Genomic DNA, 54578 nt, shown 5'->3' with positions numbered 1-54578 from the left:
GGGCGAGCGTCAGCGTCAGGCAGGTGACAAGTAAGATGGCCAGAAAGACCCTTCAGGGCACCGTCGTGAGCGACAAAGCTGACAAGACCGTCAGCGTCAAGGTCGAGCGGCGTTTTGCCCACCCCCTTTACGGCAAAGTCGTGACCCGCAGCCACAAGTACGCGGCCCACGACGAGAACAACGAATACAAGACCGGCGACCGCGTGGAGATCCTGGCGGTGCGTCCCATCAGCAAGTCCAAGACCTGGAAGGTCACGCAGCTTCTCGAGCGCCCGCGCGGCATCGAGACCACCGCCGTTGAGACTGAAGGCGGTCAAGCATGATCATGCCCCAGTCCCGCCTCGACGTGGCGGACAACAGCGGCGCGCGCGAGATCATGTGCATCCGCGTGCTCAACTCCGGCATCGGTGGCAAGGGTTTGACGACCGGCGGCGGCGGTAACAAGCGCTACGCCCACGTCGGCGACATCATCGTCGCCTCGGTCAAAGATGCTGCCCCACGCGGCACCGTCAAGAGCGGCGACGTGGTCAAGGCCGTGATCGTGCGCACGACGTTTGCCATCAAGCGTGCCGACGGCTCCGTCATTCGCTTTGACAAGAACGCCGCCGTGATCATCAACAATCAGGGCGAGCCGCGCGGCACCCGCGTCTTCGGGCCGGTGGCCCGGGAACTGCGCGACCGCCGTTTCATGAAGATCATCTCGCTGGCTCCGGAGGTGCTGTGATGCCGCAGGGTAAATTCAGCGCGCCCAAGCCCGGCAAGCACCACAACAACAAATTGCATGTCAAGAAGGGCGACACCGTGATCGTCAACCGTGGCAAGCACAAAGGTGCAACCGGTACAGTGCTGTTTGCCAGCCCGGAAGACCAGAAGGTCGTCGTCGAGGGTGTCAACATCGTCAAGAAGCACGTCAAGCCCACCCCCGGTAACACGGCGGGCGGTATTGACGAGCGCGAAGGAGCCATGCACGCGTCCAAGGTGCAGCTCGTCGACCCCGAAACCGGCAAGGCCACCCGCATTCGCAAGACCATCGTGGACGGCAAGAAAGTCCGCGTGGGTGTGCAGAGCGGCAAGGTCATCGACTGAGTTCTGGGGCGCGCCACGTGCGCGTCCTGGGCGACCCGTCCGCCCGAAGAAGGAACAGATATGCAGCAGCTCAAGCAAAAGTACAACGATGAAGTGCGCCCGGCGCTGGTGCAGCAGTTCGGCTACAGCTCGGTCATGGCCGCGCCACGCATCGAGAAGATCGTGGTAAATGAGGGCCTGGGTTCGGCCAAGGAAGACAGCAAGGCGATCGACAAGGCCGCCAAAGAGCTGGGCCTGATCACCCTGCAAAAGCCGATCATCACCAAGGCCAAGAAGAGTATCTCCAACTTCAAGCTGCGCGCCGGCATGCCGGTAGGCATCAAGGTGACGCTGCGCGGCGAGCGCATGTACGTCTTCCTGGAGAAGCTGATCAATATCGGTCTGCCACGTATCCGTGATTTTCGTGGGGTCAATCCGAACGCTTTCGATGGTCGCGGCAACTACAACCTCGGCATCAAAGAGCAGTTGATCTTCCCGGAAATTACCTACGACATGGTCGACAAGACGCGCGGCATGGACATCACCATCGTGACCACGGCCAAGAATGACGAAGAAGGCCGGGCGCTGCTCTCCGGCATGGGCCTTCCCTTCCGCAAGTAATTCCAGTACAATTTCTAGTTGCGCGCTGGGGCTGTAAGCGCCCGCGCGCATGCTTGCTGAAGCCGAGTCGCTCAGTGGGCAAGGAGAAAAGAGCATGGCGAAGACGAGTAAAATTGTCAAGCAAAAGCAGCGCGAAGCGGTGGTCGCCAAGTACGCCGAACAGCGTCAGGCGATGAAAGACGCGGGCGACTACTACGGCCTCTCGCAACTTCCCCGCGACGCCAGCCCCACCCGGCTGCACAACCGCTGCGAATTCACGGGCCGCCCGCGCGGCTACATCCGCTTTTTCGGCGTCAGCCGCATCGTGCTGCGCGAAATGGCCAGCCGGGGCGAGTTGCCGGGCGTACGCAAAGCCAGCTGGTAAACACCTCACCGGATACGAACCGCAACATTTTTGCGGTGATCGTCTGGTCTGATGGTCTCTTCCCAAGACGAGAATGCCGCCGTGCCCAACTGGGCTGATGTTTTTTGGCGGCGCTCAGTGGGTTTCATCGTGTGGTGCTCGTAGAGAGTATCGACACCAAGTCCGGGGAACTTCCCCAGTTCCCGGAGGAATAATGCTGAGTGATCCCATCGCCGATATGCTCACGCGCATTCGCAACGCGACGCGCACCTTCAAAGAGACCGTGGACATCCCGGCCTCCAAGTTCAAAGAGCAACTCGCTCACCTCCTCGTCAAAGAGGGCTTCGTCACCGCTGTCGAGCGCGTACGCGACGACGGCATGAAGTTCGACGTGCTGCGCGTGACCCTGCGTTACGGCGTCAAGCGCGAGCAGGTCATCAAGCACATCGAGCGCATCAGCCGTCCGGGCCGCCGCGCTTATGTGAGCCACGAGAACCTGCCGCGCATCCAGCGCGGTCTGGGTCTGGCCGTCGTGTCTACCAGCAAAGGTTTGTTGGCTGACCGCGACGCGCGCAAGGAAGGCGTGGGCGGCGAAGTCGTCTGCGTCCTCTGGTAAGGAGAGCTGCATGTCCCGTATCGGTAGACAACCCATTGCTGTGCCGAGTGGCGTGAGTGCCACAATCGAAGCCGGTCTGTTCAAGGTCAAAGGCCCCAGAGGCGAACTGACGGTTCCCTTTAACCGCGATCTGAGCGTGACGCAGGAAGGCGACCAGATTCTGGTCACCCGCCCGGATGACCGCCAGGACCACCGCTCGCTGCACGGCCTGACCCGCACCCTGGTCGCCAACGCCGTCAAGGGCGTATCCGACGGCTTCACCATCAACCTGGAATTGCGCGGCGTCGGTTACCGCGCCAAGCTGACCGGCAAGAATCTGGAAATGACCATCGGCTACAGCCACCCGGTCATCATCGAGCCGCCCGCTGGCGTGACCTTCGTCGTCCCGGAACCCACCAAAATCGACGTGTCGGGCATTGACAAGCAGCTCGTCGGTCAAGTCGCCGCCAACGTCCGCCGGGTCCGCAAGCCTGATGCCTACCACGGCAAGGGTGTGCGCTTCCTCGGTCAGAAAATCGCCCTCAAGGCCGGTAAAGCCGGAGCCACGGGCGCAAAGGGTAAGAAATGAGCACCGCCAACGAAACCAACACCCGCCGCAAGCTGCGCAACCGCCGCAAAGTGCGCGCCGCCGCTGCGCCCGAGCGCCCACGCTTGAGCGTGTACCGCTCCAGCAAGTACATCTACGCCCAATTAATTGACGATGCCACCGGCACTACCATCGCGCAGGCCGGCGGCAAGGCGCTCAAGGAAGGAAACAAGACCGAGTCTGCCGCTGCTGTGGGCAAGGCACTGGCTGCCGCCGCCACCGAGAAAGGCGTCAAGGCGGTTGTGTTCGACCGTGGGCAGTACCGCTACCACGGACGCGTGAAGGCGCTCGCAGACGCGGCGCGGGAGGGTGGCCTTGACTTTTAATCGCAGAAACGACCGCAACAACAGCGAGAACAGCGAATTCGAAGAAAAGCTGATCAACGTCAACCGCACCGCCAAGACCTACCAGGGTGGACGGCGCTTCCGCTTCGCCGCACTGGTGATCCTGGGTGACCGTAACGGTCGCGTGGGCATGGGCATCGGCAAGGCCAAGGAAGTACCGGTGGCGATTGAGAAGGCCAAATCGGTGGCCCGCAAGAACATGATCACCGTGCCGGTTGAGAACGGTACGATTCCCCACGAGATCGTGGGCGTCAGCACCTCCAGCCGGGTCCTGCTCAAGCCTGCTAGCGCGGGTACCGGCGTCATCGCGGGCACTGTGCCGCGCAGCATCGCCGAACTGGCGGGCATCACCAACCTGCTGAGCAAGGAAATCGGCAGCCGCAACCAGATCAACGTGGCTTACGCCGTGTTTGACGGGTTCAAGAACCTGCGGACGGTCAAGCAGGTCCGCGCTCTGCGCGGCGCACCTGCGGCGGCCCCGGCTGCCGTGACTCCGGCGGATACCCAAGGAGCGCCTCAATGAAAATTACCCTCAAGCGCAGCGTGATCGGGCGTCCCCAGTATCAGGTGGACACTGTGAAAGCGTTGGGCCTCAAGAAAATCGGCGACAGCCGTGAAGTCTCCGAGAGTGCGGCGGTTCGCGGCATGGTCAAGACCGTACAGCATCTGCTGGAGGTGGAAGCGTGAAACTGAGCGATCTGTTTCCATCCCCCGGTTCGCGCAAGACTCGCAAGCGGGTCGGGCGCGGTCCCGGCGGCACCGACAAGACCGCCGGACGCGGTCACAAAGGTCAGAAGTCGCGCTCCGGCGCGGGCAAAGGCCAATTCTTCGAGGGTGGCCGCTCGACCCTGATTTCGCGCTTGCCCAAGCGCGGCTTCAACAACGTCGGCATCACATACGAGATCGTCAACCTCGCCCAGCTCGACGCGTTGGAGGGTGACAGCTTCGACCGCGCCGGGCTGGAAGCCGCTGGACTGGTGCGCCGCAAGGGTAGCCCCGTCAAGCTGCTGGCACGCGGCACCGTCAGCCGGGCCGTGACCCTGCATGTGGACGCCGCCAGTGAGAGCGCCGTCAAGGCCATCGAGGCAGCGGGTGGCAAGGTTGTGCTGGCCGAGCCGAAGCCCGCCCACTCCGCCGAGTACAAGCCCCGCTGATGCTGCGCGCCTTCCGCGACGCCTTCCGTATTCCGGACTTGCAGCGGAAGATCGTTTTCACGCTGCTGCTGCTGGCGGTGTACCGTCTGGGCAACGTCATTCCCACGCCCGGCGTGAACGTCGCCAGCCTCTCGCAGAACTCAAACCCGCTGCTGGGTCTCATCGGCATGATCTCGGGCGGCAACCTCTCCCAGTTCTCGATCTTCGCGCTGGGCGTGCTGCCCTATATCACCGCCAGTATCGTCATTCAGCTGCTGACGACCACCTTGCCTGCCTTGGAGAAACTCTCCAAAGAGGGCGAGGAAGGCCGCAAAAAGATCAACCAGTACACCCGCTACGCCGCGATTGCGCTGGGTACAGTGCAGGCCACCGTCTTCTCGCTGTTCGTCAGTAGCAATCCGGCTAACATCGCGGTGGGCTGGACGCCGGGCCTGTTCACCTTGCTGGTGATGGTCCTGACCCAGGTGGCGGGCATCGCCTTTACCATGTGGATCGGCGAGCGCATCACCGAGGTCGGGCTGGGCAACGGCATCAGTTTGATCATCACGGCAGGGATCATCGCCCGCTACCCCACTGAAATCGGGGCGACGGCGACCCTGTTTCGGCAGGGCAACCTCAGTGTGCTGAGCATCCTGGCGTTCGTGGCCATCACCATCCTGGTGATTGTCGCCATCGTCTACGTATATCAGGCCGAGCGCCGGGTCCCGGTGCAGTATGCCCGCGCGCGCGGCGGCACCCCCCAGGGTGGATCGGGCCGCAATTACAGCGGTCAGGCCACATATCTGCCGATCAAGCTCAACCAGGCGGGGGTCATTCCGGTGATTTTCGCCTCGGCCATGCTGATCTTGCCCAACCTGCTTCAGCAGGCCACGGCCAAGCGTACGCCGGGCGTCTCGGCCTTTATCCAGCAGTACCTGGCGGCAGGTGGCGTGTGGTACACCGCGCTGGAAGTGGTGCTGATCATCGGCTTTACCTTCCTCTACAACAGCGTGCAGTTTGATCCCAAGCGGATTGCCGAGCAACTGCGTGAGGCGGGCGGCTTCATTCCGGGGGTACGCCCCGGCACACCGACGGCGGGCTTCCTCGGCACCATCAGCACCCGCATTTCGCTGTGGGGCGCGCTGTTTCTGGCACTGTTGGTGATCATTCCGCAACTGATTCAGCGTTGGACCGGCGTGACCACCTTTCAGTTCTCCGGCACTGGCCTGCTGATCATCGTAGGCGTGGCCCTCGAAACACTCAAGCAACTCGAAGCGCAGCTGACTGTGCGGCGCTACGACGGTTTCATCAGCAAGGGCCGCATTCGCGGACGCCTCTGATTGCCGGGGAGAGTTGCTGAACGAAAGGCACATCTCTATCAGGGCGCACCTCACCGTGCGCCTTGTTCCGTATCCGAAGGCTGGCGCTGGTGGCCAGCAGCCCACCACTCAGCGGGCTTTACCCTGAAGCCGGGAAAGGACAGGCATGACCCACAACAAAGCGCTTCACCGTGAATCCAACCAAGTGGTGATCTTCCTCGGCCCGCCCGGCGCGGGCAAGGGCACCCAGGCCGAGCGGCTGGCCGCCGAATATAACCTGATCAAAATCAGCACCGGCGACATTCTGCGCGACCATGTGACGCGCGGCACTGAACTCGGCCAGCAGGTCGCGCCGATTCTGGAGTCGGGCAAGCTGGTGCCGGACGATCTGCTCATCGCCCTGATTCGTGACCAGCTCTCGAAGCGCGAAACGGTGCGGGTAATTTTCGACGGCTTTCCGCGCACGACTGCCCAGGCGCAGGAACTCGAAATGCTGCTCGAACAGCTCGGCGCACCGATCAGCGCCGTGCCGCTGCTGGAAGTTCCGGACGACATCCTGATTACCCGCATCGTGGAGCGCGGCAAGTCCTCGGGCCGAAATGACGACAACGAGGCGGTGGCGCGCCACCGTCAGGACATCTACCGTCAGCAGACACAGCCCCTGATCGACTACTACGCCGCGCGTGGCCACCTGAAGCCCATCAACGGGGTCGGCAGCATGGACGAAGTTTATGGCCGCCTGCAGCAGGTGATGTCCTGAGTCTTCAGCTCTCCTTGTCGGCAAGCGGTGCGAGTGTAACGCCGCGCCTCTTGCCGGATGCCCGGCGGCGTGCTAGCTTTACGTTTGGCTTGTTCCAAGCCGGGAGGGTTCGTGGCGAGAAGAAGAGCACCAGACGGGCGTGAATCCAAACGCAAGAAGGAGGACGCCGATACCGTCCGCGCCGAGGGCGTGGTCGAAGAGGCGTTGCCCAACACCACCTTCCGTGTGAAGCTGGATACCGGGCATGACCTCCTGGCGTACATCAGCGGCAAGATGCGAATTCACTACATTCGCATTCTGCCCGGAGACCGCGTGGTTCTGGAGATCTCGCCCTACGACACTTCGCGCGGACGCATCGTCTACCGCCGCTGAGCGGCTGGGCGCTGCAAGAGTACCGCGTGGGGCTGACCTGAACACTTGAGTTCGGGTGCGGCCCAACCCAGATTCCCCACACCACCGAGGGTGCGTTGGGGGGTCGAGCGTCGGCCACGTCGCTGAGCGCCTTTAAGGCGCAAGGCAGCACGGCGGCGCGAGGAGGAAGGACATGAAGGTTCGCAGCAGTGTCAAGAAAATGTGCGACAAATGCAAAGTCATTCGTCGCCACGGGCGCGTTGTCGTGATTTGCGAGAACGTGAAACACAAGCAGAGGCAAGGTTAATGGCCCGCATCGCTGGCGTGGATTTGCCGCGCGAGAAGCGGATCCAGATCGGTCTGCGTTACATCTACGGTATCGGGCCGACCCGCGCCGATCAGGTGCTGGCGACCACCGGCATCAGCCCGGATACCCGCGTCAAGAACCTGACTGAGGTCGAAACCACCAAACTGCGTGACGCCATCGAAAAGGTCTACAAGGTCGAGGGCGATCTGCGCAGCGAAGTCGGGCAGAACATCAAGCGCCTGATGGACATCGGCGCGTACCGTGGTCTGCGTCACCGCCGGGGTTTGCCGGTGCGGGGCCAGCGCACCAAGACGAACGCCCGCACCCGCAAGGGACCGCGCAAGACCGTGGCGGGCAAGAAAAAGGCCGCGAGGAAATAAATCATGGCCAAAACCACCAAGAGAGCGCCCCGCGCCAAGCGCCGCAATATCAGCGCCGGACGGGCCTACATCCACGCCAGCTACAACAACACCATCGTCACCATCACCGACGTGGAGGGCAACAGTGTTGCCTGGTCGTCGGGCGGCACCATCGGCTATAAAGGCAGCAAGAAGGGCACGCCCTACGCGGCCCAGCTCGCCGCCGCCGACGCCGTGAAAAAAGCCCAGGGCTTCGGCATGAACATCGTCGACGTCGTGGTGCGTGGCTCCGGCTCTGGCCGCGAGCAGGCCATCCGCGCCATCCAGGCGTCGGGCATTGAGGTCAAGTCCATCATGGACGACACCCCCGTGCCGCACAACGGCTGCCGCCCCAAGAAAAAGCACCGCGCCTAGTTCATTCAATTCACCGCTGCGTTCTGGCCCGTCAAGCCCTGTATTTTTTTGAGACGCGCCTTATTTGACAGAAACCGGCATTCGCGCCACGCGGAGACGGTGTCCAGAGCGCCGCTTTTTGGGTCGCCCGGCAAGAGCCTGGCTTGACTTTCACCCTGAGGAGAAAAATGGGTCGTTTCCGTGGTTCCATCACCAAACAAAGCCGCCGCGAGGGCATCAACCTGGCGGAAACCGAGAAGGTCCAGAAGTATCTGGACAAGCGCCCCTACGCGCCTGGCCAGCACGGCCAGCGCCGCAAGGGCCGCCCCAGCGACTACAGCGTGCGTCTGCGCGAAAAGCAAAAGCTCTCGCGCTTATACGGCATGGGCGAAAAGCAGTTTCGTAACCTCTTTGAAGAAGCGTCCAACGTACCCGGTGTGACCGGCACGGTGTTCTTGCAACTGCTCGAGCGCCGCCTGGACAATGTGGTCTTCCGCATGGGCTTTGCCAGCACCCGCCGTCAGGCCCGGCAGTTCGTGGGCCACGGTCACATTTTTGTTAACGGCAAGAAGGTGGATATCGCCTCGTACCGGGTCAAGATCGGCGACCAGATCAGCATCGGCGAGAAGAGCCGTCAGATGGGCTTCATCCTGGAAAACATGGAAGCGCTCAAGCGCCGCCGTGTCAGCCCCTGGATCGAGATGAATCCGGAGACGTTTACTGGCACGTTCACGCGCCTTCCGGCCCGCGAGGATCTGGCACTGCCGATCAACGAAAACTTCATCATCGAATACTACTCGCGGTAACGGAGGTTCTGCGTGGATCAAAAGCGTCCCCAGCTCAAGGCCCGCGTCGACGGCGACTACGGCGAATTTACCCTGGAACCGCTGCGGCGGGGCTACGGCGTCACGGTGGGTAACCCCCTGCGCCGCATCCTCTTGTCAAGCATTCCTGGCAGTGCCGTCACCAGCGTCTACATCGAGGATGTGCTGCACGAATTCAGCACCATTCCCGGCGTCAAAGAAGACGTCATTCGTATCATTCTCAACCTCAAGGAACTGGTGGTGCGTTTTCACGCCCCCGGTCCTAAGACGCTCACCCTGCGCGCCCAGGGCGAGGGCGAGGTCAAGGCCAGCGCCTTTGAAGTGCCTTCCGATGCCGAGATCGTCAACCCTGATCTGGTGATCGCCACCCTGGCCGAGGACGGCAAACTGGTGATGGAAGTGCGTGTCGAGGAGGGCGAGGGCTATGTGCCCGCCGACAAGCACTCTACTAAGGACCGCATCAACTCGATTCCGGTGGACGCCATGTTCACCCCGGTGCGCCGGGTGGCCTACCATGTTGAGAACACCCGCGTGGGTCAGCAGACCGATCTGGACCGGTTGATTCTGCGGGTCTGGACCGACGGCTCGACCAGTCCCCAGGACGCCCTCGACAAGGCCGTGGATATTCTGCGCGACGAGTTGATGGTGTTCGGCAACGTGGAGACGGTGCAGGCCGAGGCCGCGCCTATGCCGGTGCTGGTGCCCGCCCAGACAATCAGCAGCCCGGTGTACGACCCGGCCCCCACCCAGGTGGCTTCGATTGGCCTGGGCGACTACGCGCTGGGCAGCGAGGTCAGCAGCCCCCGTGTGACCCTGGAGGGCCTGGGCCTGACCACCCGTGTGCTGCACTCGCTCAAGGAAGAAGGGATCGACTCGGTGGACGCCCTGTGCGCACTGTCGGACCGCGACCTGAAGAAAGTACCGGGCATTGGTGAGCGCAGCCTCGACGAGATCAAGCAGCAGCTGGCCCAGTTCGGGCTGGCCCTCAAAGACTGAACCTGTCTGGCCTGCCCGTCAACCGGGGTGGGCCATGTTTCATGCCAAAGGAGAACCAATATGCGTCACGGACGTAGTGGGCGCAAGCTCAACCGCAACAGTTCCGCCCGCACCGCGCTGGCCCGCGCCCAGGCCACCGCCTTGCTGCGCGAGGGCCGCATTCAGACCACCGTCGCCAAGGCCAAAGAGCTGCGGCCTTACGTGGAGAAGATCATCACCACCGCCAAGGGCGGCGACCTCCACGCCCGTCGTCTGTGCGCCCAGGACATTCAGGACAACGCTGTGCTGCGCAAACTGATGGACGAAGTGGCTCCCAAGTACGCCACCCGCCCCGGCGGTTACACCCGCATCCTGAAAGTCGGCGTGCGGCGCGGCGACGCGGCTCCGCTGGCCCTGATCGAACTGGTGTAAGCGAACAAGCGCGAAGGCCCCTGCCCGGTTGGGTGGGGGCTTTCTCTTTGCAGTGATTGGGGCTTACTTCAGGCTTTCATCTCCCTGCAGCCCCGCACCCTGTAGCCTACCCGTATGCGCTTTCTCGTCATTGAAGATGAACTCGACATCCGCCGCCCCTTATCGGCCAGTCTGCGCGAGGCCGGCTATGCGGTGGACGAGGCGGGCAGCGCCCAGGAAGCCCAGGCGCTGGCCCGCAGCTTTCCCTACGACGCCTTGATGGTGGACGTGGGCCTGCCGGAAGGGCCGGTCAGCGGGTTCGATCTGGTGCGCGGCCTGCGCGCCGAGGGCATCAAGGCTCCGGTGCTGTATCTGACCGCCCGCGACGCTGTGGAAGACCGCATCGAGGGACTGGACGCGGGCGGCGACGATTATCTGGTCAAGCCGTTTCACCTGGGCGAGGTGCAGGCACGGCTGCGTGCCCTGGCCCGCCGCAGCCGCGCCGAGGTGCAGAGCACCCTGACCTGGCGCAACCTCAAATTCGACTGGACCGCCAGAGCGGTATACCGGGACGGCGAGCGGGTGGCGCTGACCGCCAAGGAGTTCGCGCTGATTGAGGTGCTGTCCTCGCATCCTGGCCGGGTGTATACCCGTGAGGAGCTGATCGACCGGGTCTGGGACGGCAGATTCGATGCCGAATCGAACGTTGTGGAAACCTACGTGCGCAATTTGCGGCGCAAGCTCGGCGACGACGTGGTCAAAACCCTGCGCGGTCTGGGCTACAGCTTCCCTGAAGGCGAGTAACGCCTACGCGGGCGCGGCAGCTTCTAGACTCAGGCATGACGCTGCGCCTGCGCCTGACCCTGCTGACGTCGGGCGTGATTTTTCTGGCGCTGGCGGCCTTCGGCGGGCTGGCCGGGGTACTGCTGTGGCGCATCGAGCTGAGCAGCATCGCCCGCCAGATCACGGCGCAGGCCGACGCCCTGAGCGCCGTGGCCCGCCGCTCGCCGGGTGCGCTGCAGGGCACCGCCGACGACCTGCTGGAGCGTGACGGAATCACGGCGGTGGGCCGGGTCTACGAGGACGGAGTGCTGATCTGGGCCGGGGGCGCGGTGGCCTCGGGCATTCTCGACCCCGACTTCCTGCGTGATGTTCAACCTGAGCGCCTCAGCCGCATCCAGGGGTACATGGTCGCCAGTCGGCGCTTCGGCAGCGGGCCGGATCAGGTGGTGGTGCAGGTGGGGCGCAACCTGTTGCCCCAGGAAGAGCTGATTGCCCGCTACCTGATTATCGCGGCGCTGGTGCTGGTGCTGCTTTCGGCCTTGGCCGGTGCGACGGCAGCACTGGCGGTGCGCCGGGCGCTTAGGCCGCTGGACCGGCTGGTGCGGCGGGTGCAGCACCTCGGCACGCCCGAGCCGGTGCCGGGCGTCGATGAGCGCAGCGAGGTCGGCGCGCTGGCCCGCGCCCTCGATGCTAGCCTGGCCGAGCTGCGTGCCGAGCGCCGCCGCGAAACACTCTTTCTGGCCAGCGCCTCGCACGAATTGCGCACCCCCGTGACCGCCATGCTGGCCGATTTGCAACATACCCTGGCCCGTGAGCGCTCGTTGCAAGACGTGCTGGCGGCCCTGCACCGCACCGAGAGGACGGCGGGGCGGCTGCGCCAGCTCACCGGCAACCTGATGAGCCTCACCAGGGCGCAGCACGTCGGGGAACGCCAGACTGCCGATCTGCTCGATCTGGCGGGCGAGGCGGTGGATCTGCTGCAACCGCTGGCTCTCAAGCGCGACATCGATCTGTGGCTCGACGGGGCCTCGACTCCCGCCCAGATCGACAGCTCGCTGTTTGCTGGGGTGCTGGAAAATCTGATCGGCAACGCGCTCAAGTTTTCTCCGGTCGGCGGACGGGTCAACGTGCGAGTGTCTCCGCAGCCCAGCGGGCCACTGTCTGACGGCATGCGAACAGGTGGAGCGCTGCTCACGGTGGAAGACAGCGGCCCCGGCTTTCCGTCCGGTCCGCTGACCGAGGCGTTCGTGCGTGGTGTGCCGGGCAGCGGCGGCAGCGGCCCCGAAGGCTTCGGGCTGGGGCTGGCTGTGGTACGGCAGGTGGTCGAGGCGCACGGCGGTACCTTGAACCTCGGTGAGCGCCCCGGCGGCGGCGCACGGGTGCAGGTGAGTCTGCCGCCCACGCCTGCTGCGCCGCCCGCCCGTGAAACCGAGGGCACCCAGCCCCATCGAACCGACTGACCGCCTGCCTCCATCTTGGGGAGCGGAGGGTTTATTCATGGAAAAACCTGTCCTGGCCGTTCTGGACGTTGCTTTGCTTCTCACTCCGGTTTCCGCCTGTGCCAAGAAAGGAGTCATGCCTGCCACCATCCCAACGATCAATGCCGCCACGATGGCCAAAGTCAACATCAATGCGGCCATTGCCGCCAAACTGTTGAAAATCCCCGGTGTGAACACCAAGATCGCCGCCGAAATCATCAAGAATCGGCCCTACAAGAACAGCACCGAACTGGTCAGGAAAGTCAAGGGCATCAGGCTGAAGAACGTCATGAAAATGATGCCGCTGCTGAGCTTCTAAGACAGCCCGCTTCATTCTCGGCGCTGGCCTTGCCCATCTTGGGGTGAGACCAGCGCTCTTGCTCGAACAGACTGAGGCCGGGCTGACCTGGCGTCTTTGGTGTCATCTTCCAATCTGAATACGGTGTGCGACTTATGCTCCGCCCATGACCGCTCCCACCCCCGCGCCAGACCGCGCCCGCACGCTCGCCGTCGCGGGCCTTCTTCTGGGCATTACCCTGGCCGCCCTGGAGAGCAGCGTGATCGCCACCGCCATGCCCACAGTGATCCGCGAACTTGGCGGCCAGCACCTCTACGCCCTGCCGTTCGCCGTATACCTGCTGACCAGCACCATCACCAGCCCGCTGTGGGGAAGGGCGAGCGACCTGCTGGGACGCAAGCGCCTGTATCTGGCAGGGGTGATCATTTTTCTGCTCGGCAGCATGCTCTGCGGCGTGGCAGGCAGCATGGCGGTACTGATCGCGGCCCGCGCCCTGCAAGGCATCGGCGCGGGATCGGTGCAGACCCTGACCTTTACCCTGGTCGGCGAGATGTTCACTCTGGAGCAGCGTGCCCGCGTGCAGGGCTTTTTTAGCGGCGTGTGGGGCATCGCCGGGCTGGTGGGGCCGCTGATCGGTGGACTGATCGTGGACCACGCTTCGTGGCGCTGGGTCTTTTACCTGAACCTGCCGTTCGGCATTCCGGCGTTGCTGCTGGCGCTGCGCTACCTACCCAACATCCGCCCGGCCAGGCAGAACCGCGCCCAGATCGACTGGCTGGGCACGCTGCTGTTCACGCTCGGCAGCGGGCTGCTGATCTGGGGACTGGAGTTCAAGCTGTGGGCGCTGGCGGCGCTGAGCTTGGGCGTGCTGGCCGGAGCGCTGTGGGTCGAGTCCCGCCATGCTGCGCCCCTTTTGCCAATGCGCAACCTGAGAGCCACCCTGCCGCGCGTGGGCGTGCTGGGCAACTTGCTGGCAGGCGCGGCGTATTTCGGCACCATCGCTTATCTGCCGCTCTTTGCGCAGGGGGTCAGCGGTCAGGGGGCCACCGCTGCCGGAGTCATCCTGACGCCGATGCTGCTGGGCTGGACCGGTACCAGCATTCTGGCTGCCCGGTTGATTAGCCGCGTGGGCACCACCCGGCTTACCCTGTGGGGCTTCAACATTCTGGTGGTGGCCTTCGTGCTGTTTGCCGCGCTGGCACACGCGCCGCTGTGGGCCATCAGCGCGTCGGGCTTTGTGGCGGGCAGCGGCATGGGTTTTGCCATGTTCACCCTGCTCATCGCCGTGCAGCAGGCCACCGCCAAGGCTGACCTAGGAGCGGTCACCAGCGCCATTCTGTTCTCGCGCCAGATGGGTGGGGCCATCGGCACGGCCCTGATGGGTGCCTTGATCGGCGAGGCGGCCATCTCGGCGGGCGGCCCGGCGCTGGCCAGTGGTCTTCAGCGGGCCTTCGTGTTGGCGCTGGTGCTGGTGGCGCTGGCCTGGACATTGGCTCAAGCGCTGCGCCGTGAGCCGATAGTGTCGCAGCCGATGGGGACTGATTAAACAGCGGCCCCTAGGCAGTGACGCCACTGTGATTTTCAATGCTGCTTAGAGTTTAAAGTGCTGAGGGGCGGAAAGGATAAACAGTTGTTTATCTAATATTCGCCCCGCTATATATAAACATAAAGGTTTGGTAACTAAAGAATACCCCTCCCAAAATTAAAGATATTCTTTTGGCTCGGCACAGCTTTTCCGTGTGCAATGTTGCATCCTGATCCCAGAGATCCGTTTGCTAGCGTTTTAAGCGCTGTGAACCTTCAAGGAGACGAAGATGCACAAAACCACCAGAAAGCTGTTGCTCACCCTGTCACTTGCCCTCCTGCCGGTTCCCGTTTTGGCCCAGACCGACACCACGGCACCGAGCACGACAGATACGACTACGCCTGATGCAACAGACACGACGACACCGGCCACCACCGACACCACTTCGACGACCACGACTGACACGACCAATAACGACAAAGGCTTTGATTATGGCTGGCTCGGTCTACTCGGCCTGGCCGGTTTGGCGGGACTGACACGCCGTCAACCCCCAGTCGTTCATGTCGATCCCCGCGACACGGCGCGTCGTCCCTGAACCTACTCTGAGCTGGGTGGGCCGGGCTTCTTTCAGAGCCTTCTCTGAGGCATATCGGCTCGCTAGCAAGCCGAGTGGGGCGCTGGCCGATCGTTAACTAACAAAACTAGAACGGTGAGCGGGTTGCGGAAAGCTGCCCACTCACCGATTTTCTGTGTTGTACTCATTTGTGCAGCGCCTCGGCAATGGCAACCGCATTCAATGCGGCGTGAATAGCCTTGCGGATTCACTCAAACGCCTCTATGCCGATTGGGCCTTATGTGTAGGCTGCACAGGACACTTGAATTTCCAGACTTGGAAAGCTATTCCGAACAGGCCCGGTGTGTTCCGCTACAAGACTTCTGGAGACGGTTCGAGAAGCCAGCCTTAGCCCTCCCAGCTGTTCTTAATCTTCACCCAACCTGCCACACTTGGACGCTACTTACAGTGGAGGTATGGCCCCTTTACGCACCATCATGACCCGCGATCTCGTGACCGCCAGCAAAGACGCCAGCCTCAAGGAAGTCGCCGCCTTGATGGCCGACAACGACATTGGCAACGTGCTCTTCATGGATGCCGACAAGCTCGTCGGCATCCTGACCGACCGCGACATCGTGGTACGCGCGGTTGCCTTTGGACGCGACCCAGGCGCGCTGGCAGTCGACCACGCCACGGCGGACCCGTTTACCCTGGACGCCGATACCGAGGTCAGCGAGGCTGCCGCGCTGATGGGTGAGCGCCAGGTGCGCCGTCTGCCGGTGACCGAGAACGGCAAGGTGGTGGGCATCGTTAGCCTCAGTGACCTCAGCAACCGCACCAATGGAGACGCCGATCAACAGGCGCTCGAAGGCATCAGCACGCCGACGCTATAAGCCGCATATCTACCGCCGCAGCGGGGAGGGAACCGATCTGGTCTTCCTCCCCGCTGCTTTGGCTGCCCTCTATCGTAACTCCGGCACATCTGATATCATTATGATTGGAGGAAGATATGAGTGAATTGGAGAAAGTGCCGCCGACGGCGGGTCAGGGCATCTCGCCGCAGAGCGGGATAGCGAGTGTGGAGCGCCGGGCTTTCGGGCTGCCGGGTGTGCCCGCCGTGCTGTTGTGGTTGCTTGTGGTCATTGTGGCGGCGGGCGTGCTGATTTTCGGCGGCGGCGCGCTGTCGCTGCTGGGCTTTTTGCTGGGTGTCCTGGCCTTCTTCGGCCTGATCGGGTTTTTTATCGTGCAGCCCAACCAGGCCAGCGTGCTGACCCTGTTCGGGCGCTACGTCGGCACCGAGCGGCGCAACGGCTTTTACTGGACCAATCCGTTCACGGTGCGCAAGCGGGTGTCGCTCCGAATCCGCAATTTCAATTCCGAGCGCCTCAAGGTCAACGATTTGATGGGCAACCCCATCGAGATCGCTGCCGTGATTGTCTGGCGGGTGGTCGATACAGCCCGCGCCCTGTTCGACGTGGAAGACTACGGAGGCTTCGTCGAGATTCAGGCCGAAACCGCGCTGCGCCACCTCGCCTCGCAGTACCCTTACGACAACTACGAGGAAAGTGGTCTGAGCCTGCGCGGCAACGCCGATCTGGTGGCCGAGGCGCTGGGCCATGAACTGACCACCCGGCTGCGCCACGCCGGCGTGGAGGTGCTCGAAGCCCGGCTCTCGCACCTGGCCTATGCGCCGGAGATCGCCGGGGCCATGCTTCAGCGCCAGCAGGCCAGCGCCATCATCGCCGCCCGCAGCCAGATCGTGGCCGGAGCGGTGGGCATGGTCGAGATGGCCCTCAAGCAGCTTTCCGAGCAAAACATCGTGCAACTCGACGAGGAGCGCAAGGCCCAGATGGTCAGCAATTTGCTGGTCGTCCTGACCAGTGAGCGCGGTACCCAGCCGGTGGTCAATGCCGGAAGCCTGTACTGAGCCGGGATCGCCGTGGTCCGTAAGCATTTTGCCCTGAGAATCAGCCCCGAACTCTACGCCGCCCTGGAGCGCTGGGCTGCCGACGATTTGCGCAGCGTCAACGCCCAGATCGAGTATCTGCTCTCGCAGAGCGTGAGGAAAGCAGGACGCTGGAAGGAAGCGGCTCCGGCCACGCCGGACGTTCCCGACACCGACGCGCAGGAGTGAATTCCAACATCAAAGTTGCACGCGGCCAGCCGCCCAGGTGTTTCGGGCGGCTGGCCGCGTGTGGTTGTTTCCCGCTTCCGGTCGGTATGCTCTACATATGACCTCAACCCAGCCGAGCACCGATCCGTTGCGCCGGATTCAACAGGCCCTGACCGCCGCCCCCGACCTTGACGGCTGGCTGATCTACGACTTTCGCGGCCTCAATCCGCACGCGGCCACGCTGCTGGGCCTGGGCGAGGCCTTCCTGACCCGGCGCTACTTCGTGTGGGTGCCGCGCACGGGCCGCCCGGCGCTGCTGCACCACCGCATCGAGGGCGGCAACTGGCGGCGGCTGCTCTACGGCGCGGACGTGGACTTCGTGCCCTACAGCGCCCACACCGAACTCGACGCCCGGCTGGTTGAGCTGGTCGGCGGCAAGACGGTGGCCATGGAATACAGCCCCCAGGCCGCCGTGCCCTACGTCAGCTATGTGGACGCCGGAACGATGGAGCGGGTGCGCGGCGTGGGCGCGAGTGTGGTCACCAGTGCCGATTTGCTGCAAGGCTTTCTGGCCTGGAGCGAGGACGATCTGGCCGCCCATCTGCGGGCTGTGGATGTGCTGATGCGGGCCAAGGACCTGGCCTACGAATTCATCCACCAGGGTTTGCAGGCGGGCACGCCCGTCACCGAGTTGGACGTGCAGGCCGTCATCGGGCGTGAGATTGAGGCGGCAGGGATGGTTAGCGGGCATCCGGTCAATGTCAGCTTCGGGGTCAATGCCGCCGACTCGCACTACGAACCCGGCGGCGAGCTGAACGCTACCTTGCAGCCGGGCCAGTGCGTGCTGATCGACCTCTGGGCGCAGGAGCCGGGCCGCCCTTTCGGTGACGTGACCTGGGTGGGCCACGCCGGTGAGCCGGGCGAGGAGTACCAGCGGGCCTGGACGGCGGTGGCTGCCGCCCGTGATGCGGCGCTGGCGCTGCTTCAGGAGCGCCGCTCAGCCAGCGGCGAGCTGGAAGGCTGGGAAGTGGACCGGGCTGCCCGCCAGATCATCGAGGACGCGGGCCTGGGCGAGCACTTCACCCACCGCCTGGGCCACAGCCTCGGCGTGCAGATTCACGGTGCGGGCGCGAATCTAGACGATCTGGAAACCCACGACACCCGCAAGCTGCTGCCGGGCCTGTCGGTCACCATCGAGCCGGGGGTGTATCCGGCCGAGCGCGGCTACGGCATTCGCAGTGAGGTGAATGTGTTGCTCACGGCGGCTGGCCCGCGCCTCACCACCCCAGTGCAGGCCGCGCCGTTCGTGCTGGGCCGGGCGGGGGAGCCCTGGGCCGCCGTGCGGGCGCGGGGTCTGGGCGAGGCGCAGTAAGCGGCAGCCCTGGGTTGCCGGGCCAGTGAACAGTGCCGTTCTCCAAAGCAACTAAGATGAGCTTTTCTCTAAGACTGTCTCCTGTTCTTCAAAGGCAATGATCGCCTCCAAATTGATGACCCGTCGTCAGACCATGAAATGGCCTTGATTTGTAAGAGTTGTGTCATAAAAACCGCTGTTTTTGTATCATTCTTGACACGACTACCACCATTGGGGGCAGGCGACCGCGTGGGGTTGGGGGTACACTCCCATTATGTGGTTCGTACTCATTATCATCGTCGTCGTGCTGGGCGTCTTGGCCTTCCTGCGCTATCCGGTGTACCAGCGGCGTCGTGCAGCGCGTACGGGTGGAGAGCAGCCCCGCACGGAGCAGCCCCGTCCAACGCCGTACAAACCGACCCGGCCACCCGGCACCGCCGACCTCGATGATGTGGACGCCATTCGCCCGGACATTGACGCCTCGGCACTGGCCGAAGCGCGCACCGGCGTCAGCGCCGAGGTGCCTGACGGGGTGCTGGCCGACGCCCTGCTCGACGCCACGCCCGAGCAGCTTCAGCACCTGTTTGCCACTGTGCCGGACGAAGTGATGGCCGCCGCCATGGGCAAGGACAATGTGCAGCGCCGCCCCCACAAGGCCGAGGATCTGGCGCAGTTGCGCAGCGTGGGCGACTCGCTCGACGAGCTGGAAATCTGGAGCTTCGGCGACAAGAACTGATGGACGGACCAGCAAAACCGGGCCAGGCCTCATCCGTATCGGTACCTGATAGCCAATACTGGAGGGCGTGGAACCCAACCTCTTCAAAGGCAATCTCGATCTGATCGTGCTGAGCGTCCTCTCAGGCGGTGAGCGCTACGGCCTGGAGATCGGCAAGGAAGTGGATGCCCGCAGCGGCGGTTACCTGACACTGAATGCCGGGAGCCTTTACCCGGCGCTGCACCGCCTGGAAAAGCAGGGCTGGGTGGTGGCCGAGGAAAAGCAGCCACCCCGGGGCGGCCCGTCGGTGCGCTACTACACCCTGACCCCAGCGGGGCGCAGCGAACTCCAGCGCCGCCGCGAGGCCTACCGGACCTTCGACGAGGCGCTGAGGACCCTGTGGTGACGCCCGACCCACTGCCCGAGAAGGCGCTGCCGAACGAGGTGCAGGTCTACTTGCAAGCCGTGACGCGCCGTCTGCCGGGGCGGGTGCGAAGCGCCGTCGCTGCCGAGCTGCATGCCAATTTACACCAGCGGATGCTCGACCACTCGCTTGGCCTGAGTGTGGCCGACGCCTGGGCAGCGGCACTGCGCGATTTCGGGCCGCCCCAGCAAGCGGCGCAGGCCTTCGGGCAGGTGTACCGCTGGCCCCAGCTGCTCCGCACCGCACTGGCAGCCCTCCTGCTGGGCACGGCAGGCTACGCGGCGGCCCGCACCCTCAACTGGGAAGCGTTGGGCTGGCGCTCGGCCGGGCCGGTTCAGGAAACCCGGCAGCTGAACCGCGTTCCTTGACAGCGAAGCGGGAAGCGAATTCAACTTCGGATTCGCTCCCCGCGTTTCGCCGCGCTTACTTCAAGCCTGCCAGCTTGGCCTTGCTCGCTTCCAGATCGCGCTTTTCCCAGAAGGTGCTGGCGGGCAGCGCGATCATCTGCTGCAACTGAGCAGCGGCGGCGGCTTTGTTGTTTTGCAGCAGCAGGGCATTGGCATATTCCATCTTGTGGCTCGGCACAGTGGGTTCGAGCGCGATGGCCTTGTCGAAGTTGGGCGCGATCTGGTCGCGCCTGGCGCCGGTGGCCTGGGTGGCGATAAAGCCCTTGGCGGTCAGTTCGGCGTTCCACAAGCCCAGGGCCACATACGCTCCGGCCAAGTTGGGATTGAGCTTGATGGCGCTTTCCAGCTCGCGTTTGACCTCACCGGCCAGCCCCAGGCTCTGCAAGATGCCGCTGTACTGGGCCAGCCGCCCGTCGGCGCGGGCCAGCTCGAAGTGGGCGTTGGCACTGTTGGGATCGGCCTTGATGGCCTGCTTGGCGAGGTCCTGGGCTTTTTGAAACTGGGCCTTTTTCTGGCTGTCGGGCAGCAGGGCCGCGCCGAGGGTATACGACTGGGCGGCCAGCGCGCTGCCTTCGGCGGTTTTCAGGCTCAGCGCCAGGCTGGCGGCGTCTTGCCATTTGCCCTGGTCGAGCAGTGCCTGGGCGTCGGTCAGGCCAGCAGCGGCGGCGTGACCCAGCCCGGCAGCGCCGAGCAGCGCGGCGGTGAGGACAAGGCGGAAAAGCGGACGGTGTTGATTGGTCATGAATCCTCCAGAGGTCGGGCGGCCAGAAGGTGAAGCGGCCGCGCGAAGTTGAATTGAAGTCTGAAAACTGAACCGAGTATAGCCAAACCGGTTGATGACTGCCTGACGCCGACGTGAGCCCCCAGGAGTTCTGCCGGTTTGCCCCCCTGGCAGGGACACCCCTGCAGCGAGCAGCGATCCGTCAGGCACGCCTTTTTCTGATACAACACAATCACTGTGAACGCGAGCACCATGGACTGGCGCGGGCTGCTGGCGACCCTGCGGGCCCACCTGCCCGCCCAGCGTGAAGCCGGGAGCGTGCGCGGCTCGCTGCGCTGGCTCGAAGAGGCGATGCGGGCACGCGGCGCGGGGGCAGCGGCCGTGCGCAACATCGTCTATCGCGACGTGGGCACACCCGCCGACAAGCAGGCGCTTCACGCCATTCTGGGCGGCCTGTGCGCCGAGGTGGGTCTGAACGTGCCGCCGCTGCACCTGCCGCCCGGTTCGCCCGCCGACCTAGAATTGCTGGGCCGCCGCAAGAAGCGCGCCTTTCGCACCTTCATGGCGGCCTTGCGTGCTGGACGCACTCCCCGGCTGATCGTTGCGGGCCAGCCGGGCGTCGGCAAGACCCTGCTGATTGAGCATCTGGAGCGCGAGATCGCGGCGCAGCACCCGCCCCTGCGGGTGACCCGGCTGCTGCTGGGCGCGGATCTGGGCACGGCGCTGACCCAGCTGCCGGTTCCAGGTCAGTCCGGGCCGGTGGAGCTGCATCCGGGGTTACCGTTCGCGGTGCAGGCCGAGCAGCAACAGCAACTTGCCCGGCAGTTTCTGCGCGGTTGCCTGCCGATCACTCCACAAGGAGAGGGCGCAGAGGGTGTGGGCGGCGTGCTGCTGATCCGGGTGCAGCAGGGCGGGCAGTTTTCCGGTGCGCCGCCCCGAGGCGACGAGGCCGCGCCGATCAGTGCCGCCGCCTGGGCCGCCGAATACCTGCTGCGCCGTGCTCCGGCGGGCCTGGCGGTGCTGCTGGCGCTGGAAGACGACCGCACCCTGGCCCCGGCGGACCGGGCCGGGGTGATCCGCTTGCTGCCGCCCACGCCTGGCGAGGCCCGCGCCTACCTGATGAGCCGCTTGACGGTGGACGCGGCGCAGGCTGACGCCCTGGTGCGCCGGACCGGGCGACATCTCGACCGGCTGACGCTGCTGGCCAGTGCCCGCAGCGGACAGGGGTTCGACGTGCCCCGGCTGCTGGCCGACCCGGAAGCCGCCCGCCTGCTGGCCGCCTTGCAGGTAGCGCTGGGCGATGATTCGAGCGCGCCCCGCAGCGTGCTGGAAGCCGCGCTGGGGCAAGCGCTGGACAGCCTGCCGACGCATCTGCGCGCCCTGATCGACGAAATCAACCCCGCCGAGCCGCGTCCGGTCTCGCTGGCCCTGGTGCGGGAGGCGGCGGCACTACAGGAGGCCGACCTGCTGCGCCGGACCCGTCGGCGGCTGGTCGCCGCCCTGGGAAGCGCGCCGCAGTGGGCCACCTGGTCGCTGCGGGTGCTGGCCGACCTTGGCGAGTGGCGGGCACTGGCCGACTGGTTTGGTGCTCATCCCGGCTCGGCGGTGCTGGCGGGGGGGCTGTGGAGCGCGGCCCGGCGCTTCGCCCCACCCACCGAACGGGCGGCGCTGGCCCGCTGGGTGGTGGTGTCGCACGCGACGCTGGGGCGCTACGACCACCCGCAGGCCAGAGACGCCCTGTTCGCCCTGTTGGCAGCCGGGGAGTTGGGCGCACGGGTGTGGGCCAGGGTCAAGCTGGCCGAGAGCAGCGTGGACGCGGGCAATTTCGAGGCCGCCGCTGCCCAGCTCGCTCAGCCGGACGTGCAGGCGGCCCTGAGCACGGCTGGGCCTTCAGGTTCCTGGTTCAGCGAGGCGCAGGCTGACGCCCTCCTGGTCGAGGCTGCCCTGCGGCGCTGGCAGGGCGATCTGGGTGCGGCCACCGTGCTGGTCGAGGATCCCCGCACGGCTCCTGGCGGCGCGCGGGCCACTTTGTGGCGCGGGTTGATCGCCAAGGACGCCGGGCGATGGGATGAGGCCCTCAAACACCTGACCAGCGTGCCACCCACAGCGGCGCTCCTGCACGCCCGTGCCCGCGCCCAGGAAGGCGATCTGCGGCTTCGGCTTGGGCAGACGGGCGCGGCCCTCGCGGCGCTGGACGACGCCTGCACCCGGCTGCGGCTGGGCGGCGCGGCGGCGCAAGAGCGCGCTCGGGTGGAGGCCCGCGCGGCCACGGCCCTGCGGCGATTGGGCCAGCTCAACGCCGCGCTGGCCCGCAGTCAGCTGGCCCAATCGATGGCCGCCGACGCCGACTTGGTGCTGCGCTCCCGGCTGGAGAGCGAGAGCATTCCGCTGCTGCTGGCATTGGGCCGGTGGCCCGAGGCGCGCTCGGCGGCGGCCCAGGCGCTCGCCTGGCTTGCCCGGCCGGGGCCGCGCCGGGCCGAGGCCGCGTACCGGGCGCGGCGCACCCACTACCGCGCGGCGCTGATCTCGCTCTCGCGGGGGCTAGGGCTGCCGTACCTGCACCCCTTGGGCGGCCCCGAGAGCGACAACGCCGATCTGCGGCAGGCGCGCCAGTTGCTCGACAAATTGCTGGACGCGCCGCCCAGGCAGGCCGACCGCGAACAGGTGCTGGTCTTCGATATGCGGCTCTCGCGTGCGCTGTGCGAGCCGGAAGCGGGCGCGGCCCTGTGGCACGCCGATTTGGCCCTGGCCCTGACCGATCACCCCTACGCCGAGGCCCAGGCGCGGGCCATCCGGGCCGAGGCGCTGCTGCGCGGCCATCAGCCCGGCGCGGCCCTGGGCGAGATCAACCGCGCCCACGCTCTGCTGCGCCGGGTCTCGCCGCTTGGCCTGACTGATGCCGATCCGGGCCTGCAGGCCCTGCTGCTGACCCTCGAAGTCCGGGCCAGTCTGCCGGGCGATGTGCCAGGTCGCCTTTCCGGGAGTGCCGACGCGACCCTGGGATGGCTGGAACGTGCCCTGGGCGAACCTCACCTCGCGCCGTTCCGGGCAGGCGTCTGGCGGGAAGTGGGACGGCTACTCGAACAGCTCGGCGGCGGTGAGGCGCTGGCATTGGTCCGCTGGCCCACCCTCGACTTGGCGCTGTGGCGCTTGGCTGATGCCCTGCCGCTGCTCCAGACCGGACCTGGTACTGGGGTCACTGCTGAGTCTGCTGCGCCCCGCCAGCCGCGCTGACAGCGATCCGCTAGACTGGGCCGCATGAACCTGCTGCGCCCCGTTCTCGGCATGCTGGGGCTGGCGGTGGGCTTCGGCCTCTATGCGGCGGCCAACCGCTACGGCGATCCTGTCGCCAGCCTTTTGATCGGCATGATGTTCGTCGTGCTCGGCGCGCTGGCAATCTGGTACGCCAAGGGCGAGCGCTGGATTCAGGTACTGGGCGCGGTGCTGGCGCTGTACGGGCTGCTGCGGATGACTGTGCTTCACTGATCCGGGGCACGGGGCGTCGTTGAGACACAGACAGCCCTGGACCCCGCCTGACAGGCCAGGCGTAGACTTGCAGGCATGATTGACACCATCCGTGAACTCTCCAAGAAAACCGACGAAAAGATTCTGATGGTCGTTCTCGACGGCGTGGGTGGGCTGCCGATGGACCTCGGCGGCGACACCGAACTGGCGACGGCCAAGACGCCCAACCTCGACGCACTGGCCCAGCAGTCGCAACTCGGTGCAGTCGAACTCGTCGGCGCGGGCATCACCCCCGGTTCCGGCCCCGGCCACCTGAGTTTGTTCGGCTACGACCCGATCAAATTCGTGGTGGGGCGCGGAGCGCTGAGCGCTGTGGGAATCGGCGTCAAGCTGAATGCTGGGGACGTGGCCGTGCGCGGCAACTTCGCCACCCTGGAAGGCGACCGGATGGTCAAGGACCGCCGCGCTGGACGCCCCAGCGACGAGAAGAACGCCGAGATCGTGACCAGGCTCAAGGCCGGAATCGCGGAGATTGACGGCATCCCGGTGGAAATCTACACCGAGAGCGAGCACCGCTTCGTGGTGGTGTTCCGCGCTCAGGGCACCCCGCTGGGCGCGAATCTCAGCGACGTGGACCCGCAGGAGACCGGCGTGCAGCCGATGACGGCAGTGGCCCACGACGAGGTCAGCCAGACGACTGCCAAGCTCGTCAACAGCTTTGTGCAGCAGGCCGAGGCCATCCTCAAGGATGAGGCCCAGGTCAACGGGGTGCTGTTCCGGGGCTACTCCGATGTGCCGCACTTTCCCAACTTCGACGAGATCTACAAGCTGAAGGCCGCCTGCATCGCCTCGTACCCGATGTACAAGGGCCTGGCCTCGCTGGTCGGCATGGACGTGCTGGACGTCGAGGGCGACGAAGACGCCCTGAGAGGCAAGGTCGAGGCCCTCAAGAAGAGCTGGGGCGAGTACGATTTCTTCTACTTCCATATCAAGAAGACCGACTCGACCGGCGAGGACGGCGATTTCAAGGCCAAGGTCAAGAAGATCGAACTGTTCGACGCGCTGCTGCCCGAACTGCTGGCGCTGGAGCCGGACGTGCTCTGCATCGTAGGCGACCACAGCACGCCGAGCAAGCTGGCGACCCACTCGTGGCATCCAGTGCCGCTGCTGATTCGCAGCAAGTACGGGCGCAAGGACCCGGCGACCCGCTACACCGAGGACGAGGCGCTGAAAGGTAGCCTGGGCCTGCGCAAGGGAACCGATCTGATGCCGCTCTTGATGGCCAACGCTCTGAAGTTGCAGAAGTACGGCGCGTAAAGCGCCACCAGCAGAGGAGTACGGGGAAGTCGGTCGCCCGTGCTCCTCTGCTCTTTTGAGACCAAGGTGACGACTGGAGCCGTCAGGCCGCCGGGTCAGGTGACCTGACGGAGGTGCATCCTCAAGGGCCAGTAACCCTTTGACAATCCTTTTACGCGGGCTGCCTAGACTGGGTGTCCAGGCGGCCTCTCGCATTTCTGGGCGTTGCTGCGGGCTGCTGGGGGAGAACCTTGTATGGCCGACGATTCGTCTTCCGCCCTGCCGCACCCGACGCTGCTTAGCGACCGCAGCCTGCCCCGCACTCCTGAATGCCAACCTGGCGGTTCTTCCAGGCGGCGCGGACCGTCCGCTGGGTTTCTTCAATCCGCTGCTCTATCTCCACAGCCCGGTGCGCGACATCGTGGAGAGCAGCAACGGCGCCTACTCGGCCCGAGCTGGCTGGGACGCCTGGACTGGCCAGTCCAGACGGGGCGAAGCTGGCAGCACTGGGCGGCACTGTGCGCTGAACTGCCCGACGCGACTTTGATTAGACTCAGCAGCATGCCTGAAGTCACCGTGCAGATGTTCGGTCTCAAGAAGTCGGCGGCCACCCGCGCCGCCGAGCGCTTTTTCAAGGAACGGCGCGTCAAGGTGCATTTCGTCGATCTGGCGACCAAGCCGATCAGCAAGGGCGAACTGGCCCGCTTTCAGCAAAAGTTCGGCGCGGACGGCGTGCTCGACAAGACCAGCAAAGCCTACGAGGACTCGGGCCTGCCGTATCTGCGCCTCTCGGAAGAGGGCTTTCTCGCCAAGCTGGCCGACTTTCCCGCCGCCCTGAAGTTGCCGCTGGTGCGCGGCGGCAAGGTGCTGGCGGTGGGCGAGGACCAGGCGAGCTGGGCGAAGATGCTGGAGTGAGGCGGGCCTAGAGCTGCGGCCTGCCCTCGATGTCGGCGCGGTTCAGCGGCAGTCCAGCCTCGCCGCCGGGAAACGGCTTGACCATCAAGGTCTGCACGATGCCGATGCGCGCTGCCGAAAACGACTGGGCGCTGCCCGACATGTACAAGCGCCAGATGCGGTAGGTCACCTCGTCGGCCAGCCCGCGTGCCAGCGCTTCGGCGTGGTGGTCTTCGAGCCGCCGCACCCACTCGCGCAGGGTCAGGGCATAGTGCTCGCGCATGTTTTCGGCGTCGCGAATCTCGAAGCCCGCTTGCTCGGCCCTCAGGTTGACCTCGCTCAGCCGCCGCAACTCGCCGTCGGGGAAGACGTAGTTTTGCAGAAACGACTTGCTGTTGAGGTAGCGCTCGACCAGCCCGAAGCCCCAGTGGATGAAGGCGGGCGCGATCTCCTTGACGATGCCGTGGTTGAGCAGTAACCCTCCGGGCTTGAGCAATCGGTAGATCTGGGCGAAATACTGCGGCATTCTGGCGCGGCCCACGTGCTCGAACATGCCCACGCTGGCGACCTTGTCGTAGCGGATGCCGCTGGGCAGATCGCGGTAATCGCGGATCTCGATGATCACCTTGTCGCCCACGCCCGCCGCCTCGGCGCGCTCACGGGCGATGGCGGCCTGCGAGGGGCTGAGCGTGATGCCGGTGACGGTGACGCCGTAGTGCTGCGCGGCGTAAATCGCCAGCCCACCCCAGCCGCAGCCGATGTCGAGCAGCCGCTCGCCCGGCTGGAGCCTCAGCTTGCGGCAGATGCGGTCGAGCTTGGTGGCCTGCGCTTCTTCCAGGCTCTCCTGGCCGGTGTTGAAGTAGGCGCACGAATAGACCATGCGCTCATCGAGCCACAGCTTGTAGAAGTCGTTGCCGATGTCGTAGTGGTAGCGGATGGCGTGGGCGTCACGCTCCTTGGTGTGGGCCTTGCTGGTGTCACCGAAGGCCGGGCGCGGCGTGGGGCGGGCCTCACCGGGCAGCGCCAGCAGCAGCGCCAGCACCCGCGCCGCCACCAAAGGCTTCAGCAGCCGGTCACCCAGCGTGACGGCCTGGGCCAGGATAAATTCGAGGTTGCCCTCCACGTCGAAGTCGCCGAAAATATACGCCTCGCCCAGTGCCAGGTCCGAGGGCGGCAGCAGCATGCGCCTCAGTGCGGCGGGCGAGTTGAAGACCAGGGTGGCAGGGCTGGGCTGGGGCGGGCCTTCCAGCGTGCCGTCCCAGTAGCGGACATGAAAGGCGCGCTGGTTCGGTGCGCCGAACAGCAGGCTCAACAGTTGGCGGGCGCTGGCCAGGGGTGGCCGGACGGTGCGGCCCATGGAAGAAAGTTGAAGTTGCAAAGGAAGTCCTCCCCTTCTTGAAAGCGCGGCGAAGTCGCCAAGCACAAGCTGGGCAGGTCCTCTCCATCCGCTTGTGCGGACGACGTTTTGAAAAAAGCCGCCGCGTTCAGAGCATACGGGTCAGCTTAAACCTTCAATGAAATTCGGTCCCCATCGTGAAGATTCGCACAATAGGGACTACAGCCAGGCCGAACCGCTTTCAGTGGCGCGAGAAGTCCAGTTCGCCTTCCGGCAGACTCATCACCCAGGCGGCGATGATATCAATGCACGCCTGCACGTCGCTGAGCTGCACCATCTCCGAGGGACTGTGCATGTAGCGGTTGGGAATGCTGACCACTCCGGTGGGCACGCCGCCGCGCACCAGGGCCAGGGCGTCACCGTCGGTGCCGGAGTAGCGCGGGGTGGCACTGAGGGTAAAGGGAATGCCTGCCGCCTTGCCCGCCGCCTGAAGGCCGTCGGTGACCTTGGGGTTGAACAGCGCGCCCACGCTGAGGTTCGCGCCGGAGCCGAACGGCGCTTTGCCGTACTTCTTCTCATTGACGCCCGGCTGTTTGGTTTCGTGCGTTACGTCCACGGCGATGCCCGCCAGCGGATCGAGATGGTAGGCGCTGACCTGCGCGCCGAGTACCCCGATTTCTTCCTGGGCGGTGCCCACGGCCACGATCCGGCGCGTGACCCGCTGGGTGCTCAGCTTGCGCAGCGCTTCGAGCACGATGTACGCGCCCACGCGGTTGTCGAGCGCCTTGCTCACCAGCTTGTCGCCCAGCAGCAACGGCGACTGCTCGATGACGCCCACCGTGCCCACCGGCACCTTCTGGTTGACTTCCTCGGCGCTCAGGCCAGTGTCGATCCACAGTTCTTCGAGCTTGCTGGCCTTGGTGCGTTCTTCCTGTTCCATCACGTGAATGGCCTTCTTGCCCACCACGCCCAGCAGGTCGCCGTCGGGAGCCAGCAACCGGATGCGCTGGCCCACCAGCACCTGCGGGTCCCAGCCGCCGATGTTGAGCACCGCCAGGAATCCGTTGTCGTCGATGTGCGACACCATCAGCCCGATCTCGTCGAGGTGGCCCTGCAAAATGATCGGCTGGCCGGTTTCGGGGCCGATCTCGGCGTAGGCGTTGCCGTAGGAATCGCTGCGGGTGCGCGCAAAGCTTCCCGCTTCCTTCAGCCAGATGCGGGCAGGCCGGGCCTCGTAGCCGCTGGGACCGGCCTCGCGCAGCAGGGCCAGCAGGAAGTCGGTGTTGAGGGCGGTGCCGGGTGTGGCCGCAGGGTCGGGGGTTGCTTGGGTCATAGGCATGAGCATAAGCGCCCTGCTCGGGGCCGGGTGCTTTATGCTTTCTTGCATGTCCGAAATGCCCGCATCCTTGCCACAACTGGCCACGCCCGACGTGTGGGTCAGTGTCACGGTGTCACATCTGGCCGCCCACTCGCGTCCGGAACGGCAGGTGTTCAGTTACGTGATCCGCATCGAGAACCACGCCGCCGATTCCTGGCAGGTGCTGGGCCGCGAGTGGCACATCACCGACGGCGGCGGGCGCGAGACACGGGTGCAGGGCGAGGGCGTCGTCGGTGAGCAGCCGGTGATCGCGCCGGGCGGCGTCTACGTCTACGACAGCTTCGTGACTCTCGAGGACGCGCCGGGCCAGATGACCGGCCACTTCGAACTGCGCGACGCCTGGGGCCAGCCGGGCCGGGCACAGATTCCGATGTTCGTGCTGGCGGTGCCGGAAACCCGGACGCTGAACTAGGAGCGGCTCAGATTTTCACTTCGCTTTGTCCAGAAACTGGTGGTAGGCGTCCAGATCGCCGTAGAAGTCCTTGACCCAGGCGACGAAATTGGCGCTGGTAAAGCCGCCCACGAAGCTGTAGGTGCTGATCAGGTGCGGCTTATTCTCGTCGTCGAGGTAGGCCTGGGTGGAGTAGTCCTGGTTCCAGGCGTTGACTGAAGCGAGGGTCGGGGCCTGCTTGAAGTCTTTGGGGTCGTAGAGGACGTTGGCGAACACGGCGTCACAACTGCTGGCGTTGCAGCTTAGAAAATCGAGGTAGAAGTCGGTGCCGTCGTCGATGTTTTCGAGCTTGAGAAACGGCTGCTCGCCGCTGCGGTCGAGCGTGACGGTGTAGCCTGCCGCCTTCAGGAAGCGGGTCAGTCTCTCGGGTGTAGTGGTGAGGAAGAAGCTGCCCGTCTGCGCACCTGCACCTGACAGATTCAGGCCCGACAGGCTCGCTCCGAACAGCGCCGCCGCCAGTGTTGTTCTCTTCATGAGAGCAGCATAGCGTAGCGCCCCTAGCCCACTCCACTCCACCGCTAGCCCTGCGGCAACCGGGCCTCAATGCGGGTGCCGCGCCCGGCCTCGCTCTCGACCCGGTAAGAACCGCCGCGCGACTCGACGCGCTCTCGCATCTGCACCAGTCCCAGCCCGCCCGCGCTGCTAACCCGCCCGCTGACCTGGGCCGGATCGAAGCCCTGGCCGTCGTCCTCGATGCTCAGCCGCACGCTGTGGTTGCCGCTCAGGCGCACCACCACGCTGGCGGCGCGGGCGTGCTTGGCGACGTTGTTGAGGCTTTCCTGCACGATTCGGAACACCACCGCCTCGTCACCCGGCGCGAGGTGAATGTCGCCCTGCACGTCGAGCTGCACCTTGATGCCGTGCTGCTCGCCGAAATCGAGGACGTAGCGCCGCACGGTTTCCAGCAGGCCGTAGCGCTCCAGATCAATCGGGCGCAGGGCGAAGATGCTGCGGCGCACCTCGCGGATCTGTTCGCGCAGTAGCGCCCCGGCTTCCTGCACGTCCATCACGGCCTGGGCCGGGTTGCTGGGAATCTGGCGGGCCACCACGTCGAGCTTGATGGCGCAAAATGCCAGCGACTGTGCCACGCCGTCGTGAATCTCGCGGGCGATGCGGTTGCGCTCCTCGCCGATGGCCAGCTCCTCGGAATACAGGTAGGCGCGGGCGTTGCGCACCGCCAGCGTCGCCTGCGAGGCCAGCAGGGCCAGCAGCGGCGTGCGTTCCTTTTCGAAGGTGCCCTCTCCGCCCAGCACGATCACGCCCACCAACCCGTCCTCGCTGTGCATCGGCAGGGCAAGTGCAGCCTGCACGCCGGGAAAGACCTCGGCGGCTTCCTGGGGAGTGGCGACCCCCGGCTGCCCGCCCTCGGCGATGCGCCGCACGAAGTCGGGGAGCGCGCCGCCGCTGCGGATTTCGCCGCCGGGATCGCGGGCATACTCTAGGCGCAGCATTCCGTCCTGGTCGGTCAGGAAGGCGGCGCGGGCGCTGGCCTGTACCCGCCCGGCAATGTTGCCGGTAACGCGGGCCAGCAGACGCTGCATATTGCGCTCGGCGCGGATCGATTGATCGACTTCAAACAGGGTAATCAGGTCGCGGGTGCGCCGCTGGGTGCTCAGCACCGCGCTGCCGAGTTCGGAGCCGATGGCGGCAATCAGTTCGCGGGTATCGCTGCTGGGCGGCTCGGCGAAACTCAGCCGCAACTCGCCCAGCAGTTCGCCGTCAGGGCGTAGCACCACATTGACCTGATAGCGCCCCGGGTCGCCCAGCTGACGGCTCAGCCCGCCGCTGCGAACGCTCAGCCCCGCTTCAGTCAGTCCAGCCACCGTCGGCCCGACCATGCCCTGCATGTTGCCGCGCAACTCGGCTTGTACCGACGCGGCCCCGGTGGCCGCCTGCGCGCCGCGCACCGCCACGTCCAGCAGCGTTTCCAGGTCGGCGGGTTCCGAGACTTCCCGCATCAGGTGCTGCAAAGCACTCATGCGCTCGTGCGAGGCGCTCAGCTCGGCGTACAAGCCGCGCAGCTCGGCTTCGGCCTGTTCGCGGGCCTGCACGCCCTCGGCGATCCACTGGATAGTGAAGAAGGTGACCAGCGGCCCGGCCAGGCCGTAAAAGGCCAAGTGGGCCAGGCGACCAAAGCTGGCGTCACCTAGCGGAATGAACATTTCCTCGTAGGCCACCACCACCAGCACGATCAGCAGCGGCAGCAAATTGCGGGTCAGCAGCACCGTGCGCGACAGCAACCTGCCGCCGTGCGGCTGAAAGTTGTTCAAGCTGACAGCGGGCCGCTCGGCAGGGGTGCTGGGGGGAAGGCTCACCCCCCGACTGTAGAGCAGCGCGCTCTAGCAGACCGTAGTGGGGAAAGACTACTCGTCTATCGGAAGGGTCTCGGGTTGGCCGGATGGTTCCTGTCCTGCGGCCTGCTGCACGCGCCCCACCTTCCACTGCACCTGCCGCAGCAACCCGCGCACCAGCCGCACTTCCGCCGAGCTGAAGGCCCCCCGGTCGAGTGCCACCCGCCACAGCCGCAGGGTATGCCGGGCGCGCACCGCGTCGGTGTAGCCGGTGAGCATCATCACGTCCCTCAGGTGCCCGTACAGCCCCTCCATCTCGCTGCTGAGGGCCAGTTTGCGCGCCGGGAAGCTCGATATATGCCCGGCTTCGGGCGCATGGTCCGGTGAGGGCGGCCCGCTTTCGGACTGCAAAAACTCGTAACAACTCAGCAAGACCGCCTGGGCCAGATTGAGGCTGGCGTAAGCGGCGGTGGGCACCTGCATAATCACCCGGCACAGTTCCAGATCGGCGTTGTTGAGGCCCGACTCCTCGGGCCCGAACACCAGCGCCGTAAGATCAGCTCCGCGCACCAGGGGCCGCACCTGGGCGGGGTGCTGCGGCGGCGCGAGGTCGGCGCGCACGCGGGCACTGGTGCCCACCACCAGGTCACAGTCCTGAATGGCGTCTTTGAGTTCGGTGTAGACCTGGGCACGTTCCAGCAGGAGAGCGGCGTGGACGGCCATCGCCCGGCTGGCCGAGTCCTTGTAATCACACCTGGGCGCGACGATGCGCAGGTCGTCTGCGCCCATGTTGAGCATGGCCCGCGCCGCCGCGCCGACGTTGCCGGAGGTTTTGGGGGAGACGAGGACGACGGCGAGTTTCACGCCGGGTATGGTAGCGCGTGGGGGTTGGGGTGGAAGGGGAGTTGGACTTGTGGCGTCTCTCCCCTTGAGAGCGGCCTGGGGAGAGGGGATCAGGTTGCTACGCTCGGCATGGTTCCGCTGCCTGCGCCGACTTTCCAGACTGGGGTGTAGAGGGTCACGGTGTGGGCGCTGCGCCGAAGACTTGCCGGGCCAGTCGAAGATGGAAGGCGGGATTCGTCTCAGGAATTCGGCCTATGCCCATTGAGGGGAATGGGTCGCGGGAGGGGTGCATGAACGAAGCGATTTGCCTTCCCGCTCACTTGCCTTACTCGGCCATCACCTCTCCGTAAATCTCCAGGTAGCGTTTGGCCGGGCCTTCCCACGAGAAGTCGAGTGGTAGACCGAGTTTGGCCCTGGCGTTCCAGGTTCTCGGCCTGGTCACCAGGGCGGCGGCGCGGCCGAGCGCTTCCAGAAACGCTTCGGGGGTCGGATCGTCGAACAGAAAGCCGATTTCCTCCGGTACAGTGTCGGCGAGTCCCCCGGTGCGGCGGGCCACCGGCGGCGTGCCGTAGCGCAGGGCGATCATCTGCGACAACCCGCACGGCTCGAAGCGGCTGGGCATAGCAAAGGCGTGTGCCCCGGCGTACAGGCGGTGCGACAGGGCCTCGTTCATGCCAGTGACGTGGCGCACCCTGGGCGAGCGGCGTGCCCAGCCGGCGAAGGCGGCTTCGAGCTGCACGTCGCCGCTGCCGAGCAGCACCACGTTCCAGGTCTTGACGATCTCCGGCAGGGCCGCCAGCAGGATATCCAGGCCTTTCTGTACCGCCAGGCGCGATACGCAGCTCAGAATCGGGGCGTCATCAAGCTGGAAGTCGGCCCGCAGCGCCGCCACGTTGGCCGCCTTGGCCGTCATGCTGGCGTAGGGCAACACGTGGCCATCGGTGCGCGGGTTCCAGCGCTCCTGGTCCAGCCCGTTGATGACGCCCGAGAGTCGGCCCTCGGCGAGCCGATCTTGCAGCACCCCTTCCAGCCCCTCGCCGAATTCGGGCGTGGTGATTTCCTGGGCGTAGGTCGGGCTGACGGTGGTGACGTGCCCGGCGTAGACCAGGCCGGCTTTCATCAAATTGAGGTCGTCGTAGAACTCCACGCCCTGTGCGCTGTTGAACCACTGCGGCAGGCCGGTCCAGGCAAAGCCGTCGTGAATGTTCCATCTGCCCTGGTACTGCAAATTGTGAATGGTGAAAACGCTGGGGATGTGGCGCAGCCGGGCGTGGGCGACCACCAGCCCGGCGGCCCAGTCGTGGCCGTGCAGCACGTCGAAGCGCACGCCGCAGGCCGCGAGCACCGGCAAGATCAGTTGCCCCCAGGCCGAGAAGCGCTGCACGTCGTCGGGATGGTAGATGCCCCTTCTCTTGAAGGCGGGCGTTTCCAGAAACAAAAAGCGCACGCCGCCTTCGGTCAATTCGCCCAGCCGCACGTCGCCGCCGCGCCAGATCTCGTGGGGGGTGCCGACCAGATCGGCGTACCAGGGCGAGAGGACGGTGGCCTGGTGGCCCAGCCGGGCGAGTTCGGCGGGCAAGGCGGCCATCACGTCGGCCAGTCCGCCGGTACGGGAAAACGGGTACGCCTCGGAGGCCACGTGCAGGATTCGCATGCGGCCATGCTACCCCGCTGAAATGGTGAGCGCAGCACATTGGCGGCGGGGTTTTGACAGCCCTCAAAGGCCATGCTACTATTCATGCCGCTGGGAGAAACGGGTCATCCGGCCTGCCCCACACGGCGGCGCTGTAGCCAAGTGGTAAGGCAGAGGTCTGCAAAACCTCCACCACCGGTTCAAATCCGGTCAGCGCCTCCAAACTTTTTTGCCCCAACCATAGATCCGTAGCTCAGGGGTAGAGCACTACATTGACACTGTAGGGGTCAGCAGTTCAAATCTGCTCGGGTCTACCAATATAACTCCCTCCCAGAGGGAGTTTTTCGTTTTCTACGCTACCCTGAAAAACCTCAATTTTTACGCTTGCCGCAACGACTACAGCAACCAGCTTTTTCAACCCCGCTTTTGCAACAGAAGATCGTCGTGGTCACTTCGTTTCATTAGGTCGTTCAGCGTCAGCGCCGCCCGCTCCCTCTGCTCCTCGAACATGTGGCCGTAAATGTCCAGCGTCAAGCTCACTCGGCTGTGGCTCAAGGTCACTCATCATTGACATGATCAGCGATGAACTTGAGAAAATCCTCCCGAAGAAGGAGCTTGGGGCACCGCCGCTGATCAGGTGAGCGGTCTGCCGCCGTCCACCGGAATCACGCAGCCGGTGCTGAAGGTCAGCAGGGTGGCGGCGGCCAGCACCGCGTGGGCGACTTCCTGCGGCTGGGCGATGCGGCCTAGCGGCGTGCGGGCGGCCTGCTCGGCAATCAGTTCAGGGGGCATCCGCTGGGCGTAATCGCCGTCGACCCAGCCGGGCGAGATGCTCAGCACCCGAATCCCAGGAGCCAGCGCCCGGCCCAGGCTGCGGGTCATGGAGTCCAGCGCCGCTTTGCTGGCGCAGTAGGCAACGTTGCTGCCCGCGCCCGTGCGCCCGGCGACCGAGCTGATGTTGACCACCAGGCCGTTGCCGCTCGCCCTGAGCAGCGGCGCAAATGCCCGTGTGCAGGCGAACGCGCCGCGCACGTTGACCCGCAAGATGGTGTCAATCCACTCGTCAGTCAAGCCTTCCAGATCCTCGTGGGGCACCGGCGTGGTGAGGCCCGCGTTGTTGACCAAGATGTCCATTCGGCCTTCCGTTTTCCCGACGCTCTCGGCGGCGGCGCTGAGCGTGGTGCTGTCGTCTACACGGGTGAGCAGCGCGCGGTGGCCCTCACCAGGCAGCGCTCTGGCCAGCGCCTGTGCCCGCGCCTCGTTGCCCGAGAACCCCACGACCACCGCCGCGCCCGCCCCTGCGAGCGCCTGACAGATGGCCGCGCCGATACCGCCCGCTCCGCCCGTGACCAGGGCAACTTGTCCACTCAGCTCCGCTTGACTCACAGCGTGCGCCTCACGGTCTCGCGCCAGATCAGTTCGCCGGGGTGGAGGCGCGGGCCGCTGGCGGGCTGGGGATCACTGATCACCTGCAAGGCGTCGGCAATCATCTGCTCCAGCGGCTGCCGGATGGTGGTCAGGCGGTAGGACAGCCGGGCCGATTCCTGAATGTCGTCAAACCCGATCACACTGACCTCCTCGGGCACCCGGCGGCCCAGGTGCCGCAGGGCATCCAGCACCCCTATCGCCACAATGTCATTGGCTCCGAAAATAGCGTCGGGCCATTCGCCAGCGGCGTGCATATCCAGGGTCGCCTGCACGCCCCAGTCGTACTGAAAGTTTCCGGCGGGTGCGGCAATAGGCGAGAGGCCCGCTTCCGAGAGCCGCTCGGTAAAGCCCGCTAGTCGGTCTTGGTGGGTCGAGGTCTGTGGATCGCCGCCGATAAACGCCAGCCGCTTGGCCCCGCTGTCCAGCAGCACCTGCGCTGCCAGACGCCCGCCCGCGAAGTTGTCGCACGCCACCGAGAGCAGGTTGTGGCCCGGCAGGTGGCGATTAAACAACAGCACCGGCACGCCGCCGCGTGACACGTCTCCCAGACTCGGCGGCGCGGCGTTGAGGCGGGTGGGAAACACGATGGCCGCCTCGATCTGGTACGAGCGCGCGGCGTTCAGCGTTTCCTGCACGTCTTGCCGGGCATCGTGGATGATCAGGAGCGCCCGTTTGCCCTGCTCCTCGAGTTCCTGTGCGAACTGTGAGAGCGCCTGCGGATAAAAGGGATTATGCAAATCACCCACAATCAGCGCCACAATGCCGCTGCGCTGTGTGACCAGGCTGCGGGCGATCGCGTTCGGCTGATAGCCCAGGCGCTGGGCAGCTTCCAGCACTCGGCGGCGCGTCGGGGCGCTGATGTGGGCTCCCGGCGTGAAGGCCCGCGACACCGCCGACTGCGACACACCCGCTTCACGCGCCACGTCGGTGGACGTGACCCGGCGGGAGGGCAGGGCGAGTTGCGGGAAAGTGGGCATGAATCTCCCTTCAGCATAAACGCTCACAGCGCTGGGCATCCGGGCCCGCGCCTCTGCGCGCTCAATCGGTGGCAGGCGCGGGTTCAGCCTTGCCGTAGCGCTCAACCCGCAGATCGGCTTGCCGCTGGTGCCCGGCGAAGCCCTCCACCGCGCAGATGACCGAGCAGTGTCGCCCGACGATGACGCTGGCGGCCTGGGTGGCCCGCTGATAGGTCACGGTCTTGAGATACTTGCCGACCCACAGCCCACCGGTGTAGCGTGCTGCCCGTCCCGTCGGCAAAATGTGGTTGGTGCCGATCACCTTGTCGCCGTAGGCCACGTTGGTTTCCGGCCCCAGGAAGAGTGAGCCGTAGTTGGTCATTCGTTCAAGAAAATAATCCGGGTCGCGCGTCAGAATCTGCACGTGTTCGCTGGCGATCTCGTCGGCCATTCGCACCATCTCGGCCTCGTCTTCGGCCAGGAGAATCTGCCCGTAGTCCTGCCAGGCTTGCCGCGCCACCTCAGCCGTTTTGAGTTGTCCGAGCTGCCGTTCTATCTCGCTGGCGACTTCACCGGCCAGCTTCTCGGAGGTGGTCAGCAGCACCGCCGGGCTGTTGGGGCCGTGCTCGGCCTGGCCCAACAAATCGGTGGCGACCATCTCGGCGTCCACCGAGTCGTCGGCGATCACCAGCGTCTCGGTGGGGCCAGCCAGGAGGTCGATGCCCACCTGTCCGAAGAGCTGGCGCTTGGCCTCGGCCACGTAGGCGTTGCCAGGGCCGACCAGCATGTCCACCGGCGCAATCGTCTCGGTGCCCAGCGCCACGGCGGCCAGTGCCTGCACCCCACCCATGATGTAGATTTCGTCGGCCCCGGCGAGATGCATGGTCGCCACCGTCGCCGGATACGGCTGCCCGTCTTTGGGCGGGGTCACTGCCAGCACCCGCCCTACCCCCGCGATTTTGGCCGTCGCCACGCTCATGATGGCGCTGGCGACCATCGGGTAGCGCCCGCCCGGGACGTAGCAGGCCGCCGAGTTCAACGGAATGACTTTGTGCCCCAGGGTCACGCCGGGAATCGTCTCGATCTCGACGTCGTGAATCGAGCTGCGCTGCGCTCGGGCAAAGGTTCGCACCTGTTCCAGGCTGAAGCGGATGGACTCGAGTTGCGTACTGGGCACCTGATTGATGGCCGCCTCGATCTGCTCGTCACTCAGCCGAAACGAGGCTGGATTCCAGCCGTCGAACTTCTGAGACAACTCACGCAGGGCCACGTCGCCGCGCACCCGGATGTCGGCGATGATGCCGCGCACCGTGTGCTGCACGCCCTCGCTGATGTTCAGTTGGGTCTCGGGATTCATGCCGGATTTCAGAATGCGGACCATGTCGGTTGCTCCTTGAGGACTGCTGAGGCTAAGGCTAGTAAGACGGGGTGTCGGTCAGCGGATTGATCGGTGGAGCCGCCACGCCGCGCAGGTCGTTCAGTACGGTACGGGCGGCTGTGGAGAGCAGCGCGAAATCCGATCCGGCAGTCACGAAGCGGTAGCCGAGTGCCAGGGCGGCGCGGGCGAGGTCGCCGCCCTGGGTGAAGATGCCGGGAATGAGCTGGCGGGCGCGGGCTTGGTCGGCAATCCGGGCCACCGCCGCTGCCACCTCGCCGGTTCGGAAATCCAGCGAGGCGTGGCCCGTCAAACTCAGGCTGAGGTCGGCGGGGCCGACGTACACGCCGCTGAGGCCGGGGGTGTCCAGGATGGCCTCCAGGTTGCCGAGGGCCGCTTTCGTCTCGATCATGGCAAACACCAATGTCCGGGCATCGGCAGTGTCGGTGTAATCGTCCCCGTGAGCCAGCTTGGCGCGGGTGGGGCCGAAGCTGCGGCTGCCCATCGGCGCGTACCGGCAAGCGCTCACCAGGGCTGCCGCTTGCTGGGGAGTGTCGATCATTGGGCAGATCACGCCTGCGGCCCCGGCGTCCAGCGCCCGCATCAGATCCGGCGGATGCAGCCACGGCACCCGCACCAGCGCGGCGGCGGGCGTGGCGGCGATGGCCTGCAAGCTGGAAACCAACCCGCCGTCCCCGATCAGGCCATGCTGCAAATCCACTGTCAGGGCGTCGTACCCGGCATGCCCCATCACTTCGGCGCTGACCCCGCCGGGCAGATGTAGCCAGCCGTTAAACACGGCTTCGCCCGCGTCCAGGCGGGCCAGCAAGCGCGCGAGTGAGGCGGCGCTGGCCCGTTCAGGTCCAAGTTCAGACATAGGTCGCCTCCCTCAGTGCATCCGCTACGGCTCCCGGTGCATCCAGCGGGAGGTAATGACCCGCCTGCGGAATGCGGCGCAGTTCGGCCTGCGGCGCGAGCCGGACCATCGCCTCAGCCAGCGCGGGTGGGGTGGTGGTGTCATTTTCGCCCACCAGCAGTGTTAGCGGCCCCTGCCAGCGGGTCAGATCGGCGCGACTGTCAGGCCGGGTCCTGAGCAGGGCAAGCTGCTCCAGCATCACCTCCGGCCCCAAGTCCAGGGCCATGTCCAGGACCGTTGCCTGGTGCGCCCCGGCACCCAGCGCGGTCCGCTCGGCCACCTGCTCGAAATGACCGTGCCTGATTTGCTGCTCCTGGGCGTCCCAGACCCTGAGCTGCCCGGCCACCGGCGCGTGCAGATTGGCGCTGATCAGGGTAAGGTGCTCCAGGCGCTCGGGAAATCGGCGCAGCACTTCCAGCGCGACGATGGCTCCCAGCGAGAAGCCCACCAGATGCACCCGGCGCGGTGCGTGGGCGAGAACGCGCTCAGCGGCGTCAACCAGACTCGTTCCGCGAATGACCGGGATGATCTGCGTCTCATCGCTGGTCAGTACGCCAGCCCACAACGCCGCACTGCACAGCGTTCCAGGCAGCAGCAGGGCGGGCGTCACGGCGCTACTCGTCTCCGAACTGCCCGAGCATCTGCTGCTCGAGTTCGGCGAAATTGCCGGGCTTGATCATCTTGCCGTCGTCACTGGCCTCGAAGCCGTACTCACGGGCCTTCTCGATGACCGACGGTGCCCAGTAGGGGTCCTTGCCCTTGAACGCCTGATGCTTTTCCAGCACCGCAAAAATCCAGCCCTCATCCTCGCCGACATACTCGAAGCCGCGCCACAGCTTGGCGGGCAGGGTCACGTAATCGAACTCGTCCAGGATGGTCTCGCCGTCCACCTTGTCGGCGCTCTCACCCCAGTAAAAGCGCCAGCGGCCCTTTAGGGGCAGAAACGACTCGATGTAATCATGGGTGTGGTAGGCCGGGCCGTTGCCGGGTCGCGCGCGCACCATCCCGATCTGAAAGCCGTGCGGCGCGGTGATGAACGGTTTGTAGGCGTCGTTCTCGCTGGCGGTGTCGCCGATCACGGCGTAGTTGTGGCGCTGGTGGCCGGGGATGATGCTGTCGATGAACATCAAAGGAATCGGGCGCGACTTGAGGTCTCCGAAGCGCACGACGTTGCCGGTCATTGCGCCGAGATCTTCTTTGGAAGTGGACGGGGGCGGCGTGACGGTCATGGGTTCTCCTCTGCATTGAACTGGGTGTAGCGAATCGGGGCCGAATGGGGGTGAGACCAGGTCGGGTTTTGGTCCAAGTGAGCTGAGGTGATTCGGTTGTGCGGTGGGCCGGAGCGGAGCTGGACTCGGCGGAGGGTATCCCGGCAACGGCACCCCACCCAGTTCAGCCAGTTCCGATTTGGGCGGCAAAATCTCGGCGAGAGGCGGAGGAGCGGACGCTCACGGCGTCACGAATTTGCATACGTATGCATACCGTACTCTCCGCTCTCGGCTTTCGTCAAGACTTCGGTTGAGCAGCGTTTTTGACTGACTTGACAAGACCTTAACCGGCCAACTATGGTATCTGCATACGTATGCAGATACGGCAAAGGAGGAGCTGGTGCCTTGCCAGAATAGACCACAGCGTGAGATGAGTCCGTTGTTCCTGCGCCGCCTGTGAGGTCGGCGACGCCGCGAATCTTCTGAAGCAAGACCACGGGGCTGTTCCCGCAACTGACGAAGCACTTCAAGGATTTGGCTTCTCCGGCAGTAGGCAGGCCTTCTTCCTCAGGCCAGCCCGCTCTGTTCAGATCTCCTGGGTTCATCTTCCGGCGTGTTTCCCATTTGCCCCCGCCCCCCGCTCTCGTTTGAGGAGGATCACATCATGATTGAAACGACGACCCGCAGTGTCACGGACCGGAGCGCCGCTGTTCGGCGACCCACTTTGCAGCGCAGCTTGATGCTCAGCTTGCTGGGCGTCCTGGCAGGCAGCTTTGCTCCCATCAGCGCCCAGAGCGCCGCCACCTATCACCTCAAAGCCGGCAAACCCTACGCGGGCACCACCGTCAAGTTCCTGATCTGCTGCGCCACCGCCGGACAGTTTGCCCAGATGATCAAGCTGACCGCGCCCGGCAGCGAGTTCGAGAAGCTCACCGGCATCAACGTGCAGTGGGAAAATACACCGTACGAGTCGTTGCAGCAAAAAGAACTGATCGAGGCGACCACCGGCAACACCTACGACGCGGTGGCCTGGGTGGATTCCTGGGGCGAGGCGATCAAGCCGTATCTGACCTCACTCAACAGCCGCATCGCCGCCGACAAGATCAATATGAAGGACTACCCCAACGCCTATATCGAGGCCGCCAGCGACAAGGACGGCAACGTCATCGGAATTCCTTTCCGGGGCCATCCGTTGGTGCTTTTTTACCGTAAGGACGTGTTTAGCGCCCTCAAGCTGCCGGTGCCCAAAACCTGGCAGGCGCTGATCAAAACTTCCCAGACCATCGAACAGAAAATGCCGAGCATGACCGGCGTCTCGATGATCTACAAGGTGAGCGCCGGGCAAAACCTGTTCAACTGGGTGAGCATGCTGTGGGGGAACGGCGGCGACATCCTCGACAAGAACGGGCACGCCATCTTCAACAGCTCCAAGGGTGTCGAGGCGACCCAGACGTACATCGACATCCTGCGCAAGTATAAAATCACCAACCCTGCTGCCACCACCTTCGCCGAGCCGGAAGCCTCCACCGAACTCAAGCAGGGCCGCGCGGCCATGTGGGTGGGCTGGTGGTGGTACTGGGCGCAGTTCTCCGATCCCAAGGCCGTATCCAAAGACGTGCTGAACAACATCGGTTTTGCCACCGCTCCCGGCTGGGCCGGCGGCACCACCGCCAACTACGCGCTGGTGTGGCCGCTGGGCATCTTCAAGAACGCCAAGAATCCCGACGCTGCCTGGGAGTTCATCAAGTACGTCACCAACACCAAAATTCAGCAGCAGGTGGCCGCCAACCGCAGCATTCCGGCAGAAGCCGACAATACCATCGTGACCTTCACCGGCATGCGCGACGCCAAGGTCAACGCGGCCAACGGCGGCATTCCCAAAGTCGGCGCGTCGGCGCTCAAGACCGCCCGTACCCTGCCGCAAGTCAAGACCTGGGCCGAACTCCAGAGTGTTCTGGAAATCGGTATCAACAAGATGGCGACCGGCGCGGAGGTCAAGCCAACCATGGACCAGATGGCCGCCGACGTGGACGCCATTCAAAAGCGGGCGGGCCTTTACAAGTAAAGGCTGAGGACGAAAGGCCGCAGTCGAGTGTGATGAAGCGGGCGGCGCAGAGAAGACAGGTGAAGACGCCTTGCTGACTGCGCCTCTGCGTTTTCCTATTGGCGGTTTTATTCGGTTCCTTTGAGGTGAGTGCTATGGCTTTGCCCCAACCGTCGGTTTCGTCCGTGCTGGTCGCGCGTCCCGTCAAGAAGCCGCGCCAGTACCGCAGCGGTTCGCTCAGATGGATGCTGCTTGGCCCCGGCTTGATCGTCATCGCCCTGACGGTGATCTATCCGCTGGCCGCCTCGTTCATCACGTCGTTTCGGGATTGGCGCTTGATCGATTCGCCCACCCCTGGTCCCTTTGTCGGTGCGGCGAATTACACCCGCGCCCTGACCGACGCCGGATTTCTCAACAGCCTGGGTGTCAGCGCCATCTATATGGTGATTTCGGTCTGTTTGACGTTGCTGCTCGGGCTGGGGATCGCGTTGCTGCTACAAAAACCCACGCCGCTCAATGTCTTTGCCCGCACCCTGCTGATCTTCCCCTTCGCCGTCGCACCGGTTCTCAAGGGCTTCAGCTGGCGCTTCATGCTCAACAACGAGTACGGCGTCTACGCCAAACTGATCGGGGCCATCATTCCGCCGCTAAACGATTACGTCTGGCTGGGCCACCAGCTCAGCGCCCTGTTCGTGATCGCCTTCTCGGAAATCTGGGGCTGGGCACCGCTGTTTGCCCTGATGTTCATCGGGGCCATCGGCTCGATTCCCGCCGAAGCCACCGAAGCGGCCAAAGTGGACGGAGCCACCAGCATCCAGATCTTCTTCAAGATCACCCTGCCGCTGCTGGCCCCGGTCATCTACATCGTGGCGCTGCTCAAGATCATCTCGGCCTTCAAGATGTTCGACCAGATTGCCATCATGACCGGCGGCGGCCCAGGCGACTCTACCCAGACCTTGTACTACTACGTCTACCAGGTGGCGTTTCGCAACCTCGACATGGGCTACGCCTCGGCGCTGTCGTACATTCTGGTGGCGATCATGGCGGTCATCTCGACGTTTTACGTGCGCACCTTGCTGAAGGGAGACTGATGCACAGCAGCCTGAGTTCTGGCAAACGCCGGGTGCCGCTGGCCAGCCGCTTGGCGCAACTGGCCGAGACGCTGGGGGTGCTGCTCATCATCGCCTTCGTGCTGTTTCCGCTGATCTGGATGCTGCTGGGCGCGTTCAAAAACCAGATCGACATCTACTCGGTCAAATTGTTCTTCAAGCCGACGCTCGACAATTTCCGCGCCATCTTCTCAAATCCGATTTTGCTCGGCAACAACATCTGGATCAGCGCCCTGGTGTCGTTCCTGACGGTGGCGATCACCATTCCGCTGGGCGCAGCCGCCGCTTACGTGCTCTCGCGGCACCGCTTCAAGGGCCGCAACACGCTGTTCCTGCTGATTCTGGTTACCCAGTTCGTTCCGGCGGTGGTGGTGGCGATTCCCTTCTTCAATCTGTTTAGGGCGCTCAACCTGATCGACACGCCCTGGGCGCTGGTCATCGTTTACCTCTCGTTTACCCTGCCGTATGCCATCTGGCTGCTGCGTGGATTCTTCGACGCCCTGCCGGTGGAGGTGGAGGAAGCCTCCTACATTGACGGCTGCAACGAATTCCAGACCCTGCGCTTTGTCACGGTGCCACTGGTCCTGCCGGGCATCCTGGTGGCGGCGGTCTTTACCTTCATCTCTGCCTGGAACGAGTTCTTCTTCGCCCTGATCCTGACCCGCAGCCATGCCCTGACCCTGCCGGTGGGCATTCTCACCATCAGCGGGCCGCGCGGCCCGATGTGGGAGCAGCTCTCGGCGGCGGGCATGGTCGTGATGGTGCCGATTCTGGTGATGTCGTTTTTCATTCGCAAGTACTTCGTGGAAGGCATCACGGTGGGGGCCGTCAAGTAGATGACGGAGCACAGCGAAGACCAGGTTGCTCCTGAGCGTCCCGCCAACGCCAAACCCGGCAAGAAACCAGCCCAGACCAAATCAGTGCAAGCCAAACCAAGCCACCCCGAACGAACGAGGAACTTCATGGAAGACGCTCTTGCCACTCCGCTCTCTGTCTTTGATTTTGCCGACCATCCTGATTATTCCGATTTCACGCTGGCGGCGAGCACCGGACGGCGGCAACCGCTCAGCGGCTTCGATGCCGATTACACCGACATCGTGGACTACATCGTGCGCTGCACCCACAAGATCTGGGAAGAAAAGGCGGTGGGGCTGATCTACACCCACTACTCGCACAACGTCACCGTTCACAACTCGGCAGGCACCATGTACGGGCGCGAGGCGATGGTCGTCAATACCCTTCAGCGCATCGCCATGTACGCCGAGCGCCGCGCTTTTGCTGACGACGTGATCTGGAGCGGCAACGAGCGTGACGGATTCTACTCGTCACACCGTGTCTCCAGCGTCGGTACCAACACCGGCTACAGCGAGTTTGGCCCACCCACAGGGCGCAAAGTCTGGCGCTGGGGCATTGCCGACTGCTTCGTGGTGAAAAACAAGATCGTGGAGGAGTGGCTGACCCATGACGGCATTACCGAGGTGCGGCAGATGGGCTACGACCCGCTGGCCCTCGCCAAGCAGATGGTCTTGCCCACCACGCCGCACACCCACGGCGAGATCGACCGGTTGCCCACCGGCCAGCAAGCCCCAGTCTTTCTGGAGGTGCCGAGCGCGAGTGACGACCCGCAAGCCTTCGTCGCGGCAATTCTGAACAACATGTGGAACGCCCGCCTGATCAACATGGTGCGCGACCACTACGCCCCCGGCCACATTGCCTTTCTGCCGGATTCACGCAAGACCTACGGGCACGGCGACTACGAGAACTTCGTGATTACTTTGATGGCGTGCTTTCCCGATCTGGCGCTGACCATCGGCCACCAATGTGTGCAGGGCAGTGCCGAACGCGGTTACCGGGTGGCGACCCGCTTCATCTTGCAAGGCACCCACGAAGGCTACGGGCCTTACGGCGCACCCACCGGGCGGCGCATGTTCCTGATGGGCATGAGTCACCACGTCATCAGGAGCGGCAAAGTGGTGCAGGAGTGGACCATCTTCGATGAGTTCGCGCTCCTCAAACAGCTTCATGCCCGTCTGGAGGCGTGAGGGTGGCCCCGAGAAAAAGCCCCGCCGTTTTTGATTTCGCTGACCATCCCGACTATTCCGAGTTCACTCTGGCCGCTTCCACGGGTCAGCGCCACGCCATGACCGGCTTCGATGCCGATTACACCGATATCGTGGACTACATCGTGCGCTGCACCCACAAGATCTGGGAAGAAAAAGCCATCGGCCTGATCTATACCCACTACTCGCACAATGCCACCGTCCATCATTCGCTCGGGACGATTTACGGGCGCGAAACGGTGGTCAGAAATACCCTCCAGAATCAGGCGATCTGGGGCGATCTGCGGGCCTACGCCGACGACGTGATCTGGAGCGGCGACGATCAGGTGGGCTTCTACACCTCACACCGGCACCACAACACTGCCACGCACAGTGGCTACACCGAGTTTGGCCCACCCACCGGGCGCAAGATTCAGTACTGGGGCATCGCTGACTGTCTCATCAAGAGAAATCTGATCGTGGAGGAGTGGCTGACCCATGACGGCATTACCGAGGTGCGGCAGATGGGCTACGACCCGCTGGCCCTCGCCAAGCAGATGGTCTTGCCCACCACGCCGCACACCCACGGCGAGATCGACCGGTTGCCCACCGGCCAGCAAGCCCCAGTCTTTCTGGAGGTGCCGAGCGCGAGTGACGACCCGCAAGCCTTCGTCGCGGCAATTCTGAACAACATGTGGAACGCCCGCCTGATCAACATGGTGCGCGACCACTACGCCCCCGGCCACATTGCCTTTCTGCCGGATTCACGCAAGACCTACGGGCACGGCGACTACGAGAACTTCGTGATTACTTTGATGGCGTGCTTTCCCGATCTGGCGCTGACCATCGGCCACCAATGTGTGCAGGGCAGTGCCGAACGCGGTTACCGGGTGGCGACCCGCTTCATCTTGCAAGGCACCCACGAAGGCTACGGGCCTTACGGCGCACCCACCGGGCGGCGCATGTTCCTGATGGGCATGAGTCACCACGTCATCAGGAGCGGCAAAGTGGTGCAGGAGTGGACCATCTTCGATGAGTTCGCGCTCCTCAAGCAACTCTACGGGCAGCTCGGAGACGGCGGGCATGGCTGACGCTGACTTGCAGCTCAGCATGGCCGGTTTTGACCCCGATTACAGCGACATCGTGGATTACATCATCCGCTGCACCCACAAGATCTGGGAAGACAAGGCCATCGGCCTGATCTATACCCACTACGCCCACAACACCCCCGTTCACCTGACCGACGCCGAGCTCTACGGGCGCGATCAGATGGTGGAGGGCACCGTGCGAACATTGGCGGCGTTTCCCGATCTGCGGCTCTACGGCGACGAGGTGATCTGGAAGGGCGACGACGTTGCGGGCTTTCACACCTCGCACCGGGTGACTTGGAGCGGCCACAACACCGGCCACAGTGTCTACGGCCCGCCTACTGGCGCGCGGATTCAGCGCCGCGAAATCGCCCACTGCATCGTCATCCGCAACCGCATCGTCGAGGAATGGAGTGTGCAAGACGAGCTGGCCCTGGTCGAGCAGCTCGGTCTGGACCCGGCAGCGCTGGCAAAAGCCTTGGCCCAGGCTGAAGGCGACAGCGGTTTAAAATTACCTGTCAGCACCCACGGTGAAGTGCCGCGCCTGAGCGGGCAGCAGCACCCGCCGATTGAGCCCGGCGGCGACCCAGGCGACCCAGGCGCCCTGCCGGGGCTGATCTATAACCTGATCTGGAACGCCAGGATGCTCAATTATCTGGCGGCATACTATTCTCCGAGCGCGGTGGTGTGGGTGCCGGGCAACCGCCGCCTGACCGGACATGGTGACCTGACTGCTTACGTATTGCACCTGCTGGCTGCCTTTCCCGACGGTGCCATGCAGCTCGACCACACCATGTGGAACGGCAGCGAGGCGGCGGGCTACAGCGTTGCTGCCCGCTGGACCTTTCAGGGCACCCACACCGGGCCGGGCGTCTACGGGCCGCCCACCGGCAAGCGGGTTCGTGTGCTGGGCATCAGCCATTTTGAAGTGCGCGGCGGCGTGATTGTGCGCGAGTACATGGTCTGGAACGAGTTCGCCCTGCTCAAACAGTTGCACGCTGCGCAGTAGAGGGCACCCGCCTGCCTGGCTTACCTGACCCAAAAGGAACTCCAAATGGAATACTTCAAGAAAGCCCCCCCGCAACCCACCGCCGTCTCGCAGGAAATCCGCGACACCGTTTCGCAGATCATTTCCGACGTGGAAAGAGAGGGCCTGGTGGCCGTGCGCCGCTACAGCGAGAAGTTCGACGGCTCGGCCCCCGCGTCGTTTCGGCTCTCGGATTCGGACATCAGCGGTCTTCTGGGCGAGGTGGAAGAGAACGTCGCCCGCGCCATTGATTTCAGCATCTCACAGGTCAAACATTTCGCCGAGTTGCAGCGGCGCACTCTGACTGACTTCGAGGAGGAAACGCTGCCGGGCGTCACCATCGGGCAAAAGCAGATTCCGGTCAACGCGGTGGGCGCGTACATTCCCGGCGGGCGCTACCCGATTCTGGCGTCCGCTGTGATGACGGTGGGCGTGCCGAAGGTGGCGGGCGTGCGTCGCATCGTGGCCTGCGCGCCGATTCAGCGCCGCACCGGCAAGGTCAATCCGCTGCAACTCTACGGCATGGTGAAAAGCGGGGCCGATGAGATCTACGCGATCGGTGGCGCGCAGGCCATGGCGGCGATGGCCTTCGGCTTGGACGGCAGCCCGCCGCTGGACGCCGTGGACATGATCGTGGGCGCGGGGAACGCCTACGTGGCCGAGGCCAAGCGCCAGCTCTTCGGCGTGGTGGGCATTGACTTGCTGGCTGGCCCCACTGAGATTCTCATTCTGGCTGACGAGACGGCGGACCCCGAATTCGTGGCCGCTGATCTGCTGGCCCAGGCCGAACACGGCACCAACTCGCAGTCGGTGCTGATCACTACGTCCCGCAGCCTGGCCGAAGAGGTGACCGGACAAATCGAGCGTCAGCTCGCCAGCTTACCCACGGCGGACGCGGCGGGGCAGTCATGGCGTGACTACGGCGAGATCATCCTGGTGGAGGACGACGAGGAGATGGTGAAGGTCTCGGACCAGGTGGCTTCTGAGCATCTGGAAGTCATGACCCGCGACCCGGAGTGGTATTTGCAGCGGCTGACTAACTACGGCTCGCTGTTTTTAGGTCACAATGCCACTGTCGCTTACGGCGACAAGGGCATCGGCACCAACCATGTGTTGCCGACCAGCCGTGCAGCGCGCTATACCGGCGGGCTGTGGGTGGGCAAGTTCATCAAGACCGTGACCTGGCAGCGGGTCAGTGATCAGGCGAACAAGACGGTGGCCCCGCCGTTCGTGCTGATGGCTGACACCGAGGGTATGATCGGACACGCCGACTCGATGCGGCTGCGACTGACTGGTCAATTGAGCGAGTCGCGCGAACGCGCCAAAGAAGTCAGTCTGAAATGAGGAAGTGTCCTTGAGCACCCCACCCACAGATCAAGTGCTGACCGCCGAACGGGTGCAACACTTCGCCCGCCTGTCCGGGCTAGAGCTGAATTCGGAACGGGCCGCTCAGGTGGCGCTGGCCCTCGTGCCGATGCTGGCGGGCGACGCCAGACTTGCCGCGCTGAATCTGGGCACGCTCAGCCCGCTGGGACCAACCTGGCCGGAGACGGCGCGTGAGTGACACTTCCCTGCTGTTTTCCAGTATCGCCGAGATCGGGGCACTGTACCGCTCCGGGCAACTCTCCCCGCTGGAGCTGACCCGGCAGTGCCTGGCGCGTGTTGAGCAGCTCAATCCTACCCTCAATGCCTTCATCACCGTGACGGCGGAGCCAGCGCTCGCGGAGGCCGCTCAGGCGGAGCGGGAGCTGCGCGCCGGACACGATAGAGGCCCGCTGCACGGCATTCCGATCGCTCTCAAGGATTTGATCGACACGGCGGGCGTCCTTACCACCTGCGCCTCACGGATCCTGAAAGACCATATTCCGGCGCAGGACGCGCTGCTGGTCACCCGTTTGCGCCAGGCGGGTGCGGTTAGCCTGGGCAAGACCAATCTGGCCGAGTTCGCCATGGGGATCGCCCACCCCGATTACAAGCAGGTCAACAATCCCTGGGACCCCTCACGCACGGCGGGGGCGTCCAGCGGCGGCTCGGCGGCGGCGGTGGCGGCGGGCATGTGCTTTGCGGCCGTGGGCACCGACACTGGCGGCTCCATCCGCATTCCAGCGAGTTACTGCGGTGTGGCTGGGCTGAAACCCACTTCTGGCCTGGTCAGCGCCGAGGGCGTCTTTCCACTGTCGTGGTCGCTCGATCACGTCGGTCCGCTGGCCCGCAGCAGCGCTGACGCGGCCTGGCTGCTGGGCGGCCTGACGGGCCGGGTGTTCCAGACCCCGGCGAGCCTGAAGGGGCGGCGGTTCGGCGTCATTCAGCGCGGCGCGGCTGAGCCGGAGGTGGCGGCGGTCTTCGAGGCGGCCTGCCGGACCCTGGAAGACGCCGGGGCCAAGCTCGAAGAAATTGAAATTCCCGAACTCGAACTGGCTGACGCGGCGCTGTTCAATGTGCTGCTCCCCGAAGCGGCCACCATCCATGCCCGCTGGATGGCAACGCAGCCAGAAGACTACGCGCCGATGACCCGCACCCAGCTCGAACTCGGCTTCGCGCTGCCCGGCGTACTGTACCTGCGGGCACAGCAGTTTCGCCGCCGCCTGACCGGACATTTTCTGGCTGCACTGAAGAGGGTGGACGCGCTGATCTCTCCCAGTGTGCCGTTCGTTGCGCCTGCCGAGGACCCTATGTTTACCGGCGAGGAAGGTGGACAGGAAGGTCACTTCAGCGTGCCGCACAACCTGACCGGACTCCCCGCACTGTCTGTGAATGTCGGGCTGAGCAGCGGCGGCCTCCCCGTTGGCCTTCAACTCATAACCCGGCCTTACAGTGACGCTTTCTGCCTGAGCCTGGGATCAGCGCTGGAAGCAGAACTGACGGTCTAGATGACCAGGGCGGTGCGCGCCCACTGCCGGATACGCAGGCTGTCCTCGCGCGGCGGTGTCATTGGCCAGCTTCGCCGCTCACTCGGCCTCGCCTACCTCTTTGCGCCGGCCGTTGAGTTCGCTGACCCGCAGGGCCGTCACGATGTCAAAGAGCTTATCTCAGGAGGTGTTCGCCGCATCCACCTCGTCCCGCAGCGCCGCCGGCTTGACGCGGGCGATCAACGCCAGGCGCTGGGCCACTTTGACGGTCTAGCAGGACTGCTGGTCGGCTACACCGTCGCGTGCTGTGGCGTCGATGCCCAGCGGCATCAGCGCAAGCGTCCGCGCTGAGGTGCGGCGGCACGGGTTGGCCCGCTCAGGGGACAAGCTCTCCGGAGCCTCCCTGGTGAGTAGGATATGCCAGTCGGGACAGCCAGCTCCTCGCTCTGGGCAGCGTGATCAGCTCCACCGGCGCGGTTTCGAGCAGCGCCTGTGTTTCGGCTTGCAGGCGTAGGATCTTCCGCGGTGAGCAGCAGCGGCGTTACCCCGCCCTGGGCGAGCTGTTCATCGACGATGGCGAGCAACTCACAGGCTTCGTTGCGTTGGCCTGCTGGGCGGCTTCGAGGGCTTCGGTGGCAGCGGTGATGGCGGTGGCCAGGGCAGTATTCAAAGTGTCATTCATACCCGTGTTCCAGCTTCCGCACCCGCTTGGAGGTGTGCAGACAGGGTGCATCGCGAGTCCTTGCCAGACAGCAAAAACGCCCTTGCCCAAGACAGTTACGCAATGCTCAAGCCAGCTTGATGTTTCCCTGGCCAGCATCAGACCCCAAGCTCTGCTTGCTTACGGTAGCGCTCAACCGTCTCTCTGGCTCGCCCACTGGTTTCACGGGCGAGCGCAGCGCTCAGCCCGGTGTGTGCGGCAGGATCGAGCAACTGGGCGAGTTCGTCGCGACTGAGTTGATCTCGGACACGCGGATCAGCGGCGAGCAGTTCCAGAAAAGTTGGCCCAGCGCCGAGGGTCACCTCGCGGGCCGCGTGATGCACCACCTCATGGGCGTTCTGCCGACCCAACTTGCTCCCCAGCGCCATCATCACCGCCTCGGCGCTGATCAGCCCCCCGGAGAGCCGCAGGTTCGCCGCCATCCTCTCCGGATGCAGCTCCAAGTTCTGGACGACCTCGGTCAGCGTCCTCAAGAGGTCGTCGCTCAGCACGCAGCCCTGCTCCAGGGCCGCGTCCAGCATGGCCGTCCTAGCTCCCTCCACCTCATGCGACTGGATCACCGCTTCCAGCGCCAGGGGCACGAGTGAGCGGATCTGGGCGGAGAGCGTGATGACCGCTGCGCTCCGCTTCGGGTTGCGCTTCTGCGGCATGGTCGAGCTGCCGATGTCGCCCTCGCCCAGCGCCTCACTGACCTCCCCGAACTCGGTCGCCATCAACCGGGCGATCTCGCTGGCGATGGTCGCGCCGGTGGCGGCCAGCAGGCCCAGCACACAGACCAGCTCGGCGAACGGATCGGCAAGACTCCGGGCAGGCAGCGGCATCGGGGTCAGTGCCAATCGCTGGGCCACCTCGCGCTGCACCGCCGGGCCGATCTCGCCCAGCGAGGCGAAGTTGCCGACCGCGCCGCCCATCATGGCCGTCAACAGGCGGACACGGAGCTGAGTGACGCGTTCCAGGTGCCGCAACAGCGCGTCGGTCCAAACGACGACCTTGAAGCCGAAGGTGATGGGCACCGCCTGCTGACCGTGGGTGCGCCCCGCCATGACCATCTCCGCGCTGCGCTCGGTGAGGTCGGTCAGCACCCCCAGCAGGCCGCAGAGCTGGCCGGTGAGCTGGTCCAGGGCACGGCGCAGGCCCAGCACGTCGGCGGTTTGTTGAATGTTCTGGGTGGTAGCTCCCCAGTGAACCCAGCCTCCGGCAGGCTCACCGACCACGCGGGCGAGTTCGGAGATGAGCGGCATCAGCGGGTGGGCAGTGCGAAGTTCATCGGCGTCGATGCGGGCGGTGTCGAGCAGGTGAAGGTGGGCGGTGCTGGCGATCTGCTCAGCAGCCTCTTGTGGGATGACGCCGAGATCCGACTGGGCGAGAGCGAGGGCGGCCTCGATGTCCAGGTACCGTTGTCGCCGGGCTGAAGTGGAGAAGAGCAGCGACATGGACGTGGCAGAGGAGGTGTGCATAGCTTCAGTGTAGGTCGGCTGCCGGTGAAGAACCCTGTCAGGGAGCGGCTGAGCAGGCGACATTTGCTGCACAGCTTGAAGCCTCATGGCTGAACATCGCTTATCCAAATTGGCCGAACTTCGTTGTTTCGCTAAGTGAAACGTTCAGAGAGCGTCTTCAGGATCAAAATTCAGCGCAATTTGGGCGCGGTTGGCGATACTGGCGACCGCCTCCAGTACCTTCAGGGCCACCGACTCGTTGTCTTGAGCCAAGCTCTGGACGCGAGCACACAGGAAAATCCGGGGCAAACGGCGGGCCTGACTCGTCGTTGCTGGGCGTGTTCATTTGCGGACGGCTCGGATCAGCAGGTCCGGCGTGAAGTGCGCCTGCCCTCGACTTCTCCAGGAATCTCGTGGGTGGCGTTGTCCTCGGCCTTGAGGTGTCGGTAAAAGCGCTTGGGGTAGCCGCTGCCCTTGCGCTCCAGAGGGGCAGATCATAGCGCGCGGAGACGGTCGGACAGGGGGCGTTGGGTTCGGCTAGTACAGTAGAAATGCCCCCGAAGGGGCATCAGAATCCAAGCTGCTCAATTCTCCCAGTAGACGCTGACGATATGCAGGCCGGATGAGTCCGCGTTGTGGCCTCAGTCGCCCGCCATGGGGACGCCTTGCGGCAAATCGTCCGAGAGCTTGATGGCCAACTCGACCTCCCAGACGGACCTCTTGGGCTCAAGGCGGTAATCGGTCAAGTACGCTTCATAACGGCAGCAGAACCTATCGCCCGCAGGCGCATCCAAGCGATGCTAGGTCAGGCCTTCCTGCTTCGCCCAGTTCAGCAGCGCCCTGTTCGCCCTTAGCTAGACTTTGGCCATTGACAGGGGGAGCAGCATGCTGCTCCCCCTGTCAAACTTGAGCATGACACTGCTTCCGAAATGGTTCACTGGGGTCCTGGACAACTTCGCCCCTCTCTTCTCGGCACGACTCTGGCCGCAGGTGCAACGCCTGGTGGTCGGGGCGCTGCTCTCTCCTGGGAAACGGACGGTGACAGCAGCGTTGCGGGGACTCGGACTGGCAGACGACTCAAGGTTCGGTACAGACCACCGCCTGTTGAGTCGGGCCCGCTGGTCCAGTCTTCAAGCCAGCCAAGTGCTGCTCAGCCTGCTCTTGGCCGCCTTTGGCCCTTCTGGCCCAGTGGTCCTCGGCCTGGACGATACGACTGAATGACGTACTGGCGCGAAGATCAGCACCAAAGGCATTGACCGAGATCCAGTCCGGTCCAGCCACGGGCACTTCGTCAAAGCCAGTGGGCTCCGCTGGCTGAGCCTGATGCTGCTGACCCCCATCCCCTGGGCGAATCGTGTCTGGGCGTGTCCGTTCCTGACGGCACTCGTGCCGTCACAGTGGTACAACGAAGTCCGTGGTCATCGGCACAAGACCCTGACGGATTGGGCGCGGCAGATGCTGCGCGTCGTGCAGCGCTGGTCTCTAGGACGGCAACTGATTGTGGTGGCGGACGGCGCGTACGCAGTCATTCATTGGCTCTCCGACCTGCAACAGGGCCAGCGGATCACCGTCATCACCCGGCTTCGCCTGGATGCTGCGCTCTACAATCCAGCACCAGAACGAGTGGCCGGCCAGATGGGCCGGCCCCGGCTGAAAGGCGAGCGTTTCCCGACCCTAACCGCCCTGGTCCACGATCCGCAGACGCGCTGGGAGCGCGTCCGCTGACATCGCTGGTAGGGGGAGACCAACCGGGAGCTGGAGGTCGTTTCTCAGACCGCGATCTGGTATCACAACGGCCTCCCGCCTCTCCCGATTCGATGGGTTTTGGTCGGTGATCCCAAGGGCAAGTTCTTCACCTGAGATGTTGCGGTTTACGAAAAAGCTGTCCAGCACGGCTTTGCACCTCAGAATGAGGGTGTGAACGCAAAGGAAACTCGTGCTGGACAGCTTTACACTGACATTCTTGCGACATTGACGCGCAAGCAGCATCTGGACAACGTCCAGGTGCTACTCAATCTTT

Annotated in this window: 64 protein-coding genes, 2 tRNA genes and 1 pseudogene (1 of these 67 running past the window's edge); 51 read left to right on the top strand and 16 right to left on the bottom strand. The window is 64.7% G+C overall.

Annotated elements, in window-relative coordinates:
- From rpmC to GUI70_RS16100, 33 genes are all read left to right on the top strand, one after another.
- Positions 1-34: the 3' end of a 50S ribosomal protein L29 gene (gene rpmC, locus GUI70_RS16260; protein ID WP_161883364.1), read on the top strand. It extends 170 nt beyond the left edge of the window; the window shows 34 of its 204 coding nt (coding positions 171-204); the start codon falls outside the window, past its left edge; the stop codon is at positions 32-34.
- A gap of 1 nt (position 35) precedes the next feature.
- Positions 36-323, top strand: coding sequence for a 30S ribosomal protein S17 (gene rpsQ / locus GUI70_RS16255; RefSeq protein WP_161883363.1), 288 nt, complete (start codon positions 36-38; stop codon positions 321-323).
- On the top strand, positions 320-724 hold the full coding sequence (rplN, locus tag GUI70_RS16250; RefSeq protein WP_161883362.1) for a 50S ribosomal protein L14: 405 nt from the start codon (positions 320-322) through the stop codon (positions 722-724). The genes rpsQ and rplN overlap by 4 nt, the downstream gene beginning before the upstream one ends.
- Positions 724-1086 carry a 50S ribosomal protein L24 gene (rplX, locus tag GUI70_RS16245; RefSeq protein WP_161883361.1) on the top strand — a complete coding sequence of 121 codons (363 nt, stop codon included), beginning with the start codon at positions 724-726 and terminating at the stop codon, positions 1084-1086. The genes rplN and rplX overlap by 1 nt, the downstream gene beginning before the upstream one ends.
- A 60-nt stretch (positions 1087-1146) precedes the next feature.
- Positions 1147-1686, top strand: a complete 540-nt coding sequence (gene rplE, locus GUI70_RS16240; protein ID WP_161883360.1) for a 50S ribosomal protein L5 — start codon at positions 1147-1149, stop codon at positions 1684-1686.
- A gap of 94 nt (positions 1687-1780) precedes the next feature.
- The gene (gene rpsN / locus GUI70_RS16235) at positions 1781-2050 is read left to right on the top strand and encodes a 30S ribosomal protein S14 (protein ID WP_161883359.1); all 270 of its coding nucleotides are present in this window, start codon (positions 1781-1783) and stop codon (positions 2048-2050) included.
- A 193-nt stretch (positions 2051-2243) separates the two neighbouring features.
- Positions 2244-2645: a 30S ribosomal protein S8 gene (gene rpsH, locus GUI70_RS16230; protein ID WP_161883358.1), complete on the top strand. Its 402-nt coding sequence runs from the start codon at positions 2244-2246 to the stop codon at positions 2643-2645.
- 10 nt (positions 2646-2655) lie between these two features.
- Complete coding sequence (gene rplF / locus GUI70_RS16225) at positions 2656-3213, top strand: 50S ribosomal protein L6 (protein WP_161883357.1); 558 nt, start codon at positions 2656-2658, stop codon at positions 3211-3213.
- Entirely contained in the window at positions 3210-3557 is a 348-nt protein-coding gene (gene rplR / locus GUI70_RS16220; protein WP_161883356.1) for a 50S ribosomal protein L18, read from the top strand. Before rplF ends, rplR begins: the two co-directional genes overlap by 4 nt.
- A complete protein-coding gene (rpsE, locus tag GUI70_RS16215; RefSeq protein ID WP_161883355.1) occupies positions 3547-4098 on the top strand; it encodes a 30S ribosomal protein S5 in 552 nt (183 codons plus the stop codon). The genes rplR and rpsE overlap by 11 nt, the downstream gene beginning before the upstream one ends.
- A complete protein-coding gene (rpmD, locus tag GUI70_RS16210) occupies positions 4095-4262 on the top strand; it encodes a 50S ribosomal protein L30 (RefSeq protein ID WP_161883354.1) in 168 nt (55 codons plus the stop codon). Before rpsE ends, rpmD begins: the two co-directional genes overlap by 4 nt.
- A complete protein-coding gene (gene rplO / locus GUI70_RS16205; RefSeq protein WP_161883353.1) occupies positions 4259-4729 on the top strand; it encodes a 50S ribosomal protein L15 in 471 nt (156 codons plus the stop codon). Before rpmD ends, rplO begins: the two co-directional genes overlap by 4 nt.
- Positions 4729-6048: a preprotein translocase subunit SecY gene (secY, locus tag GUI70_RS16200; RefSeq protein WP_161883352.1), complete on the top strand. Its 1320-nt coding sequence runs from the start codon at positions 4729-4731 to the stop codon at positions 6046-6048. Before rplO ends, secY begins: the two co-directional genes overlap by 1 nt.
- Positions 6049-6193: 145 nt before the next feature.
- A complete protein-coding gene (locus GUI70_RS16195; protein WP_161883351.1) occupies positions 6194-6787 on the top strand; it encodes an adenylate kinase in 594 nt (197 codons plus the stop codon).
- A 111-nt stretch (positions 6788-6898) separates the two neighbouring features.
- Complete coding sequence (gene infA, locus GUI70_RS16190; protein ID WP_124869582.1) at positions 6899-7159, top strand: translation initiation factor IF-1; 261 nt, start codon at positions 6899-6901, stop codon at positions 7157-7159.
- 172 nt (positions 7160-7331) lie between these two features.
- Positions 7332-7445 (top strand): 50S ribosomal protein L36, encoded by a 114-nt coding sequence (rpmJ, locus tag GUI70_RS16185; RefSeq protein ID WP_109824866.1) that lies wholly within the window; start codon positions 7332-7334, stop codon positions 7443-7445.
- Positions 7445-7825 carry a 30S ribosomal protein S13 gene (gene rpsM / locus GUI70_RS16180; protein WP_161883350.1) on the top strand — a complete coding sequence of 127 codons (381 nt, stop codon included), beginning with the start codon at positions 7445-7447 and terminating at the stop codon, positions 7823-7825. Before rpmJ ends, rpsM begins: the two co-directional genes overlap by 1 nt.
- Before the next feature lie 3 nt (positions 7826-7828).
- Positions 7829-8218 (top strand): 30S ribosomal protein S11, encoded by a 390-nt coding sequence (rpsK, locus tag GUI70_RS16175; RefSeq protein WP_124869575.1) that lies wholly within the window; start codon positions 7829-7831, stop codon positions 8216-8218.
- Positions 8219-8385: 167 nt separating this feature from the next.
- Positions 8386-9003 carry a 30S ribosomal protein S4 gene (gene rpsD, locus GUI70_RS16170; RefSeq protein WP_161883349.1) on the top strand — a complete coding sequence of 206 codons (618 nt, stop codon included), beginning with the start codon at positions 8386-8388 and terminating at the stop codon, positions 9001-9003.
- Positions 9004-9015: 12 nt separating this feature from the next.
- The gene (locus GUI70_RS16165; RefSeq protein ID WP_161883348.1) at positions 9016-10017 is read left to right on the top strand and encodes a DNA-directed RNA polymerase subunit alpha; all 1002 of its coding nucleotides are present in this window, start codon (positions 9016-9018) and stop codon (positions 10015-10017) included.
- Positions 10018-10077: 60 nt separating this feature from the next.
- Complete coding sequence (rplQ, locus tag GUI70_RS16160) at positions 10078-10428, top strand: 50S ribosomal protein L17 (RefSeq protein ID WP_161883347.1); 351 nt, start codon at positions 10078-10080, stop codon at positions 10426-10428.
- Positions 10429-10542: 114 nt separating this feature from the next.
- Positions 10543-11211, top strand: a complete 669-nt coding sequence (locus tag GUI70_RS16155) for a response regulator transcription factor (RefSeq protein WP_161883346.1) — start codon at positions 10543-10545, stop codon at positions 11209-11211.
- 35 nt (positions 11212-11246) lie between these two features.
- The gene (locus GUI70_RS16150) at positions 11247-12650 is read left to right on the top strand and encodes a sensor histidine kinase (protein WP_202630506.1); all 1404 of its coding nucleotides are present in this window, start codon (positions 11247-11249) and stop codon (positions 12648-12650) included.
- 37 nt (positions 12651-12687) lie between these two features.
- On the top strand, positions 12688-12987 hold the full coding sequence (locus GUI70_RS16145) for a ComEA family DNA-binding protein (RefSeq protein WP_161883345.1): 300 nt from the start codon (positions 12688-12690) through the stop codon (positions 12985-12987).
- 145 nt (positions 12988-13132) lie between these two features.
- Positions 13133-14512, top strand: coding sequence for an MDR family MFS transporter (locus GUI70_RS16140; RefSeq protein ID WP_161883344.1), 1380 nt, complete (start codon positions 13133-13135; stop codon positions 14510-14512).
- Between the two features lie 268 nt (positions 14513-14780).
- On the top strand, positions 14781-15086 hold the full coding sequence (locus GUI70_RS16135; RefSeq protein ID WP_161883343.1) for a WGxxGxxG family protein: 306 nt from the start codon (positions 14781-14783) through the stop codon (positions 15084-15086).
- Positions 15087-15520: 434 nt separating this feature from the next.
- Positions 15521-15937, top strand: a complete 417-nt coding sequence (locus tag GUI70_RS16130; RefSeq protein WP_161883342.1) for a CBS domain-containing protein — start codon at positions 15521-15523, stop codon at positions 15935-15937.
- Positions 15938-16053: 116 nt separating this feature from the next.
- Positions 16054-16971, top strand: coding sequence for an SPFH domain-containing protein (locus GUI70_RS16125; RefSeq protein ID WP_161883341.1), 918 nt, complete (start codon positions 16054-16056; stop codon positions 16969-16971).
- A 12-nt stretch (positions 16972-16983) separates the two neighbouring features.
- Entirely contained in the window at positions 16984-17178 is a 195-nt protein-coding gene (locus GUI70_RS16120; RefSeq protein WP_161883340.1) for a type II toxin-antitoxin system antitoxin, read from the top strand.
- 97 nt (positions 17179-17275) lie between these two features.
- On the top strand, positions 17276-18529 hold the full coding sequence (locus tag GUI70_RS16115) for a M24 family metallopeptidase (RefSeq protein WP_161883339.1): 1254 nt from the start codon (positions 17276-17278) through the stop codon (positions 18527-18529).
- Positions 18530-18782: 253 nt separating this feature from the next.
- Positions 18783-19244, top strand: a complete 462-nt coding sequence (locus tag GUI70_RS24440) for a hypothetical protein (RefSeq protein ID WP_237724981.1) — start codon at positions 18783-18785, stop codon at positions 19242-19244.
- 67 nt (positions 19245-19311) lie between these two features.
- Positions 19312-19629: a PadR family transcriptional regulator gene (locus tag GUI70_RS16105; RefSeq protein ID WP_161883338.1), complete on the top strand. Its 318-nt coding sequence runs from the start codon at positions 19312-19314 to the stop codon at positions 19627-19629.
- Positions 19626-20015, top strand: a complete 390-nt coding sequence (locus GUI70_RS16100) for a hypothetical protein (protein WP_161883337.1) — start codon at positions 19626-19628, stop codon at positions 20013-20015. Before GUI70_RS16105 ends, GUI70_RS16100 begins: the two co-directional genes overlap by 4 nt.
- Positions 20016-20070: 55 nt before the next feature.
- Here the strand turns inward: GUI70_RS16100 and GUI70_RS16095 are convergent, their stop codons facing one another.
- Positions 20071-20796: a tetratricopeptide repeat protein gene (locus GUI70_RS16095; protein ID WP_237724980.1), complete on the bottom strand. Its 726-nt coding sequence runs from the start codon at positions 20794-20796 to the stop codon at positions 20071-20073.
- 216 nt (positions 20797-21012) lie between these two features.
- On the opposite strand from GUI70_RS16095, the gene GUI70_RS16090 reads away from it, so the two are divergent.
- From GUI70_RS16090 to GUI70_RS16075, 4 genes are all read left to right on the top strand, one after another.
- Complete coding sequence (locus GUI70_RS16090) at positions 21013-24009, top strand: hypothetical protein (RefSeq protein ID WP_161883336.1); 2997 nt, start codon at positions 21013-21015, stop codon at positions 24007-24009.
- A 24-nt stretch (positions 24010-24033) separates the two neighbouring features.
- The gene (locus tag GUI70_RS16085) at positions 24034-24261 is read left to right on the top strand and encodes a hypothetical protein (protein ID WP_161883335.1); all 228 of its coding nucleotides are present in this window, start codon (positions 24034-24036) and stop codon (positions 24259-24261) included.
- Positions 24262-24336: 75 nt separating this feature from the next.
- Entirely contained in the window at positions 24337-25557 is a 1221-nt protein-coding gene (locus GUI70_RS16080; protein WP_161883334.1) for a 2,3-bisphosphoglycerate-independent phosphoglycerate mutase, read from the top strand.
- Between the two features lie 540 nt (positions 25558-26097).
- A complete protein-coding gene (locus GUI70_RS16075; protein ID WP_202630505.1) occupies positions 26098-26451 on the top strand; it encodes an ArsC/Spx/MgsR family protein in 354 nt (117 codons plus the stop codon).
- A gap of 7 nt (positions 26452-26458) precedes the next feature.
- Here GUI70_RS16075 and GUI70_RS16070 read toward each other — a convergent pair whose 3' ends face one another.
- Together GUI70_RS16070 and GUI70_RS16065 are read right to left on the bottom strand one after the other, a co-directional pair.
- Positions 26459-27787, bottom strand: coding sequence for a class I SAM-dependent methyltransferase (locus GUI70_RS16070; RefSeq protein WP_237724979.1), 1329 nt, complete (start codon positions 27785-27787; stop codon positions 26459-26461).
- A gap of 220 nt (positions 27788-28007) precedes the next feature.
- Positions 28008-29099, bottom strand: a complete 1092-nt coding sequence (locus GUI70_RS16065) for a M20/M25/M40 family metallo-hydrolase (RefSeq protein WP_438503495.1) — start codon at positions 29097-29099, stop codon at positions 28008-28010.
- Between the two features lie 52 nt (positions 29100-29151).
- Between GUI70_RS16065 and apaG the strand changes: the two genes are divergently transcribed.
- Positions 29152-29556 carry a Co2+/Mg2+ efflux facilitator ApaG/CorD gene (apaG, locus tag GUI70_RS16060; RefSeq protein ID WP_161883333.1) on the top strand — a complete coding sequence of 135 codons (405 nt, stop codon included), beginning with the start codon at positions 29152-29154 and terminating at the stop codon, positions 29554-29556.
- 15 nt (positions 29557-29571) lie between these two features.
- Here the strand turns inward: apaG and GUI70_RS16055 are convergent, their stop codons facing one another.
- The 4 genes from GUI70_RS16055 to GUI70_RS16040 form a co-directional block, all read right to left on the bottom strand.
- Positions 29572-30069 carry a YbjN domain-containing protein gene (locus tag GUI70_RS16055; RefSeq protein WP_161883332.1) on the bottom strand — a complete coding sequence of 166 codons (498 nt, stop codon included), beginning with the start codon at positions 30067-30069 and terminating at the stop codon, positions 29572-29574.
- Between the two features lie 44 nt (positions 30070-30113).
- Positions 30114-31910, bottom strand: coding sequence for a sensor histidine kinase (locus GUI70_RS16050; RefSeq protein ID WP_306468312.1), 1797 nt, complete (start codon positions 31908-31910; stop codon positions 30114-30116).
- 48 nt (positions 31911-31958) lie between these two features.
- Entirely contained in the window at positions 31959-32750 is a 792-nt protein-coding gene (locus GUI70_RS16045) for an RNA methyltransferase (RefSeq protein WP_161883331.1), read from the bottom strand.
- A gap of 304 nt (positions 32751-33054) precedes the next feature.
- Positions 33055-34383 carry a glycogen synthase gene (locus tag GUI70_RS16040; RefSeq protein WP_161883330.1) on the bottom strand — a complete coding sequence of 443 codons (1329 nt, stop codon included), beginning with the start codon at positions 34381-34383 and terminating at the stop codon, positions 33055-33057.
- 127 nt (positions 34384-34510) lie between these two features.
- Here GUI70_RS16040 and GUI70_RS16035 point away from each other — a divergent pair.
- Together GUI70_RS16035 and GUI70_RS16030 are read left to right on the top strand one after the other, a co-directional pair.
- Positions 34511-34584: transfer RNA gene (locus GUI70_RS16035), tRNA-Cys, on the top strand.
- A gap of 20 nt (positions 34585-34604) precedes the next feature.
- A tRNA-Val gene (locus GUI70_RS16030) sits at positions 34605-34679 on the top strand.
- A 97-nt stretch (positions 34680-34776) separates the two neighbouring features.
- On the opposite strand, the gene GUI70_RS16025 is transcribed toward GUI70_RS16030, so the two are convergent.
- From GUI70_RS16025 to GUI70_RS15995, 7 genes are all read right to left on the bottom strand, one after another.
- Positions 34777-34917, bottom strand: coding sequence for a hypothetical protein (locus tag GUI70_RS16025; RefSeq protein WP_161883329.1), 141 nt, complete (start codon positions 34915-34917; stop codon positions 34777-34779).
- Positions 34918-34995: 78 nt separating this feature from the next.
- Complete coding sequence (locus GUI70_RS16020; protein ID WP_202630504.1) at positions 34996-35748, bottom strand: SDR family NAD(P)-dependent oxidoreductase; 753 nt, start codon at positions 35746-35748, stop codon at positions 34996-34998.
- The gene (locus GUI70_RS16015) at positions 35745-36767 is read right to left on the bottom strand and encodes a LacI family DNA-binding transcriptional regulator (protein ID WP_161883328.1); all 1023 of its coding nucleotides are present in this window, start codon (positions 36765-36767) and stop codon (positions 35745-35747) included. Before GUI70_RS16015 ends, GUI70_RS16020 begins: the two co-directional genes overlap by 4 nt.
- Before the next feature lie 61 nt (positions 36768-36828).
- Complete coding sequence (gene hisD / locus GUI70_RS16010) at positions 36829-38127, bottom strand: histidinol dehydrogenase (RefSeq protein ID WP_161883327.1); 1299 nt, start codon at positions 38125-38127, stop codon at positions 36829-36831.
- A 34-nt stretch (positions 38128-38161) separates the two neighbouring features.
- Positions 38162-38998 (bottom strand): HpcH/HpaI aldolase family protein, encoded by an 837-nt coding sequence (locus tag GUI70_RS16005; protein ID WP_161883326.1) that lies wholly within the window; start codon positions 38996-38998, stop codon positions 38162-38164.
- Positions 38991-39647: an alpha/beta fold hydrolase gene (locus GUI70_RS16000; RefSeq protein WP_161883325.1), complete on the bottom strand. Its 657-nt coding sequence runs from the start codon at positions 39645-39647 to the stop codon at positions 38991-38993. The genes GUI70_RS16005 and GUI70_RS16000 overlap by 8 nt, the downstream gene beginning before the upstream one ends.
- 4 nt (positions 39648-39651) lie before the next feature.
- Positions 39652-40266, bottom strand: a complete 615-nt coding sequence (locus GUI70_RS15995; RefSeq protein WP_161883324.1) for a cupin domain-containing protein — start codon at positions 40264-40266, stop codon at positions 39652-39654.
- Positions 40267-40909: 643 nt separating this feature from the next.
- Between GUI70_RS15995 and GUI70_RS15990 the strand changes: the two genes are divergently transcribed.
- From GUI70_RS15990 to GUI70_RS15945, 10 genes are all read left to right on the top strand, one after another.
- Positions 40910-42310, top strand: a complete 1401-nt coding sequence (locus tag GUI70_RS15990; protein WP_161883323.1) for an ABC transporter substrate-binding protein — start codon at positions 40910-40912, stop codon at positions 42308-42310.
- Between the two features lie 134 nt (positions 42311-42444).
- Positions 42445-43380 carry a carbohydrate ABC transporter permease gene (locus tag GUI70_RS15985; protein WP_161883322.1) on the top strand — a complete coding sequence of 312 codons (936 nt, stop codon included), beginning with the start codon at positions 42445-42447 and terminating at the stop codon, positions 43378-43380.
- Complete coding sequence (locus tag GUI70_RS15980; protein WP_237724978.1) at positions 43380-44234, top strand: carbohydrate ABC transporter permease; 855 nt, start codon at positions 43380-43382, stop codon at positions 44232-44234. Before GUI70_RS15985 ends, GUI70_RS15980 begins: the two co-directional genes overlap by 1 nt.
- 126 nt (positions 44235-44360) lie before the next feature.
- A complete protein-coding gene (locus GUI70_RS15975) occupies positions 44361-45440 on the top strand; it encodes a nuclear transport factor 2 family protein (protein WP_161883321.1) in 1080 nt (359 codons plus the stop codon).
- Complete coding sequence (locus GUI70_RS15970; protein ID WP_237724977.1) at positions 45437-46528, top strand: nuclear transport factor 2 family protein; 1092 nt, start codon at positions 45437-45439, stop codon at positions 46526-46528. Before GUI70_RS15975 ends, GUI70_RS15970 begins: the two co-directional genes overlap by 4 nt.
- A complete protein-coding gene (locus GUI70_RS15965; RefSeq protein ID WP_161883320.1) occupies positions 46521-47534 on the top strand; it encodes an ester cyclase in 1014 nt (337 codons plus the stop codon). Before GUI70_RS15970 ends, GUI70_RS15965 begins: the two co-directional genes overlap by 8 nt.
- Positions 47535-47579: 45 nt before the next feature.
- Entirely contained in the window at positions 47580-48896 is a 1317-nt protein-coding gene (hisD, locus tag GUI70_RS15960; RefSeq protein WP_161883319.1) for a histidinol dehydrogenase, read from the top strand.
- Positions 48897-48906: 10 nt separating this feature from the next.
- Positions 48907-49116 carry a hypothetical protein gene (locus GUI70_RS15955; RefSeq protein ID WP_161883318.1) on the top strand — a complete coding sequence of 70 codons (210 nt, stop codon included), beginning with the start codon at positions 48907-48909 and terminating at the stop codon, positions 49114-49116.
- Positions 49109-50422, top strand: coding sequence for an amidase (locus GUI70_RS15950; RefSeq protein WP_161883317.1), 1314 nt, complete (start codon positions 49109-49111; stop codon positions 50420-50422). Before GUI70_RS15955 ends, GUI70_RS15950 begins: the two co-directional genes overlap by 8 nt.
- Positions 50423-50752: a hypothetical protein gene (locus tag GUI70_RS15945; protein ID WP_161883316.1), complete on the top strand. Its 330-nt coding sequence runs from the start codon at positions 50423-50425 to the stop codon at positions 50750-50752.
- Between the two features lie 190 nt (positions 50753-50942).
- Here GUI70_RS15945 and GUI70_RS15940 read toward each other — a convergent pair whose 3' ends face one another.
- Positions 50943-51083, bottom strand: coding sequence for a hypothetical protein (locus GUI70_RS15940; protein WP_161883315.1), 141 nt, complete (start codon positions 51081-51083; stop codon positions 50943-50945).
- A gap of 137 nt (positions 51084-51220) precedes the next feature.
- Complete coding sequence (locus tag GUI70_RS15935) at positions 51221-52579, bottom strand: lyase family protein (RefSeq protein ID WP_161883314.1); 1359 nt, start codon at positions 52577-52579, stop codon at positions 51221-51223.
- 864 nt (positions 52580-53443) lie between these two features.
- Here GUI70_RS15935 and GUI70_RS24435 point away from each other — a divergent pair.
- A pseudogene (locus tag GUI70_RS24435) lies at positions 53444-54283 on the top strand (IS701 family transposase).
- The last annotated feature ends 295 nt before the right edge of the window (positions 54284-54578 follow it).

This window comes from Deinococcus alpinitundrae, from assembly GCF_009982895.1.
Taxonomy (GTDB): Bacteria; Deinococcota; Deinococci; order Deinococcales; family Deinococcaceae; genus Deinococcus; species Deinococcus alpinitundrae.
The sequence above is the reverse complement of the archived record's forward strand: the minus strand, read 5'-3'. Positions and strand labels throughout refer to the sequence as shown.

Excerpts from the sequence above, each read along its gene's own strand:
- rpsQ (WP_161883363.1), top strand. The coding sequence starts at position 36 with ATGGCCAGAAAGACCCTTCAGGGCACCGTCGTGAGCGACAAAGCTGAC.
- rplN (WP_161883362.1), top strand. The coding sequence starts at position 320 with ATGATCATGCCCCAGTCCCGCCTCGACGTGGCGGACAACAGCGGCGCG.
- rplX (WP_161883361.1), top strand. The coding sequence starts at position 724 with ATGCCGCAGGGTAAATTCAGCGCGCCCAAGCCCGGCAAGCACCACAAC.
- rplE (WP_161883360.1), top strand. The coding sequence starts at position 1,147 with ATGCAGCAGCTCAAGCAAAAGTACAACGATGAAGTGCGCCCGGCGCTG.
- rpsN (WP_161883359.1), top strand. The coding sequence starts at position 1,781 with ATGGCGAAGACGAGTAAAATTGTCAAGCAAAAGCAGCGCGAAGCGGTG.
- rpsH (WP_161883358.1), top strand. The coding sequence starts at position 2,244 with ATGCTGAGTGATCCCATCGCCGATATGCTCACGCGCATTCGCAACGCG.
- rplF (WP_161883357.1), top strand. The coding sequence starts at position 2,656 with ATGTCCCGTATCGGTAGACAACCCATTGCTGTGCCGAGTGGCGTGAGT.
- rplR (WP_161883356.1), top strand. The coding sequence starts at position 3,210 with ATGAGCACCGCCAACGAAACCAACACCCGCCGCAAGCTGCGCAACCGC.
- rpmD (WP_161883354.1), top strand. The coding sequence starts at position 4,095 with ATGAAAATTACCCTCAAGCGCAGCGTGATCGGGCGTCCCCAGTATCAG.
- secY (WP_161883352.1), top strand. The coding sequence starts at position 4,729 with ATGCTGCGCGCCTTCCGCGACGCCTTCCGTATTCCGGACTTGCAGCGG.
- GUI70_RS16195 (WP_161883351.1), top strand. The coding sequence starts at position 6,194 with ATGACCCACAACAAAGCGCTTCACCGTGAATCCAACCAAGTGGTGATC.
- rpmJ (WP_109824866.1), top strand. The coding sequence starts at position 7,332 with ATGAAGGTTCGCAGCAGTGTCAAGAAAATGTGCGACAAATGCAAAGTC.
- rpsM (WP_161883350.1), top strand. The coding sequence starts at position 7,445 with ATGGCCCGCATCGCTGGCGTGGATTTGCCGCGCGAGAAGCGGATCCAG.
- rpsK (WP_124869575.1), top strand. The coding sequence starts at position 7,829 with ATGGCCAAAACCACCAAGAGAGCGCCCCGCGCCAAGCGCCGCAATATC.
- rpsD (WP_161883349.1), top strand. The coding sequence starts at position 8,386 with ATGGGTCGTTTCCGTGGTTCCATCACCAAACAAAGCCGCCGCGAGGGC.
- rplQ (WP_161883347.1), top strand. The coding sequence starts at position 10,078 with ATGCGTCACGGACGTAGTGGGCGCAAGCTCAACCGCAACAGTTCCGCC.
- GUI70_RS16155 (WP_161883346.1), top strand. The coding sequence starts at position 10,543 with ATGCGCTTTCTCGTCATTGAAGATGAACTCGACATCCGCCGCCCCTTA.
- GUI70_RS16150 (WP_202630506.1), top strand. The coding sequence starts at position 11,247 with ATGACGCTGCGCCTGCGCCTGACCCTGCTGACGTCGGGCGTGATTTTT.
- GUI70_RS16145 (WP_161883345.1), top strand. The coding sequence starts at position 12,688 with ATGGAAAAACCTGTCCTGGCCGTTCTGGACGTTGCTTTGCTTCTCACT.
- GUI70_RS16140 (WP_161883344.1), top strand. The coding sequence starts at position 13,133 with ATGACCGCTCCCACCCCCGCGCCAGACCGCGCCCGCACGCTCGCCGTC.
- GUI70_RS16135 (WP_161883343.1), top strand. The coding sequence starts at position 14,781 with ATGCACAAAACCACCAGAAAGCTGTTGCTCACCCTGTCACTTGCCCTC.
- GUI70_RS16130 (WP_161883342.1), top strand. The coding sequence starts at position 15,521 with ATGGCCCCTTTACGCACCATCATGACCCGCGATCTCGTGACCGCCAGC.
- GUI70_RS16125 (WP_161883341.1), top strand. The coding sequence starts at position 16,054 with ATGAGTGAATTGGAGAAAGTGCCGCCGACGGCGGGTCAGGGCATCTCG.
- GUI70_RS16115 (WP_161883339.1), top strand. The coding sequence starts at position 17,276 with ATGACCTCAACCCAGCCGAGCACCGATCCGTTGCGCCGGATTCAACAG.
- GUI70_RS24440 (WP_237724981.1), top strand. The coding sequence starts at position 18,783 with ATGTGGTTCGTACTCATTATCATCGTCGTCGTGCTGGGCGTCTTGGCC.
- GUI70_RS16095 (WP_237724980.1), bottom strand. The coding sequence starts at position 20,796 with ATGACCAATCAACACCGTCCGCTTTTCCGCCTTGTCCTCACCGCCGCG.
- GUI70_RS16085 (WP_161883335.1), top strand. The coding sequence starts at position 24,034 with ATGAACCTGCTGCGCCCCGTTCTCGGCATGCTGGGGCTGGCGGTGGGC.
- GUI70_RS16080 (WP_161883334.1), top strand. The coding sequence starts at position 24,337 with ATGATTGACACCATCCGTGAACTCTCCAAGAAAACCGACGAAAAGATT.
- GUI70_RS16075 (WP_202630505.1), top strand. The coding sequence starts at position 26,098 with ATGCCTGAAGTCACCGTGCAGATGTTCGGTCTCAAGAAGTCGGCGGCC.
- GUI70_RS16070 (WP_237724979.1), bottom strand. The coding sequence starts at position 27,787 with ATGGGCCGCACCGTCCGGCCACCCCTGGCCAGCGCCCGCCAACTGTTG.
- GUI70_RS16065 (WP_438503495.1), bottom strand. The coding sequence starts at position 29,099 with ATGACCCAAGCAACCCCCGACCCTGCGGCCACACCCGGCACCGCCCTC.
- apaG (WP_161883333.1), top strand. The coding sequence starts at position 29,152 with ATGTCCGAAATGCCCGCATCCTTGCCACAACTGGCCACGCCCGACGTG.
- GUI70_RS16055 (WP_161883332.1), bottom strand. The coding sequence starts at position 30,069 with ATGAAGAGAACAACACTGGCGGCGGCGCTGTTCGGAGCGAGCCTGTCG.
- GUI70_RS16040 (WP_161883330.1), bottom strand. The coding sequence starts at position 34,383 with ATGCGAATCCTGCACGTGGCCTCCGAGGCGTACCCGTTTTCCCGTACC.
- GUI70_RS16015 (WP_161883328.1), bottom strand. The coding sequence starts at position 36,767 with ATGCCCACTTTCCCGCAACTCGCCCTGCCCTCCCGCCGGGTCACGTCC.
- hisD (WP_161883327.1), bottom strand. The coding sequence starts at position 38,127 with ATGGTCCGCATTCTGAAATCCGGCATGAATCCCGAGACCCAACTGAAC.
- GUI70_RS16005 (WP_161883326.1), bottom strand. The coding sequence starts at position 38,998 with ATGTCTGAACTTGGACCTGAACGGGCCAGCGCCGCCTCACTCGCGCGC.
- GUI70_RS15995 (WP_161883324.1), bottom strand. The coding sequence starts at position 40,266 with ATGACCGTCACGCCGCCCCCGTCCACTTCCAAAGAAGATCTCGGCGCA.
- GUI70_RS15990 (WP_161883323.1), top strand. The coding sequence starts at position 40,910 with ATGATTGAAACGACGACCCGCAGTGTCACGGACCGGAGCGCCGCTGTT.
- GUI70_RS15985 (WP_161883322.1), top strand. The coding sequence starts at position 42,445 with ATGGCTTTGCCCCAACCGTCGGTTTCGTCCGTGCTGGTCGCGCGTCCC.
- GUI70_RS15980 (WP_237724978.1), top strand. The coding sequence starts at position 43,380 with ATGCACAGCAGCCTGAGTTCTGGCAAACGCCGGGTGCCGCTGGCCAGC.
- GUI70_RS15975 (WP_161883321.1), top strand. The coding sequence starts at position 44,361 with ATGGAAGACGCTCTTGCCACTCCGCTCTCTGTCTTTGATTTTGCCGAC.
- GUI70_RS15965 (WP_161883320.1), top strand. The coding sequence starts at position 46,521 with ATGGCTGACGCTGACTTGCAGCTCAGCATGGCCGGTTTTGACCCCGAT.
- hisD (WP_161883319.1), top strand. The coding sequence starts at position 47,580 with ATGGAATACTTCAAGAAAGCCCCCCCGCAACCCACCGCCGTCTCGCAG.
- GUI70_RS15945 (WP_161883316.1), top strand. The coding sequence starts at position 50,423 with ATGACCAGGGCGGTGCGCGCCCACTGCCGGATACGCAGGCTGTCCTCG.
- GUI70_RS15940 (WP_161883315.1), bottom strand. The coding sequence starts at position 51,083 with ATGAATGACACTTTGAATACTGCCCTGGCCACCGCCATCACCGCTGCC.
- GUI70_RS15935 (WP_161883314.1), bottom strand. The coding sequence starts at position 52,579 with ATGCACACCTCCTCTGCCACGTCCATGTCGCTGCTCTTCTCCACTTCA.